The organism is Vibrio nigripulchritudo ATCC 27043 (genome assembly GCF_000222685.1).
Classification (GTDB): Bacteria; Pseudomonadota; Gammaproteobacteria; order Enterobacterales; family Vibrionaceae; genus Vibrio; species Vibrio nigripulchritudo.
This window is the reverse complement of sequence record NZ_AFWJ01000001.1, coordinates 173,014-226,863: the sequence shown is the minus strand read 5'-3', so window position 1 is coordinate 226,863 and position 53,850 is coordinate 173,014. Positions and strand designations below refer to the sequence as shown.

Below are 53,850 nucleotides of genomic sequence, written 5' to 3'. Positions count from 1 at the left end.
TTGGCTTTTCGAGAAGTTTTTCTCTCAAAGCGGACGGACATTTTAGCCAGTTAAGTTGTTGTGTCAAACACTTTTTTCAACTCAGTTAATTTGCCCTGTTATCGCGATTAATCCGTGACAACGAGGCGGCATTATAGGGACTTCGTTTAATGGCGCAACCCCAAATTTGAAAAAAAGTTCATGCCAAGCGTTTGATTGCTCAGAATTACATCAAAGCGCGCTGCAAATAAGCAAAAAGAGGGATAAATCCCTCTTTTATTAATCACACTTTTCGAATCTAAGCTTGGTGAGCAATGATTCTGTCCTTATTCACTAATAGCTGGACTTTCTTATCTGGATTCACCTTTCCAGCAAGAATCGCTTTGGCTAGTGGGTTTTCGACACTCTGCTGAATCGCTCTCTTAAGAGGTCTCGCACCATAAACCGGGTCAAAGCCAACTTCTGAAATAAGATCCAACGCTTTCTCCGACACTTCCAACTCATATCCCTTTTCAGCCATTCGGTTGCCTAAACGAGTGAGCTGTATAGAAGCAATCGACTTGATGTGCTCTTTACCCAGTGGGTGGAATACCACACTTTCGTCGACACGATTTAAGAATTCCGGTCTGAAGTGCTTGCTGACCACTTCCATTACTTCTTCTTTCATTCCGTCGTAATCCAACGTCGCGAAGTTCTCTTGAATACGAGAGGAACCAAGATTCGATGTCATGATGACTACGGTATTGCGGAAATCGACAGTTCTTCCCTGTCCATCCGTTAGTCGACCGTCGTCGAGAACCTGAAGCAGGATATTAAATACATCTGGATGTGCTTTTTCGACTTCGTCCAGAAGAATCACGGAATAAGGCTTACGGCGAACGGCTTCTGTTAAATAGCCACCTTCTTCATAACCGACATAACCAGGAGGCGCGCCCACCAATCTTGCAACCGAGTGTTTTTCCATAAATTCCGACATATCGATACGTACCATCGCATCTTCACTGTCGAACATGAAACTTGCCAAGGTTTTGCAAAGTTCGGTTTTACCCACACCAGTCGGACCTAAGAATAAGAAGGAACCGATCGGCTTATTTGGGTCCGATAAACCTGCACGACTGCGTCGAATGGCATTGGACACCACTTCAACTGCTTCTTGCTGACCAATCACACGTTTATGAAGCACTTCTTCCATTCGAAGTAACTTCTCTTTTTCCGCTTCCAACATTTTGGATACCGGAATCCCTGTTTGCTTGGAGAGCACTTCTGCTATTTCGGCGTCTGACACTTTGTTCTTCAACAGCGTCATTTCTTGCATTTCTGCTTGGGTTGCCAGATCCAGCTGCTTCTCTAGCTCAGGAATACGTCCGTATTGCAACTCGGACATACGGTTCAAGTCGCCAGCTCGGCGAGCAAAGTCCATATCCATGCGCGCTTGTTCTAACTCACTCTTTATATGTTGAGTACCAGAAAGCGCCGCTTTTTCTGCTTTCCAGATTTCTTCTAGCTCTGAGTAATCTCGTTCTTTTTCTTCCAGTTCTGAATTCAGGGCTTTTAAGCGCTTTGAACTTGCATCATCGTGTTCATTGACTAGTGCTTGCTGCTCTATCTTAAGCTGGATGATTTTTCGTTCCAGCTTATCCAATGACTCGGGCTTGGAGTCTATTTGCATTCGAATACTTGAAGCTGCTTCATCAATCAAATCGATCGCTTTGTCAGGCAGCTGTCGGTCCGATACGTAGCGGTGTGACAAACTTGCAGCCGCAACAATAGCCGGATCGGTAATTTCCACGTGGTGGTGCAATTCGTACCTTTCTTTTAACCCACGAAGAATGGCAACGGTGTCTTCCACCGAAGGTTCGTCCACCAGCACTTTTTGGAAACGACGTTCAAGTGCGGGATCTTTTTCGATGTACTGCCGATATTCATCCAGAGTAGTCGCGCCCACGCAATGCAGTTCTCCGCGAGCCAATGCAGGCTTCAACATATTTCCTGCATCCATAGATCCTTCACCTTTTCCTGCCCCTACCATGGTATGCAGTTCATCGATGAAAAGAATGATATTGCCTTCTTCTTTGGAAAGTTCGTTGAGAACCGACTTCAGCCTTTCTTCAAATTCACCACGATATTTGGCACCAGCAACTAGAGAGCCCATGTCCAGAGACAAAACTCTGCGTCCGCGAAGCCCTTCCGGAACTTCATTATTGATGATGCGCTGAGCAAGCCCCTCAACAATAGCCGTTTTACCGACACCAGGTTCACCGATAATTACAGGGTTATTCTTGGTGCGGCGTTGAAGCACCTGAATAGTTCGACGAATCTCATCGTCTCGACCAATTACCGGGTCTAGCTTGCCCTGTTCCGCACGTTCAGTCAGATCAATGGTAAATTTTTCGAGCGCTTGGCGTTTATCTTCGGCGTGAGGATCTTCTACTTTCTGACCTCCACGCACTTTTTCAATTGCCCCCGAGATTTTTTGCTCGGTTAAGCCCAGCTCTTTCAAAAGGATCCCTAAAGGACCTTTGTCTTCGATAGCTGCGAGAAGGAAAATTTCAGAGGAGATATAGGCGTCTTGCCGCTTCTGTGCCACTTTGTCGCACATGTTGAAGAGCGTACCCATTCCCGATGACAGTTGAACGTCACCACCAATTCCACTGACTTTGGGTAGGCGATCCATCATTTCGCTTAACTTTGAGCGAAGCTGAACCACATCCACATTTAGCATTGTTAACAGTGGACGAATGGTACTGCCATCTTGATTAAGCAGCGACACCATAAGATGGACAGGCTCGATGTACTGATGATCGCGCCCGAGTGCTAAGGATTGTGCGTCAGAAATAGCAACCTGGAATTTGCTGGTAAAACGATCGAGACGCATAACAACCTCCAACCTTTTGTTGTTCTTTAACTAGGTTAGGAGATAGGTACGCCATTCGACAATTTCAAGGGGGCAAACTAAGTAAGTGGATGCACTTCCATTCCTTAGCTAAATAAGAGAGGTTTTTTATTCAAGCCAGATAAAACTAGCCATTCGACCAGTAATACCATCGCGACGATAGGAGTAAAAATGTTGAGGGTCGCTGTAAGTACAAAGTTCAGATTTAAAGATTCGTGAAACGCCTTCTTTATTTAACCTTTGTGTTGCCAGTAAGTTCATGTCAGCAAACCACTTACCTTCTAGCTCTCCTGCAGAAAAAGCATCAGCCGCTTGAGGGAGTACATCGCTAAACGCGGTTCGAACATCTTCACCTACTTCAAAGGCACTTTGCCCGATGGCGGGTCCCAGCCACGCCATCACATTGCCAGAGAAATGCGATAACGCTTCTTCTAGAATGCCATCTGCCAATCCACGCCAACCGGCATGAACTGCAGCAACTTGTGTTCCTTGACTGTCTGTTAATAGAACAGGTAAGCAATCGGCCGTCATCGCTGAGCATACGATACCCGATTGATTGGTGACTGCACCGTCGCCATCTAGGATGTTATCGGTAGTTTCCACTAAATTTACGATTCGAGTGGAATGGGTCTGATTCATCCAAACGGGAGACGTCGGCATCGATGCCTTTGATATAAGCCGACTTCGATTTTCTTCGACCAAGCGCTCGTCATCACCCACATGAGTACCCAGGTTAAGCCCTCGGTAGGGTGAAGACGATACACCGCCGATGCGAGTCGAGCTCACGGCTTTGACGTTTGAAGGGGCATTCCAGTTTGGATAAATCAGTTCCATGTTATCAATCTCTTATAACTATCAATTTCTAACTAATAGTCGTCTAGAGGATTCTCTTTAGTATCTATGCGCAGTGCTTCCGCCATTGCAACCATGTCATCAGGAACAGGAGCATGGAATTCCAGCTCTTCACCTGTCACCGGGTGAGCGAATCGAAGCATCACTGCGTGCAGCGCCTGTCTGTCGAAAGCGCGGATCATCTCCGTTAACTCTTCAGATGCACCTTTTGGAATTCGCGCGCGACCACCATATGGTGTATCTCCAAGAAGTGGATGCTGAAGATAAGACATGTGCACACGAATCTGGTGGGTACGACCTGTTTCAAGACGAAGTCGAATACGCGTATGTTCACGGAAATGTTCCGCAACACGATAATGGGTTACCGCAGGTTTACCCAATTCATTCACTGCCATTAAGGTGCGTTTGGTTGAGTGACGACCGATTGGCTTTTCAATCATACCGCCAGCAGTCATACGACCAATGGCAATTGCCTCATACTCACGCGTTATGTTGCGTTTTTGCAGTTCACGAACCAGACGAGTCTGGGCAGGAACCGTTTTCGCAACCACCATCAACCCAGTGGTGTCTTTATCAAGGCGGTGCACAATACCAGCACGAGGCACTTCGGCGATGTCTGGGTAATGGTGCAGTAATGCATTTAAAACCGTGCCATCAGGCGTGCCCGCCCCTGGGTGAACGACAAAGTCTCTCGGTTTGTTGATGACCAGGATGTCGTCATCTTCATAAACGATATTCAGAGGAATGTCTTGCGCTTCCCAGCGCTCTTCATCTTCTAACTCTGCGTGGAGAATGATTTCCTCGCCACCCATCACCTTCAAACGAGGTTTGGTGACAACTTCGCCATCCACTTGAATCTTTCCTTCTTTCAGCCATTCCTTAAGTCGAGAACGAGAAAAATCGGAGAAGAGTTCTGCAACCGCCTGGTCTAAACGCTGGCCTAATTGGTTGTCTTTTACTGTGCTTGTTAATTCAATCTGCTGAGCCATATCGAACTTTTTTAAAAACCGTGAGACTAATACCCACTAGTATGGATAAAATAATAGAATTGCGTCATTGTATCCGTTAACAGAAAAGAAAGTAACGGACACTAAGAAATATTTACTGTAAGGAACGAAGTGCGGACATGAAAAAGCATACATTGTCGGGCTTATTGGCTTTAGGGCTTCTGGTTGGATGCTCTAGCAGCAAAGAGGTTGTGCCTGATGTGCCACCAGCAGAATTGTACTCTGATGCGAAAGTATCGCTTCAAACAGGTAACTGGCGGACCGCAATAGACAAACTGGAAGCACTGGATTCACGCTACCCGTTTGGACCTTACTCAGAGCAAGTACAGCTAGATTTGATCTATGCGTACTATAAAAACAACGATCTGGCTTTAGGGCTGGCGACTATCGCTCGTTTTACCCGTTTAAATCCAACTCATGAAAAATCAGATTGGGTTTTGTACATGCGCGGTTTAACTCACATGGCGCAAGATCGGAACTTCATGCACGATATATTTAACGTAGATCGTTCTGACCGAGATCCTGAACCGGTAAAATCGGCATTCACAGATTTCAAACGTTTATTGCAACGTTATCCGAACAGCCCATACGCAGAAGATGCACAGCAGCGTATGTTTGCGCTTAAAAACCGTTTGGCAGAATACGATTTAGCAACAGCAGACTTTTATCTGCGTCGAGAAGCGTGGATCGCCGCCATCAACCGTTGTCAGGAATTGCAGAAGACCTTCCCTGATACAGAAGCTGCGCGTAAGTCTTTGCTTATTCAGTTAGAGGCTTACAAGATGCTGGGGCTGCAAGATGCGATTGACCGTACACAGCAACTCATCGAATTGAACCCTGTTTAGGGCAGCACAATTTCAGAAAGCAGCTTCGGCTGCTTTTTTTGTATTCACTGGAAATTAAGCACAAGATTATAAAGTGACACACTTCACAAAATAACTTAGAACAAAGATTAATCAGGTAGGTTTTGAGAATCGTACTGAGCCCCTAAAAATAGAGTATTTTTAGCGTGCTGACTCTTACCAATCTACTCACTTTTCTCTGTTCAACAAGCATTTTTTTCAGAATTTAATCAGCCTTTTGCCTGAGATCACATTCGTATTCGAAGTTGAATTTCCTCAAACAGAAATTGATCTTAATCACATTCTTTTCGAGCCCAATAAGTAATCTGGAGTTAACCCATGAGGGACGAAACAGAGGAAAAACAAATATGAAAGTAAACATCACTGGTAAAAACATCGACATCACCTCTGCCATCCGTAATCACATTGAGGGTAAATTTAAAAAACTAGAGAAGTGGCAAGTTGAATTCATTGGTTGCCAGGCAACCATCAGCGAAGAGCCAAATAAGCAGAAGAAGATAGAAGCTGTTATTTCAGTACCAAAAGGTCAGCTTATTGCTTCTGCAACGCACGAAGATCTGTACATCGCAGTCAATGAAGTAGAACAAAAACTAGAGAGACAACTGAATAAACTGCGCCATAAACCAGACGCAAGGCGTGCAAGCCATTCGAATAAGCCTGAATTGGAAGAGGCAGAATAAACCCAACTTAGATTCATGAAGAAGTGGCACCAATAGGTGCCACTTTTTTTACTTGACGATAGATAGCCGCTTTGCTTATTGTGTATAAACACTCACCAATGAAAAGTATTTATGCGTTCAACTAACCTGTTCTTTTTTGACTTCTTTTTTATCTCCTAGCATTGGGGGCAGAAGTCGTTTACTGAAAGAAAAGTCAAAAACGAACAGAAAGCCTCCCAAACGGGAGGCTTTTTTAATAAGGATAATAATCAAATGACAGACAGATTAGACGCTATCAGATTACGTCTTAACCAACTGGATGACCAACTTCTTAAGCTGCTTTCGGAAAGACGTGAACTCAGCATTGAAGTGGCAAAGAGCAAAGTCGAAACTTCAAAGCCCGTGCGAGACGCGAAACGTGAGCAACAACTGCTGGTCAAGCTTATCAATAACGGCAAAGACAAATATCAATTGGATGCACCCTACATCACCAAAATTTTTCACACCATTATTGAAGATTCGGTGCTCCTTCAGCAGGCATACTTACAGAACCTGCTTAACCCAAGTGAAAGCCGTAAACCATTAGCTCGCGTCGCATTCTTGGGAGCAAAAGGTTCATATTCACACCTAGCCAGTCATCAGTATTTCAGCCGTAAGAATACTGAGTTGATTGAGCTTAACTGCGAACACTTCAAAGAAGTGGCTTCGACGGTAGAGTCTGGTCACGCGGACTACGGTGTATTACCAATTGAAAACACCAGTTCGGGTTCCATCAATGAGGTCTATGACTTGCTGCAACACACTACTCTATATATCGTTGGTGAACTTACTCTGCCAATTGAACACTGTCTTGTGGCCACTTCTGATGTTCGACTGGAAGACATAAAGACCCTGTATTCGCACCCGCAACCACATCAGCAATGCAGTGAATTTTTATCCAGAATGAAAGGCGTTGCACTTGAATCTTGTGTCAGTACCGCCGATGCCATGCAGAAAGTAAAAGAATTGGATCGCAAAGACGTCGCCGCAATAGGCAACGCATCGAGTGGCAAGCTATACGGGTTACAGCCAATTCAGGGAAACATTGCAAATCAAACCGAAAACCACACTCGCTTTATTGTTGTTGCCCGCAAGCCAGTGGAAGTTTCGACCCAAATTCCAGCGAAGACGACGTTGATTATGTCTACTTCTCAAAAAGCCGGCTCTCTGGTTGAAAGCTTGTTGGTACTTCAACGCTATGGCATCAACATGACCAAGCTGGAGTCTCGCCCAATCATGGGTAACCCGTGGGAAGAAATGTTTTATGTCGATTTGGAAGCACACCTTGATTCCGATGAAATGGACAGCGCCATCACAGAGTTGATCAAGTTGACCACTCATCTGAAAGTGCTGGGTTGCTACCCAATTGAAAATGTCGAAGCCACTCAGGTTTCTCTGGGTTAATTGTAAAACTGAACCCATTTAACACCCTAAATTCTATGTAATTTCGCTTTCGCTCACTCTTTTCATATAAGAGTGAGCTTACTTCCATTTGCACGCATATTCCACGAATAACGCCCCCAAATTCTTAAAGTTAAGTCATTTCTCACACTACAAAGCCAGTAAATTAAGGTAAGTTGCTCCTAAAATTCAGCGTCCGCATTGCGTGAAAACCCAACCTTATTCAGCGCGCATTACCTCAGTTTGGGTAGGTCGTATTCATTGATGAAACGTAAAAATAAAGAATGAAGTTAAGCAAACGAACCTTACTCTTAATAATTCCCGTCGTTGTACTCAGTGCCGCAATATCAAGTTATATCATTTACCTCGGGCAGCACACGGCATTAATCAAGCTTGAGAAAAGCTCCATCCAGCTCAATATGGAGAAGCTTGCCAGCCATTATTCAAGAGCTGCCAACTTTCTCAATAGTTATACCTACACACTCAGCCACAGTGATGTACTTCGAAGCTTTTTCAACGACACCCACAACCCCTATCGAGAATTCGAACTCAGCCGAAGCCTGCACCAGACCCTTACCGACCTCACTGTACACAATGGGAATTTTGCTGCGTTAGGCATCTTGGATAATCAGTTTCGCACTACCTATTATGTTGAAAATCAGGTCGACCCCTATTCCTGGCTGGATAAAAAGATTGCCTCTTTTGTAAAGCAAGGCGTTCAGAATGGAATATGGTCTCAGACAGAGTACCTATTCAACAAGGAAGCGGGGGGAGTATTAGTAAAGTATGATATATACAACAGGCAGACATTTTCCTCAGCAAAACAAGCCATTATCCCTGAAAACTTCTTTGTCGTTGTTGCCATGATAGAAACCACGGAATACGACAACTTGAGGCACGCACTGGAAAGAGAGCATCTGACCGTACTGACTTACGCACCAGAACCTCCAACACATACTCGAGAGCTCACTCATAGCGTCCAGCTCTCTCCAACCCGATGGGCAACGCTAGACCCTTCCAGCTTCGTCGTAGAAAACAAACTCGGTGAAATCCTCTTCAAACTGCTTATCGCCTTTAGCATGTCCTCTTTCATCACCGTTTCTTTGCTAATCCTGCTTTTCTATCGCTACGTTATTTTCCCTATTACTCGATTAGCCAAGCAGCTCAGGGAAGTTGAGAATCGCCAGCGAGCAAACATTCAACGTCTGGACACTGACGACGAAATTGGTCATCTATCTCATAAGTTTTATGAGATGTATCAGAGCCTGGCAGACAACTATCAGAAGACCAAACAGCTGGCTGAAATGGATCAGCTTACCAAACTCGCTAACCGACGTTATTTCCAATCTCAGGTGGCGAAAGCCTTGGCACTTACGCAGGATACCGATGAAGAAGAGAAGCACTGTATCCTCTATATCGATCTCGATAACTTCAAGTTTGTGAACGACAAATACGGTCATAAGATCGGTGATGCACTGCTGGTGCAGTTTGCTAAGAACTTAAACCAGCTGGAAGAACGAATGGCCACCAAGCATCAGGTCAGAATTCTGTCCTCTCGGCTGTCGGGAGATGAGTTTGCCGTTTATATTTCAGGCTCGGAGCTGGAAACCTCCATCATTCATCAATTCTGCCAGAGCATACTTCAGCCATTGCAATCTGGCTTTATTTCTCCGGTTGGAACATTCCCCATTACTGTGAGTATTGGTGTTGCCACCTACCCTATGGACGGGGACAACATCGAACACCTGCTTTCCAATGCTGATACCGCTATGTACCAGGCTAAGCGAGCAGGTAAGAATCAATACACCTTCTACTCCAAAGCACTTGATAAAGAAGTTCAGCGTATTAGCAGTATTGAGCGCGCATTGCGCCGAGCGGATTATCAAGACGAGTTTTCTTTGGTGTATATGCCGTATATGAATTCTAGTGGCACCAAAGTGGTGGGGGTCGAAGCCTTGTTGAGGTGGAACTCTCAAAAACTAGGAACAGTAGAGCCATCTGAATTCATACCCTTGGCAGAACAGACGGGTCTTTTTGAAACTATAGATCGCTGGGTTATTGAAAAAGCCTTTTCCAACTTCCATCAGATACAAAGCTTGTTTGAACAACCCGTTCAGCTTTCCGTTAACTTGTCTTCTGCCGAGCTGGACTCATGTCAGCTTGCCACGTTCATTGAACAGAAAGCTCAGCAATACCAAATCCCTTATCATCAGGTTGATTTTGAAATCACTGAAACCTTTGCAGCAGAAAGTCAGGGCTACCCACTGCTTCATGAGCTTTCCTCTCAAGGGTTTGAACTGGCAATCGACGACTTTGGTTCAGGCTACACGTCTTTTACCCAGTTAGTTCAGTATCCGGTTCAGAAAATTAAATTCGATCGCGGTTTCCTGCTGGCTATGCTGGAGTCCAATAAGCAGCATATAATCAAGCCTTTGATAGAACTTTGCCACTCGCAAAATATCTCTGTCACTGCGGAAGGTGTTGAAAGCCAGCAAATGCATACCTGGCTTCTTCAAAGCGGATGCGATTATATGCAGGGATACTATTTCGGTCAGCCGATGTCTCTTGAGCAGTTAAAGGGATGGAAAGCAGACCTGTATGCGTCTGGCTAGAAGCATGGAATAACTAAAAATGAAAAAAGTCGTCGTCGCCTCTTTAAACCCAGCAAAAATCAATGCTGTAAAAAGTGCGTTTGCAAAAGCGCTGCCAGAAGAACATTTCGAATTCGAAGGAATCTCTGTTCCCAGCGAAGTTGCCGATCAACCCATGTCGAATCAGGAAACCAAAACAGGCGCGCTGAACCGGGTCAAGAATGCAAGAGATGCTCAGCCTAACGCGCATTTTTACGTAGGGTTAGAAGCGGGTAACGAAGGGAATGACACCTTTGCTTGGATGGTGATTGAATCTGGGAATAAGCGTGGGGAGTCTCGTTCATCTAGCCTTCCGCTTCCCCCAAAAGTTGTGGAACAGGTGCATGCTGGAAAAGAACTTGGGGATGTCATGGATAACACTTTCGGAACGGATAACATCAAACAAAAAGGCGGGGCCATCAGCTTGCTAACTGGTAATGTTCTGACTCGAAGCTCGGTCTATCATCAGGCATTAATTCTGGCGCTGATCCCATTCATCAACCCTGAACTTTTCCCTGACAATATATAGCTTTCTGTATATTGCATCCCTTGAAACACAAAAGGCAGCATCTGCTGCCTGATATACGTAACGTTTAGCTTTTCACTTCTTTCAGTAAGTTTTCTAACGACGCTTTTTCTTTGTCTGATTTGTTTTTCAGTTCGTTAGAACCGCGGGTGATGGTTGCGATACCGACCCCTAACATTTGGCTAATTTGTCGTTGAGACAGTTCACCTTTTAGCAGCTCATTAAAGATATTCACTCGGGCTTGAATGGCTTCTCTTTCATCAGGAGTCATTAACATGGTCAACAACATACCATGTTTGTCTTCTTCCGTTGCTCTCGCAACCAAATCAATAACGTCCTGCCACTCCTGATACTCTGGCTCTGGTGACATAAATTTCTCTCAGTGACTTTTTCCTCACCATTTTATACTCAAGTGGCTAGAAGGTGCAGTAAAGAAGCGCAAATTTTATTGCGCTTCTTTCAGCCCTTAGTATCGCTCTTCCTTTTCATTCTTAGTGAGGAAATCGCCTTTCGTGCCGCTTAAGAAACGGTAATACGATTCAAACATTAAGATATTTTGAACATACCCGCGGGTTTCTTTGAATGGGATTGCTTCAATAAAGGCAAAAACATCCAGTTTCTGTGCGCTGTTTTCTCGCCAGCGTTTTACACGGTGAGGTCCTGCGTTGTATGCCGCAAAGGCGTAGATACGGTTGCCGTCGTATTGGTCGAGCAGGTAGCTCAAATACTGGCTGCCGATTTCGATATTCTTCTTCACATCATTCAGTTCTTTCGGCGTTTTGTAAGGAATACCGAACTTTCTGGCGGTGTACTTTGCTGTGGCAGGCATAATTTGCATGATCCCTCGTGCCCCAACAGGAGAGCGAGCCTGTACATCCAACGCACTTTCCTGGCGTGCCAGAGACATTAGGGTAATGGGCTCTATGTTGTACTTGTCGCCATAAAACTCAAACCACCAGCGGTGAGCTATTGGGAAACGCAGATGAATTTCATCCCATACTTTTGCTGCAATAGACGCTTTTACAGTTAGGTGAGACCACTTCTGGTTGGAAGCGTAATGGGCCAGTGCTTTTTTCTCCTGTGCAGAAGTACGCTGCAACAACCATTGCCACTCACTTTTTGCAGCAGCAATTTTATCTAAAGCGATCAACTCATGTACTCTGTCCAACGTCGCCTGATGTTGGGTTACCAAAGCCGAGTCTGGTTCACTCTTACTAATGTCGTATTTGATTGGCGTTCCCAAGGTTTGAGCAGCCACAACACTGTAGAAATGGCGCTTACCAAGCAAGGATTCTAAACGTTGCTCACCCGAAGCAGTTTCGCCCAACTCAATCTCAGAACGAGCCAACCAATACTGCCAACGTAATCCGGACTTTTTGTCGTCTGGTAACTTAGCTATCCAATTTTTTACACCTTTCCAGTCTGCATGTTGCAACGCTAAGCGCACTCTTCTCTCAATAAGAGCACTATTGCTGGACTTGGCAATAGCCTTATCGCGCCACGCAATGAGTTCTTCGGAATCGGTATTGATTAATCTGAACGCGGTGTAATCCGCGAGTTGTTGTCTCTGCTCAGAAGTCAGTTTCTGTCCAGACACGACCAGATTGAGCTGCTTAACCGCTTCCTCGGCATTGGCTCTCACCAGCTTTCGGTAGCCATGCCAGGCAAGCTTTTGATTTCTTGGAGTAACATACGACTTTTTAGCGAAGCGTCCTATCTCTTGTGGAGCACGGTAAAGCTTGGCAATTTTCTCCGCTTCTGCTTTGGCTTTTTTGCTTTCTGGTAGCTTTTTCAAATAGGTCAGCATGCGCCCTTTTCGCGCTTCGTACGCCAGCACCATTCGATCTAAAACTTTGTCGTCGGTTCTTAGCCCTGCTTTTTGCCAGGCTTCAAACAAATCATCACAAGCTGAAGAAACACTGCTACCGCTCAGCCATAGAGATTCAGCGCCCTTTAAAGCCTGATTCTTATCACCATGAATCAACTGAGAGTAGTAGTAATAACACTGATAGGTTTCACCACGCGGTTTGGTTGTCTGGTAGCGAAAAATGGTTTCCCAGTCTTTTTCTTTTGCCAGACCATCCAGGTAGGAAGCGCGAATGCGCTTTGAAAAAGGTAGAATGTAATGTTGCTTTTGAAAATAACTGACTTCTTCAATGCTTCGTTTGCCAATATCGACTAGAAAAGCCCGATAGTCGGTATAAGGAGTGAGTACATAGTCAGCGATATCTGGTCTTATCGATTGGTATTCTTCCACTTTTCTTGCATCAAGTAACGACTGAGCCTGAGCGTACTTCAGCCGCTTTTGTATCAACGTATCTGAGTTTTCTGCTGCTACAGAAAAGGCAGAGAAAATGCCCAGATACGCTACACATATCCGTTTGGAAATGTTTCGCATGAATACCTGTCCTTTTGAATGCTTTGCCTGGGGATTAGGTTCTGACGACCTAGCTTATCCATGGCAATCTTAATACGACTTTATGAACAAAGTTTTATAGTGATACTTTATATTCAGGTCAGAGACAACCTGACTGTTCAGAATAATTTTAGGTTTGTTTTTCCCTTGTTGAGAACAAATTCGACATATAGTTATGAAAGCACCGAAAAACAAGGGTATACCACTAGACTTCTATCTAAACAGCCAGTTCCGGAAAAGTCCTATCTATTCTGTAAAATTTCTTTTCCCATCCCAAATGCCAGACACGCTTTGCTCCATTAACGCTGGCAAGCGCACAAATTGACAAACAAAGCATCGCTTTCGCAACCTAGCATCTTGAGGTTACTTGGGTATAAAATACAGCCCTAAATTTTTGAACGACAGGAAAGATCGGCAATGGCTGAATACGTATATACCATGTCGCGGGTGAGCAAGATTGTGCCACCTAAGCGTCAAATTCTTAAAGACATCTCTTTAAGCTTCTTCCCAGGAGCAAAAATCGGTGTTTTGGGTCTGAACGGTGCTGGTAAATCTACGCTTCTACGCATCATGGCTGGTATCGATACCGATATTGATGGTGAAGCACGCCCACAACCTGGTCTTAACGTAGGCTATCTTCCACAGGAACCTGTACTGGACGAATCCAAAACAGTACGCGAAGTGGTTGAAGAAGCCGTTGCTGACGTTGCTGACGCGCTAAAACGTCTGGATGCGGTTTACGCGGCATACGCAGAAGAAGGTGCAGACTTTGATGCGCTGGCGAAAGAGCAAGGCGAACTGGAAGCGTTGATTCAGGCGAAAGACGGTCACAACCTTGAAAACTCACTAGAGCGTGCCGCGAACGCACTTCGTCTTCCTGAGTGGGATCAGAAAATCGAACACCTGTCCGGTGGTGAGCGTCGCCGTGTGGCTATCTGTCGTCTGCTTCTTGAGAAGCCAGATATGCTGCTTCTCGACGAACCAACCAACCACCTGGATGCAGAATCTGTAGCTTGGCTGGAACGTTTCCTAGTCGATTACACAGGCACTGTTGTAGCAATTACCCACGACCGTTACTTCCTTGACAACGCAGCAGGCTGGATCTTAGAACTTGACCGAGGTGAAGGTATCCCGTGGGAAGGTAACTACACCTCTTGGCTAGAGCAAAAAGATGCTCGTCTGAAGCAAGAAGCTGCTCAAGAAAAAGCGCGCCAGAAAACCATTGAGAAAGAGCTGGAGTGGGTTCGTCAAAACCCGAAAGGTCGTCAGGCGAAATCCAAAGCACGTATGGCTCGCTTTGAAGAACTGCAAAGCGGCGATCACCAGAAGCGTAACGAAACTAACGAGCTCTTCATTCCGCCAGGTGAGCGTCTGGGTGACAAGGTTATTGAAGTTAACAACCTTACCAAGTCATTCGGCGATCGCGTTCTGATTGATGACCTGTCGTTCAGTGTTCCTAAGGGTGCCATCGTTGGTATCATCGGTGCGAACGGTGCAGGTAAATCTACGCTGTTTAAGATGTTGAGTGGTTCAGAGCAGCCGGATTCTGGTTCTATCGAACTGGGCGATACAGTCAGCCTTTCTTCTGTTGAGCAGTTCCGTGACAGCATGAACGACAGCAAAACCGTATTCCAGGAAATTTCTGAAGGTTCTGACATCATCAAGATCAACAACTTCGAAATTCCTGCGCGTGCTTACTGTTCTCGCTTTAACTTCAAAGGCGTTGACCAACAAAAAATCATTGGCGAGTTGTCCGGTGGTGAGCGCAACCGTGTCCACCTTGCGAAACTGCTTAAAGCAGGCGGTAACGTATTGCTACTCGATGAACCGACCAACGACCTGGACGTAGAAACTCTTCGTGCATTGGAAGAAGCGCTGCTTGAATTCCCAGGCTGTGCCATGGTTATCTCGCACGACCGTTGGTTCCTGGACCGTATCGCTACTCACATTCTTGATTACCGCGACGAAGGTCAGGTGAACTTCTACGAAGGCAACTATACTGAGTATACAGAGTGGTTGAAACAAACGCTTGGTGCTCAGGCTGCAGAGCCTCATCGAATCAAGTACAAACGTATCGCTAAGTAAAAAAACGGCACGTTTTCAAGCATAAGACCGCCCAGGCGGTCTTTTCTTATATGTACGAAATGAATCAAGAAGCAGTGAACTGGATTTCTTAGGCGTCACAAATTTAACCGACTCTTTTCCTATTTGCTCCGTAGAAGGAGTACCATAGGGCAAAATTTAAGCATTTATCCGAAGAGAGCAAACTATGATTGAACGCCGTCGATTTTCTCGTGTTGTCTACCAAGCGCCTGCCAGACTCATACAAGGCGACTTGTCCCTAAACAGCGAAATCCGAGACCTGTCACTGCATGGACTTTTGCTTTCTAGCACGCCAGATACCCACCAGCTCAGTCAGAACACGATGTTAGACGTCGACATCGAGTTACCTGAAAGTGACATTGTGATATCATTAGAGGCTGAAATTGTGGAGCTGAACGACCAGTTCATGCGAGTAAGTATCCACCATATTGATATTGACAGCATCAGTCACCTGAAACGATTGGTTGAACTGAATGTTGGTGATGAAGCCCTTTTGCATAGAGAATTAGAGCAGCTATCTGATTTAGGTGCTTAACAAGCAATAAATGTCTCGAAAAATACAAATATCTATCCCGACTTCGTCTGGGGTACAGCATTTTTTTGTGGGAAGAAAAGCGACAGCCGGTATTCTTCTTTCACTGTTTGCCCTTCCAAGTTTCCTGGGCACATCCATCTACCAGTACCTTTCTGCAAAAGACCATGCAGAGAGTTCACTTGCGCGAGCGGAGCAAAGCTTCGTTCACGCGCAAACTCAGATTGATTACCTTGACCAGAAAAGCGATCAGTTTAAGGCGCTTTACGAAGCGCAGATCAGCGCCAACCACTCTTTGACTCAAGAGCTGGAAGAGAAGAAAGGCGAAATTTTGACATTGGGTAAACGTGTCAACGATGTTGAATCTGTCCTTGGCATTACACAGGAAACGTCTGTGGTTGATTATGCCGAGCTTTCGCTGGAGCAACGGATTGATGCGGCGGCCATTGACTCTGCTGTGCGCGCGACCATGTTCCGACTGCTTCCAAACGACAGCCCAGTGATCTATCAGCGTATTTCTTCAAGCTACGGTTACCGTAAAAACCCGATTACTGGAAAGCGCCATCGTCATTTGGGGATCGATTTAACCTGTCAGCGAGGGGAGCAAGTGCTTGCCCCGGCAGACGGTGTGGTTGAACTGCGCCGACCAAGCAGAGAAGGTTACGGAAACCTGTTGAAACTTCGTCACGCTTTTGGCTTTATGACGTCTTATGCACACTTACAGAGTTTTAAAGTTCGCAGCGGTCAGTTCGTGAAAAAAGGCGATGTGGTTGCAACCTGTGGTAATTCTGGCAATTCGACCGGCCCTCACCTGCATTACGAAGTGCGTTTCTTGGGCAGAACATTAAATCCTAAGCACTTTATGGACTGGACCCCTGACAGCTTTGATACCTTGTTTGAGAAAGAACGAAGCATCAAATGGGCATCACTGGTGGATGTGATGAGTAACGTCGTCAAATTGCAGGTTCTGTTAACGCAGAACCCAAGTAAAGAACCAGACTCCGTGGATACCGTTAAAAACGCAACGGAAACGGAAGTGGTCAATTAAACCCGACTGCATTGAAAAACAAAACGGCTCCAGAAGGAGCCGTTTTTTATTTTGTCTGTTGCTTAACCGCGGTGAATGGCGTCATTAGCTTGCTTAAGCAGCTTCTGACTTTCTTCCATAAATTGCTGGGAGTAATCCCCAAACCAATCACCTACTTTTTCAAAGCTTTCAACAAAGGCTTTTTTATCGGATTTTTCCAACATCTCTAAAGCACTGCCAAAACTTTGATGGAAGCGTTTGATCATCTCAATATTGTCTTCTGAGGACAAAATGATGTCTGCATACAAATTAGGGTCTTGAGCAAACAAACGCCCGACCATCGCCAGCTCCAGCCGATAAATCGGGGAACTGAGTTGAAGCAAATTATCGATATTTGGGTTTTCGCCGCTTAGGTGCAAACCATAAGCAAACGAAGTAAAGTGGCGCAGAGCCTGGATCAGGGTCATACCATGATCGTGTTCTTGGGCTTCACACTTACACAGGCTCGCGCCCCAAATCTCAATTTGTTTCAACAGCCAGTGGTAGGAGTCTTCACCGCGACCATCGCAGAACACCACAACCTGCTTTGCAAGGCTTGGTACATCCGGACCAAACATAGGGTGAAGACCAACTACCGGACCTTGATGTGTTTCCATCATGGCTGCCAGAGGCTTGGCTTTAATCGAGGTCAAATCACAAAGAATGCAGTTTTCAGGAAGATTACCCAGCTTTGCGATGACACTTTCTGTCAGATGAATCGGCACCGTCACAACAACCAGTCCCGCTCCATCCAGTATTTCATCGGCACGCTCCCAGTCCTGACTTCCCAACACTTTTACGTTGTAGCCCGATAATCGGAACATGCGACCAAACAAACCACCAAGCTGACCATGACCGCCGACAATCACTACCGAACCCAGATCTGGGTTAAGGCATTTGAATCCTGAATCTTTTTCGCTGGTATACGATTCGCGCATGGTGCGACGCAAGATGTCCTCGATCAGCTGAGGTGGTACGCCTTGCTTTTCCGCTTCTTCGCGTCTTGAAGCCAGCATTGCGGCTTCGCGTTCGGGGACATAAATGGGTAGCCCGTGCTCACTCTTTACTTCCCCGACTTTTTCTACCAGTGCTAGCCTTTGGGCTAGCAGATCGACCATTTTTTTATCCACCTGGTCGATTTGATCTCTCAATTCATTCAGTTCAACTGCCATTCAGCTTTTACCTTATTGGTCTTTTATTCTGTCTTCTAAAAATGGCACCAGCTCTTGGTGTGCATGTGTTAATAGTGCCTCAGTTGTGTCCCAATTGATACACGCATCGGTGATAGAAACCCCGTACGCCATCTGATCTACCGGAATATCTGACGCTTGATTACCTTCATTAATATGGCTCTCAATCATCAGACCGATGATCGACTTGTTTCCTTCACGAATTTGATGAATTACATCCTCTGCAACCAAAGGCTGACGGCTGAAGTCCTTACGGGAATTAGCGTGGCTGCAATCAACCATCAGCGCGGCATCCAGCCCTGACTTCGCCATTTCTTCTTCGCATTCAGCAACAGAGACCGAGTCATAGTTAGTCTGCTTACCACCACGCAAAATGACATGACCATGAGGGTTACCTTGCGTAGTCAGTAGCGCAACCTGACCTTCGCGGTTGATCCCCATAAAGCGGTGACCTGAGGAAGCCGCCTGCATCGCATTAATGGCGGTTGCCAGGCTGCCATCCGTACCGTTTTTAAAGCCAACTGGCATAGACAGTCCACTCGCCATTTCACGGTGTGTCTGAGATTCAGTGGTACGGGCACCAATCGCAGCCCAACTGAACGTATCCGCTAAGTATTGCGGGCTGATAGGGTCCAGTGCTTCGGTTGCTAGTGGGATTTCCATTTCAGCCAAATCGACCAGAAGCTGACGAGCTACGTGCAGACCGTGCTCGATATCAAACGTCCCATTCAAATGCGGGTCGTTGATCAAACCTTTCCAGCCAACCGTCGTTCTTGGCTTTTCAAAGTAAACTCTCATCACGATGTATAGCTGATCATTCAATTTCTCAGACAGGGCTTTCAGGCGTTTGGCGTATTCTTTGGCTGCATCAATGTCGTGAATGGAACATGGTCCACATACCACTAACAAGCGATGATCTTTTTTATCCAGAATGTTCGCAATTTCCTGACGAGACTGTTGAATGAATCGTCGTGCATTTTCGCTGAGTGGGATTTTCTCTTTCAGTGCGTTTGGTGTGATAAGAACCTGTTCGTCGCTGATGTGTATATTACTTAATTCGCTTTTTTGCATTTCCATTACCTGTAAACTTAAAATTACACCCACTTCAATCAGCGAGCTATACATCCAATAACGAACAAAATAACAGCTAAAAAAAGTATTTCAAGCGTAAACTTAAAAAAACATTTACTGTAAACATAAATTTACACGACATGTAAACACGGTTCTTTTCCTACTTTAGAAGAATATCGATTAAAATAGCGGAAAACCCTCCTTCAGGAATGGCTATGGATTTAATTTTGTCTTTGCTTCAGCAAATGTGCGTGTACCTTGTCTTAGCCTATATGCTGAGCAAAACACCCATCTTTTTGCCTTTGCTTAATATTTCTTCCAGCTTAAGCCACAAACTCAGCTGTTACGTCCTTTTTTCGTTGTTCTGCATTATGGGCACTTATTTCGGTCTTCAGATCAACGATGCCATCGCCAACACCCGTGCCATTGGAGCCGTTATGGGCGGGCTGTTTGGCGGACCTGTTGTCGGGTTTGCGGTAGGGTTAACAGGAGGTCTGCACCGGTATTCGCTCGGTGGATTCACCGATCTTGCCTGCGCTATTTCGACCACTGCCGAAGGGCTTATTGGCGGATTGCTCCACAGCTACTATGTTCGACGGGGCAAAACCAGCCAGCTGTTTAATCCTATCGTCGTGTTCTCTGTGACCTTATTTGCAGAAATCGTTCAGATGGCAATCATTCTGGCAGTCGCGAAACCTTTCGATCAGGCTTACCAGTTAGTGAGCGCCATTGCAGCACCAATGATCATCGCGAACTCTGTGGGTGCCATGCTGTTCATGAGCATTCTTCAAGACAGAAAAACCATCTTTGAGAAGTACTCAGCCGCCTTTTCCCGAAGGGCTCTGACAATAGCAGAACGGTCGGTGGGTATTCTTAGTTCAGGGTTCAATGCAGACAACGCGAACAAAATTGCCCGCATTGTGTATGAAGAGACGAATGTGGGCGCAGTTTCAATAACCGATAAAGATAAAATTCTGGCTTTTGTCGGGATCGGAGACGACCACCATAAACCGAACACCCCGATTTCATCCAAAAGCACCATTGATGCGATTCAAAACAATAAAATCATTTACTTAGATGGCACCACTCGCCCCTATCAATGCTCAATTTCCAACGACTGCAAATTGGGTTCAGCATTGATCATTCCGCTAAAGGCGGGAGAAGATGTGATAGGTACCATCAAGCTCTATGAACCAAAGAGAAAGCTGTTTTCAACCATAAACATGTCGATGGCAGAAGGCATAGCTCAGCTACTTTCCAGCCAGGTTTTGTATGGGGATTACCAAGAACAACAGACTCTGCTGACACAAGCTGAAATCAAGTTATTGCATGCTCAGGTAAACCCTCACTTTCTGTTCAATGCGCTGAATACCATCAGTGCTATCACTCGAAGAGACCCAGACAAAGCAAGAGAGCTCATCCAGCATCTTTCTCGCTTTTTCCGTAGCAACTTAAAACAGAACATTGAGACCGTCAGGCTAAAAGAAGAACTCGATCATGTGAATGCCTACCTGACGATCGAAAAAGCACGGTTCAGCGACCGGCTTGAAGTCGAATGGGCAATAGACGATGCCTTACTCGAAAAAATCATTCCAAGTTTTACCCTACAGCCTCTTGTCGAAAATGCTATCAAGCATGGTATTTCTCAGCTGTTAGAAAATGGTAAAGTCCGGATATACAGCCAGTTTGCAGACAACCACTACTCCATCGTAGTGGAGGATAATGCGGGGTTGTATACCACTCCAGAGCATGGACACTCTGGTCTGGGGCTAGACATCGTCAACAAAAGACTGACCAATCAGTTGGGTAAGTCATCCGCATTGAAGATTGACTGTCTGCCACACGAATACACCCGAATGAGTTTTACACTACCGAATACAGAGACACACGAATGCTGACCGCGATTGTCATAGATGACGAATTATTCGCCAGAGAAGAGCTAACGGAACTGCTCCTGGAAACACAAAAAATCGAAATTATCGATCAGGCGTCCAATGCGATTGAAGGATTGAAAAAGATCCACAGCCTGAAACCCGATGTGGTCTTCCTTGATATTCATATGCCGCAGGTCAGCGGCATTGAGCTGCTCTCTATGCTCGACCCGGACAACATGCCTAACGTCGTATTTGTCACTGCTTACGATCAATATGCGATTCAGGCGTTTGAAGAGAATGCTTTTGATTATTTGCTTAAGCCCGTCGAACAAAAAAGGCTTGAGAAGTGTGTTGCCAGACTGGTGAAAACGGCTGAACTCAAACAGTCCGTAGATTACTCCCCAATGATCAAAGATAAGCTGGAGCAGGTGCCTTGTGTTGGGCACAATCGGATTGTCATTTTTCCTATCGCAGAGGTGGAATTTGCTTTCACCGACATATCGGGAGTTCAGGTAAAAACCGCCGAACAGACCGCCACCAGCCAGTTAACCTTGAAAGTTTTGGAGCAGAAAACACCGCTGCTTCGCTGCCACCGTCAGTATTTGGTCAACACCCAGGCGATTCGAGAAATTAAACTGTTAGAACACGGGCTTGCTGAAATAATCACTCACAGCGGGAAACCCGTCCCGGTGAGCAGACGATACCTAAAGAGCCTAAAAGAAACTTTAGGAATCCAATAGAAAACTGCCGTGGATTCGGGATGCACGGCAGTAGTATATGGGGAGTTGTTAGCTTTCTAACATCCGTTTCATGGCTTCAGATGCTTGCTTCCACTCGTGACTTAATCGCAAATCTGCTAACGAAAAACTCTGCTTTTTCAGCAAATGGAAAGCATTAGGGACTTCTGAAATCGGCAGATTATCCAACGCGCTCACGGTGTAGTCCCGGTTATTGCACATCAGCAGCATGTCGCATCCTGCATCAAGCGACTGCTTTGCACGTTCAGCAGGCGTTCCCATTACGCCTGCACCTTCCATACTTAAATCATCAGAAAAGACGATTCCCTGAAAACCAAGCTGCTCCCTTAACACCTTTTTAAGCCAGTAAGCACTTCCGCTGGCTGGCGCAGGATCGTATTCAGGGAAAATAACATGGGCAGGCATCATGGCATCAAGCACACCTGCATCGATGTGCGCTTTGAATATCGCCATATCCTGTTCAAAAATGGAGTCGCGCTCATCAATCGCCGTCTCATGATGCGTATCAGTAATAACGCCGCCATGCCCCGGGAAATGTTTGCCTGTGGTCGCCATTCCTACCGCTTTCATACCTTTCATGTAAGCCTGGCTGTGACTCAGTATGGTTTCTTTATCTTCACCAAACGCTCGGTTACCAATGGCTTTGCAATCGTGCCCTTTGTCTAGGACAGGAGCGAAGCTCAAATCGACATCATGAGCAATCAGCTCGGCTGCCATGAGCCAGCCAGCCTGCTCCGCCAGTTCAAGACCTTGGTTATGTTTAGCAAAATCCTGCGCGGGAGGAATAAGGTTAAAGCCTTCTTTGAACCTCTGGACTCGCCCCCCTTCCTGATCAACACCAATCAGTATGGGGCGCTTGGCAGCTTTGCGGATACTGGCATTCAACGCGAGAAGCTGTTCATTGTCGTGATAGTTTCGCGCAAATAAGATGACTCCACCCACCGTCGGATGCTGCAAAATCTCTTTGTCTTCTGCATCTAACTCATAGCCTGCAACATCTATCCAGAGTGGTCCCATAAGTATGCCTCTTGTTATCCCGAGTTAAGGTTAATATATTGATATTCAAACGATCGCTTTATTATTACAGATATTGAATCGTGGAGTCAGTCAATTTCACGTTAGGGAGAGCTACGTGGCAAATCAAAACGAATACTACATTGGTGTCATGTCGGGGACGAGTCTGGATGGCGTTGACGTTGCGCTGGTAGAAATCTCAGATAGTGATATCACGCTCATTGATAGCTACGTACATCCAATGCCACCAGAGGTAAAACAGCGAGTCCTCTCGGTATGCGAAGGGCAAACCACCAGCGTGAGATCGATTGGGGAGCTCGACCACGATTTGGGTAAGCTGTTTGCTGAAAGTGTGAATACGTTTATCGAGGCTAAAGAACTTTCCCCAGAAAGCATCCGAGCGATTGGTTGCCACGGTCAAACCTTGTTTCATCAGCCAGATACTACTCCCCGATTCACCATGCAGCTTGGTGACGCAAACCTCATCGCAGTAGAGACCGGGATTGATATCGTGGCTGATTTTCGTCGAAAAGACATGGCATTAGGTGGTCAAGGTGCACCGCTGGTTCCTGCTTTTCATCGCTGGCTGTTTGGCAGTGGCGACTCTACAACGGTTATCCTCAATATTGGCGGCATTGCAAATATCTCTGTATTGCACCCAACTCACCCCACAGTTGGCTACGACACAGGTCCCGGGAATATGTTGATGGACGCCTGGTGCTTCAAACATACGCATTCGCCATTCGACAAAGACGGTCAACTTGCCCGTTCCGGAAAGGTGGTGGCAGCACTTCTCAACCAACTTTTAAGTGAAGCCTATTTTGAACTACCTGCCCCCAAAAGCACGGGACGCGAGCTATTCAATGTAAACTGGTTGGCACAGTTTGAGTCCGTAAATAACCACACCATTGAAGACATTCAGGCAACGTTACTTGAGCTAACCGCAGTCAGTATCGCCCAGGAGGTAGAAAAACACGCCTCAGGCATCTCACCAACTTTGCTGGTGTGCGGTGGTGGTGCAATGAACCCCGTCTTGATGAAGCGATTGGTCACATTACTTCCTGATTGGACAGTAGCAGATACCAAAGATCGCGGTATCGACAGTGAGTTCATGGAAGCCATGGCTTTTGCTTGGCTGGCTCATAGACGCATTCATGGATTGCCTAGTAACCTTCCTGAAGTCACAGGAGCAAGCAAGCCCGCTTCTTTGGGTGTAATATATCCTTCAAAATAAAGCTCATAAGGCAACATCATGGCTAACGACGCATTACTTTCTGCTTTGGCACATTTGGTCTCTGAAGGTCGAAACCCAGAAACCATGGACATTGACTTACTCTCCTCTCTGGATATCGTCAAAAAGCTTAATCATCAGGATAAACAGGTCCCTGCTGCGATTGAAAAGGAACTGCCTCAGATTGCTACAGCAGTAGACCGAATTGCTGAAGCTTTTCAGAAGGGTGGAAGGCTGATTTACATTGGTGCGGGGACCAGTGGTCGGTTAGGTGTTCTGGATGCGTCTGAATGCCCGCCTACCTTTGGGGTTTCTGATCAGATGGTGATTGGTTTGATAGCTGGCGGAAAAGACGCGATGTTCAAAGCCAAAGAAGGAGCAGAAGACAGCCAAGCTTTTGGTCAGCAAGACCTGGAAAAAATCTCGCTCAGTTCAAATGATGTGGTTGTCGGAATCGCTGCAAGCGGAAGAACGCCTTATGTGATTGGTGGACTGGAATACGCCAATCACATTGGTGCTTACAGCATTGCGCTATCCTGTAACCCAGAATCCCCGATCGCACAATGTGCCAAACTGGCAATCAGCCCTGTTGTGGGTCCCGAAGCACTGACAGGTTCTACACGCCTGAAGTCTGGCACCGCTCAAAAGCTAGTACTCAATATGCTGACGACTGCCAGTATGATCCGAATTGGTAAGAGCTATCAAAACCTGATGGTGGATGTGAAAGCCAGTAATGAAAAGTTGATTGCAAGAGCCGCGCGTATTGTTGTTCAGGCGACAGAATGCAGTAAAGAAGACGCGAAAACCATGTTAATTGAGACTCAGTATGATGTGAAACTGGCTATTCTGATGATATTAACGGGAATGGATTTAAGCAGCGCAAAAGCGCAGCTATCAAAACAGCAGGGATTCTTGAGAAAAGCCGTTCAGGATCTGGTTTAGGTTTTATTTGGGGAAGGCTATTCGCCATTCCCCGATCTTTGATTCCAGCCTCTTTGCCACTCCATTCGGAATTTCTGCGCATCTGGCATTCCTTCACACACACCTTCGTAAAAGCTGCCAGATAAGCCAATTTGATACGCAAATGCCGGGTTACAATACTCCTGAACACCAACCAGGTAACCCTGATCGTAGTCGGCGTGATTAACCTGCCCATATTCCGCTAAATCCTGAAAAGAACGTTGAGTCTGCCCTTTCACACCATCTCGGTAACCGATCGAATACCAATCACTGTCACCCGATAAGAATTCGCTGCCGGAACAGCCGACCAGCAAAAGTCCCATCACTAAAGCCACTAATCGTTGTTTCATCGCCATACCTGATCGTTATATTGAATTATCAGTGTACGATGAAACGCCTGATTTTGCCTGATTTATTCCAGTACGAGTCGATTGGATTTTGCAGTATGAGCCGGACGCATTGAGATATCGGAAGAAGCTTGAATTAAAGTCACATGGTCGCCACTCAATTCCGCCAGATACGTGGGTAACTCAATGCGTTGTTCGATTACCGAAACGGAGTCGCCAAAAGGCGTCGGTAGATGAACTTCACCTAGAGCCCGACGAACAGCTCCTGGCTCTGTCGATTTAGCAAGGTTGACCGCATACCCAAAGGCCAGAACAGACAGGTAGGCTGAAACAAAGCCGCCTGAGACGTAAACTTTAGACAGATCGCGATATACCCGTTGAGTAAATAACGGGTTAACAGGCTCGAAGAAGCAACTAGCATTGAGTATGCGAATCTTGTCCAGTTTGCCCAGTGCCACGGATTCGCTGCGGCTCATGTGTGAACAGAGTACTGTGAGTGGGCGTCCATCCCAGTCTCTGTTCAGCTCAGTCAAAAAGGCGTAACTCGCCTCCCCCATCAAGTGATTCACAACGAAGTCGGGTCGGTGAGTCAACAATGAACGAATGGTGTAGTGGAAAGTACGGCAACCTTCACGGTAGTAGTTGTCAAAGGTAAGAGCCCCACCGCCAGTTTTGACATACGAGGTCGTCATCTCACTGAGTTCCCACCCAAGCTGGTCATTCGGGCTTACGATGGCACACTTTGTCCCTTCTTCCTGAAAGGCGTATTCGAGAAGTGGCAACAAGTAACTGTCTGGGGATGCGCCAAATTCAACCAGTGAATCGATGTGCTGTTGTTTGCCAGATAAAGCGGAAGACCAGAGCAGAGCTGAATCGCCTTCCATCGATTCCAACACACGTAATCGGGAATCGATAGTCGTGGTTCCGAAAAGGTGTTCAATGCCCTGCTTTTGTAGCTGACGAGCATGATTAATGTAGGTATTTTTCTGGCCAAACGGATCTTTGTGTACGGCTCCGAGCTTGAAGTCGAAATGTGGATTTGCATTAACCTGAGCAATGCCGAACTGAGTGCCGATTAATGTCTGGTAACTGACTTTTCTATACTGGCTTTGGCTGGAATAAAGCACGCCTACGGGAATGGTATTCATCATTCTCCCCCTACACAAATATCCATACTCATCAAGCCATGACGTTTTTGTAGTTGGGCTAAATCTCATGCTTTCGCATTCAATTTATTAATTAGCTCATTTTCTTTTTATTTATGCTCATATCTAGCCGAGCCGTAGAGAAAACTCAAGGCTGGTTACAATTGCTTTACCTCATAAATTCTCAATATAGAGACAGATTTTATAGCAACATATTTCTTATTTTCATGAGGTTATGACAAAGCTACTTTCTCTTCACAAGCCATATTCTCAGCTCTGCGACTTATCTGTTTTTGTATTTTTGTTCAAACCACTTATTTCTGATAACTGCCACTTAACTTGCTATTCCACCACTCACGACCAAGCAGAATGAAGTGGACATGAGGGAAGCGTACTATCCAGTCTGAAAGGTTAAAACAAGACACGGGGCGTGAAATATGTTGTGGTTTCTCATGTGTGTCGCTGCACTGATTGGCGGCTACTTTATTTATGGGACGTTTGTAGAGAAGGTATTCGGAATTAAAGAAAACCGACAGACACCCGCTTACTCAAAACAAGACGGCGTGGACTATGTTCCCATGTCGAACAAAAAAGTGTACCTGGTTCAGCTACTGAACATTGCAGGTGTGGGACCTATTTTTGGTCCAATCATGGGGGCATTGTATGGTCCTGCGGCAATGTTGTGGATCGTGCTGGGTTGTATTTTCGCAGGTGCGGTGCACGACTACTTCTCTGGCATGCTTTCTGTGCGCAACGGCGGAGCATCAGTACCAAGCATCACAGGTCGCTACCTGGGTAATGGCGCAAAACACTTTATGAATATATTTGCCATCATTCTTCTGCTGCTTGTTGGTGTGGTGTTTGTTTCCGCTCCCGCTGGCATGATTACAAACCTCATCAATGACCAGACGGACTTCTCCGTTACTATGACTAGCATGGTAGTGATCATTTTTGCTTACTACATCATCGCGACCGTTGTTCCTGTCGACAAAATCATTGGTCGCTTCTACCCAGTATTTGGGGCACTACTTATATTTATGTCGGTTGGTCTGATTTCTGCCATTGCTCTGTCTGATGAGCATACGGTTATGGGTGGTTTTGAAGTAACGGACATGTTCACTAACATGAATCCTAATGACCTGCCTCTTTGGCCAGCACTGTTTATCACCATCGCATGTGGTGCTATCTCTGGCTTCCACGCTACGCAGTCTCCTCTGATGGCCCGCTGCATGCAAAACGAAAAGAATGGTCGCTTCATCTTCTTCGGTGCGATGATCGGTGAAGGTGTCATTGCACTTATCTGGTGTGCACTGGCTCTGTCTTTCTTCGGCTCAGTGGATTCCTTATCTGAAGCCATTGCGAATGGTGGTCCGGGTAACGTTGTGTACAGCGCCTCGTTTGGTCTGCTTGGTGTATTTGGTGGCGTTCTGGCATTCCTGGGTGTGGTGATTCTTCCAATCACTTCTGGAGATACTGCGTTCCGCTCTAGCCGCCTGATTCTGGCTGAATACTTCAACATGGAGCAGAAGACACTGCGCAACCGCTTATTGATGGCTGTTCCACTGTTTGTTCTTGGCGGTATTCTGACTCAGGTTGATTTCGGTGTTATCTGGCGCTACTTCGGATTTGCAAACCAGTCGACAGCAACCATGATGCTATGGACAGCTTCTGCATACCTGCTACGTCACAACAAACTGCATTGGATTACCACTGTCCCTGCTATCTTTATGACAACGGTATGTGTGAGCTTTATCATGAGTAATAGCCAGCTTGGTTTTGGTTTGCCGATGAACGTCTCTACGGTGGGTGGCATTGTGACAGCACTGCTGATTACCGCATACGTTATTAAGACATCAAAAGGGAAAGGAGAAACGGAACTGGCAGACGAAGAAACACCTTCTTCAACAGCCAAGACCGCTTAACAAACTTATCCTAACATGAATTTTAAAAGGGCTCTCAGAGCCCTTTTTTCATCCACATTCTTCCGCAATAAGACATAACTCATCAAGCCACTGATGGGTAAGCTCGAACAGTTGATTAATCTGTTGGTCATCCATTTTTTTCTGCTTAGCCACCAGATCCGCCAGCACTACCATGCCAGACAAGGCAACTTTCTCGAACAGACTACTGAGTACCTTCGCACTTGCTGTTATGTTTTCCAAATCCTGATTTTGTTGCGCTGTATTCAGATCCGTCACCGCTGATAACGCCTCTTCAATCACATTGTTAATAAACACTGGCATCACGTCGTAAGCGACAGCGTTTTTGCGCATAATGAGATTGATGTCTACGGTATCGGTGTCTGCGTGTGTGTTAGCGCTTTCAGTTTGCTTGTAGATAATCCCATTCGGGAACAGCTTTTCCGCGTAACTGCTTAACGTCTCGTGCAACTCCCGCTCCACCACAGGTTTGGCAATCAGATTATCGACCCCTGCCTGTTTCATCTTGTCTCGAGTCTCTTTAAACAAATCAGCGGTGCAGCCAAGAATCAACGTGTTCTTATTGAGTGAGTCCTGACGAATCAGGTACGTTGCCTCAATGCCATCTTTCACTGGCATGTGGTTGTCCATCAGTATCAGATTGAAGGTCTTGGTTTTTGTCAGCTCATAAGCCAGTTCGCCATTCTCAATGCACTCGGTTACAAACCCGCATTGCTTGAGCATAGACTGGAGCACCATGGCATTAAGTCGATTATCTTCAACAATCAGCGCTGTAAGTCCGTTGTAATTGAGTGGTCGGGTGTCTTGCACAACCGCTAGTTGAGGCTCTGCAAGTGCCAGTGGCATGGTAACGGTAAAACAGCTCCCCATTTCGAGCTCGCTGGCTACTTTGATGTCTCCACCCATTTGCTTCACAAGACGAAAAACAATAGACAACCCAAGCCCTGTGCCGCCGTATTTTCGCGTGGTAGAACTGTCAGCCTGTTCAAACGGATTGAATAAGCGTTTGAGTGTCTCTTCGCTCATACCGATTCCGGTATCTTTGATAGAGACCGTCAGAACCGTTTTTTCACCTTCAATTTGCTCCTCAACGTTCAGTTCTATAAAGCCTTTTTCGGTAAACTTGATGGCATTGTTCAACAAGTTAAACATCACCTGACGAACACGCGCTTTGTCGGAGTTCACCCAGCGGTCTGGAGCAACTTTGTTATCAATGTAGAGATCGACACCTTTTTCTTCCGCTAACGACTGGTAGATACTACTGACCGAACCCATGAGATGAGTAAAGGCAAAAGGATGATTATCGAGTTCGAATTTCCCCTGCTCTATCTTGGAAAAATCCAGGATCTCGTTAAGCAGCGTCATCATGTGCTCACCCGATTCATGGAGGTTTTGCAGATGACTTCGCTGACTGTCACTCAAGTCCGTTTTTTGCAGTAACTGCGCAATTCCCAATACACCGTTCATGGGTGTTCGGATTTCATGGGACACCACCGCAAGAAATTCTGTTTTTGATCTGCTCGACTGTTCAGCCCGATCTTTTTCGCACCTTAAAAGCTCAATGATTTTTTCAAGGTTACCTGCGATCTCATTCAGTTCATCTCCTTCCCAGGAAAGCGTTTCGTTTTGAGCGGGCTCATGGTGGTAGACACTCTTTTGTAGCTTTTCACTGTATTGAGCAAACTGTTTTAATCGGCGGGTCAGGGTTCGGTAGAGCCAGGTCATACATACAATGGAAACCAAAAAAATCACGATAGTCGCTATCACAACTTTCCATCGCATTTCAGAAAACAGCGCATTTACCTTAGTCAGTTGTTCCGCTTCGCGATCCTTAGCGGTATGTTCCAGATTATTGAGCGCATGAATCGCGGGTTCATCATCGACTCTAGCCTGATCATCGATTTGATCTATGGTCAGACTTTGATGATATTCCACGGGTAATTGGAAGAGTTTACTTTGGTATTCAGTGATGACGCGATTGACTGCTTCAAGAGCGTGCTTTTCAGAAATAGTTAGGTTCAGTGTTTTGTATTCAGCAATGACCAATTTTGCTTGTTTAAAGCGTTCTAAAGAGGCATCGCGATCTTTGTTTTTTCCACGAAGTACGTAGTTTTTGAATTGATGAATCGCCCCGTCATATCCTAACTGATACCGAAGCTGCTGAAGCAAGTTGATGCGCGAAGAGACTTCTTCACGATATTCCGTATTTGCCTGTTGATAGGCACTGAGTGAGGAAATGGATATCCATGTAAAAACTGACACCACCGCCAGTATAAAAACAGTGATTAGCCAGAGCTTTCTTTTGATCGAGCTGTTAGCGGAAAACCACGAATTGAACTGCATTCCGTTTCCAACCTCCCTGTTTTATTAGTTTGATGATCGGTGCAACATGCTTGTTATCAAGATCATTCCTATTACTCTACTTTAAAAATAGTAAAGCCCCGAAGGTTTCGGGGCTTTATTTGTTGATTTAGTCGTGATTTTTCAGACTTCTCGTACCTGTAACTCGCGCGGCACTTCGAAAAACATGTTCTCTTCGCGTCCAAGAACTTCTTCCACATCGTTCGCACCAAGTTCTTTAATGCGATCAAGAATTTGGTTTACCAACTCTTCTGGCGCGGATGCTCCTGCGGTTACCCCAACGAGTGAAGCATTATCAAACCAATGTTCTTCAATTGCCTCTGGGCAGTCAATCAGGTGACCCGGCGTGCCCAGCTTTTCAGCCAGCTCTTTCAGGCGAGTAGAGTTCGAGGAATTTTTTGAACCGACGACCACTAGCACATCAACCTGAGTAGCCAGAATGCGCACTGCATCCTGACGGTTTTGCGTGGCATAGCAAATGTCGTCTTTACGAGGTCCCTGGATTTCTGGGAAAACACGACGCAGTTCTTCAATAACGTCTGCCGTTTCATCTACAGACAGCGTCGTCTGGCTTACATAGTGGAAGTTGGTTGGGTCTTTCACTACCAGCTTTTCAACATCCTCTGGGGTTTCCACCAGATACATGCCACCAGTGTCACTGTCATACTGCCCCATGGTGCCTTCAACTTCAGGGTGACCTGCATGACCAATCAGCACCACTTCCATATTGCGTCGGCTGGCACGTGCCACTTCCATATGCACTTTTGTTACCAATGGGCAAGTCGCATCAAACACCGTTAACTTGCGGCGTTTGGCTTCTTTTCTTACTGCTTGCGATACGCCATGAGCAGAGAAAATCACAATGTTATCGTCTGGCACTTCATGCAGCTCTTCAACAAAGATAGCACCACGTTGCTTCAAACCCTCAACCACAAAGCGGTTGTGCACAACTTCATGGCGCACATAGATTGGTGGTTGATACATTTCCAGCGCCCTTTCAACGATGCTGATGGCGCGGTCAACCCCGGCACAAAAGCCGCGAGGGTTTGCTAACAGTATTTTCATTTCATTGCTCATAGTACTATCGTTTTTATGGCGCGTAGTTTACCGTCATCCCTATTGCTGCTCAAGCAAACAGCAGTCGAGGGATAGAGGGATTTGTTACCGCTTATTCCACACCTAAGATTTCGACTTCGAAAATCACATCTTGCCCTGCAAGAGGATGGTTAAAATCGACGGTTACCGAATCCCCTGAAATATCAGTGATAATACCTGGGATTTCCATGCCATCTTTTCCGGAAAACGCCATGATGGTGCCCACTTCGACTTTCTCTTCGCCGATAAATCGGGCTCTGTCCATATGGTGAATATTATCTGGATTTGGCTGACCAAACGCATCGTCTGCCGCCAGCTCAATGCTTTTGTTTTCGCCCTCTACCAAGCCCAGTAGTGCTTTCTCAAAATTTTCACTCAGGCTTCCATCACCCATGGCAAACTTAGCTGGCTTGCCCATGCTGTGGGTGCTGTCGGCCACAGAGCCGTCGTTCAACTTAATGGTAAAATGGAGCGTTACAGCCGAATCATTAGTAATTGTTGTCACAGAGGGTTGTCCTTAATTGTGTTATTGGGCTTTGGCTTTAATACGGACTGCAATGGTGCTGGGTGCATTACTTAAAAAAATAGCGCACGGTCCAATTTTTTAGCCTTTATATTAAAAAGCGCCGTCCGAATCAACGGACAGCGCTTAGGGTTATTCGATTTAAGCCATCATGACTGAGCAGGTTCTTCTGGCTTTTTACGGAATCCATCAAGGATTATCATTGCTGCACCAAGTACTATTCCAGAGTCAGCAAGATTGAATGCTGGCCAGTGGTAGTCACCCCAGAAAAAGTCTAGATAATCGACCACATAGCCATGTACAAGGCGATCAAAAACATTCCCTAATGCTCCACCAATGATCATGGCATAAGCGATGTTATTCCACTTTTCTGAACTTGGCAGTTTGCTCATCCAGTGTATTAACACACCTGAAACAACAAACGCAATTGCGGTGAAAAACCAGCGTTGCCAGCCAGCTTGATCACTTAGAAAACTAAATGCCGCTCCGTAGTTGTGAACATACAGCAGGTTAAAGAATGGCAATATCTCAATGCGATTTGCCCAACCGTACCCCATGTTTTCCATCACCACGAACTTGATGCCGATGTCCGCAATAAAGACGAGCACCGCCAGCCAAAGCCAGCGGACTCCTGATTGTTTTAGCGATACCGCTTGTTCACTCATATTAAATCCAATTATTAAGCGAACTTACGAACTTCACCGTCACCATCAACGTTTGACACACAGCGACCGCAAATCTTCTCGTGACCTTTAATTGTGCCTACGTCAGGGGAATGGTGCCAGCAACGATCACATTTCGGGTCTTCAGAAGCTTTCACTTCCACAAACAACCCTTCAACGTCGGTTGCCTGAGCAGATTCAGGTTTGTCTGCCAGCGCTCGAACCGTTGCCTTAGAGATCAGAAGTACGAAACGCAGTTCATCTTCCAATTTGTTCATTTTGGCAGCCAATGCATCTTCGGCGTAAAGTGTTACCTCTGCCTGAAGCGCACCACCAATCACTTTCTCATTACGAGCAGATTCCAGTTGCTTGTTCACAGCATCACGAATTTGTTGGATTTCAGTCCAGAATTCGTTGCTTAGCTCTTCACCTTCAGCCAGACCAAACAGACCATCGAACCACTCGTCAGCAAATACAAACTTACCACGTTCGCCTGGCATCTGGTTCCAGATTTCATCCGCTGTGAACGACATAATAGGTGCCATCCAGCGAACCAGAGCTTCTACGATGTAGTACAACGCCGTTTGACAGCTGCGTTGTGCGTGTCCGCCACGTTTCGCGGTGTACTGACGATCTTTGATGATGTCCAGGTAGAAAGAACCCATCTCGATGGAGCAAAACTGCATCAGACGCTGCATAACCGCATGCGTGTTGTACTCGTCGTACGCTTTAATGATTTCTTCCTGTGCAGCAAGTGCGCGACCTACAGCCCAGCGATCCAATGCCACCATTTCATCTGCCGGCACAATATCTGTTTCTGGATTGAAACCGCTCAGGTTTGCCAGGAAGAAGCGAGAGGTATTACGAATACGGCGGTATGCGTCTGCACTTCGCTTAAGGATTTCATCAGATACCGCAACTTCGCCAGTGTAATCCGTAGAAGCCACCCATAGACGCAGGATATCTGCACCAAGTTTGTTGGTCACGTCTTTCGGCGCGACAACGTTACCGATGGACTTAGACATCTTGCGACCGTGACCGTCTACTACAAAGCCATGCGTCAGAACTTGTTTGTATGGCGCTTCACCTTTCATCGCAATGGATGAAATTAGCGATGACTGGAACCAACCACGGTGTTGGTCAGAACCTTCCAGATACAAGTCAGCGCTGTTGCCGTTGTATTCTTCACGAGAATCAACCACAGAGAAGTGAGTAACACCAGAATCGAACCAAACGTCTAGGGTATCCAGTACTTTCTCGTATTTGTCTGCTTCTTCACCCAGAAGCTCAGCAGAATCTACGTCCCACCATGCCTGAATGCCTTTCTGCTCAACAAGCTGAGCAACCTTTTCGATCAACTCTAGAGAATTAGGGTGCAATTCAGCGGTTTCTTTATGAACGAACAGAGCAATTGGCACGCCCCAAGTACGCTGACGTGAGATACACCACTCAGGACGACCTTCAATCATCCCTTCAATACGGCTTTGACCCCACTCTGGCATCCACTGAACGCCTTTGATGGCTTCCAGTGCTTTGGCACGCAGGCCCGCCTGATCCATCGACACAAACCACTGTGGTGTCGCACGGAAGATGATTGGGGTCTTGTGACGCCAGCAATGCGGATAGCTGTGTTCGTAAGCGTGGTGATGCAGCAATGCGCCTCTTTCTCTCAGCACTTCAACCACAGCATCGTTAGCTTTAAATACATGTTGACCAGCGAACAGTTCCGTATCTGGCAAATACACACCGTTAGAACCTACTGGGTTCGCAACTTCCAAGCCGTATTTCTGACCAACTGCAAAGTCTTCCTGACCGTGACCTGGCGCTGTGTGAACCACACCAGTACCGGATTCTGTTGTGACGTGATCACCAAGGATAGCTGGAACAGAGAAATCGTAGAACGGGTGGTTGAACTGAGTCAGCTCCAGATCCGCACCTTTCGCGAAACCAAGGTTGTGGAAGTTTTCAATGCCAGCACGATCCATGACGTCTTTCGCCAGCTCAGAAGCCACGATGATACGCTCAGCCTTGTTTTCAGATGAGTCATCGCCTTCTGTTTGGATTAGCACATACTCAAGATCGTCACGCAAACATACAGCACGGTTCGCAGGCAGCGTCCACGGTGTAGTTGTCCAGATAACGATGGAGATATCGCCCTGCCCTTCATGACCTTCGGTCAGGTTGAACTTAGACAGTAGCGCGGCTTCGTCAGCAGCTTTGAATCGTACATCGATTGAAGGAGATACTTTATCTTTGTATTCCACTTCAGCTTCAGCCAATGCGCTTCCACAATCTGTACACCAGTGAACTGGCTTGAAGCCTTTCAGCAGGTGACCCTGATCAGCAATCTTACCTAGCGCACGGATGATGTTGGCTTCAGTTGCGAAGTCCATTGTGCGGTAAGGTTTGTCCCACTCACCAAGAATACCAAGGCGTTTGAAGCTCTCTTTCTGACCTTCAACCTGGCCTTGTGCGTATTGGCGACATTTATCACGGAACTCAGCCGCTGTAACTTTTTGACCTGGCTTACCAACCTTTTTCTCTACCATCAATTCAATAGGTAGACCGTGGCAGTCCCAGCCAGGAATGTAAGGTGCGTCAAAACCTGAAAGTGTTTTGGATTTAATAATAATGTCTTTAAGAATCTTGTTCAGTGCGTGACCAATATGAATATCACCATTCGCATATGGAGGACCATCGTGCAAAACAAATGACTTCTTGCCTTTTTTGGCTTTACGGATTTCTCCGTATAGATCTTCTTTGTACCAACGCTTAAGCATTTCTGGCTCGCGATTAGCCAGATTGCCGCGCATCGGAAACCCTGTTTCAGGTAAGTTCAGGGTATCTTTATACTCACTCATCGATTCTTAATTCCGTTATGTTGGGCGAAAGTTAGACATTATGCTAAGTGGTGGACTAAACCACTTAACCATTAAGCTGACGCAGCCACACCCTTGCTGCCTCAGCATCCAATTCAATTTGCGCTGTTAGCGCATCAAGAGAGTCGAACTTTTTCTCGTCTCTCAGTTTATGAAGCAATGATACTTCCAGTTGTTTACCGTACAAGTTTGAGTTGAAATCAAACAAATGCACTTCCAGTTGTTGTCTCACACCATTGACCGTAGGGCGCTGACCGATATTTGCCACGCCTCCATATGCTTTGCCGTCAATGCCATGGACTTCAACAACGTACACACCAGATACAGGTGATACACAACGTTTTAGCGGGATATTCGCCGTTGGGAACCCAATGGTTCGACCAAGTTTTCTCCCGTGTGATACCCGACCATTAATGCTATATGGTCGACCGAGCATCTCTTCTGCACTGGAAAAATCATCGTTCGCCAGAGCTTCGCGAATTGCGGTGCTGCTGACACGAAGTTTGTTCATTTTGAAGCTTTGAGTGCTAACAACATCAAAACCGAACTCTTTTCCTGCTTTTTCCAGCATCTCAAAATTGCCAGTACGATTTTTTCCAAAGCTAAAATCGTCGCCTACAACAAGGAACTTTACGTTCAGTTTTTCAACCAGAAGATCTTTAACAAAGCTTTCAGCGGTCAGGCTTGAAAAGCCAGCATTAAAATTCACACAGATTAGTCGTTCGATGTTTAATTTTTTTAGCTGAACGACTTTATCACGCAAGCGAGTCAGCCTTGCCGGCGCTTTATGCCTGGCAAAGAATTCCATAGGTTGAGGTTCAAATGTCATGACCATGGTAGGCAATCCCATCTTACGAGCTTGCTCAGATACCTGCTTCAGCACTTGCTGATGCCCCAAATGGACACCATCAAAATTACCAATGGTCAAAACGCACCCTTTATGTCGGGGCTGAATATTGTGTATACCTCGGATTAACTCCATGAAATCTCTAGCTTAGGCTCACTGCCGTTGTTCTTTTAATTTATTGTGCACGAAACCGACGGATTATATACCCAAATAGCAATAAGATGCGAGTTTCGCTCCTAAAATAATCTACTCATTAAGATAAGGCTTTTAAGTGGCGAATTCTTACACCTAACACCACGACCGAAATCAGATAAACCAACGCTCCGGCACCTATCATCATAGCGAGCTGCAGACAACGGTAACCAAAGCTCCAGGTCAACCACGTGTCCATTGATGGATTTAACCACAGCACCGCCGCGACCATAGCACCACCAGCAAGGATAAGTTTCAAAGAGAACAGAATGGTTTCTTTAGTGATACGGTATACCTTTTGACGGTGCAACCCACGATACAAAAGCCCCATATTAACTAGAGCGGAAAGCGCTGTGGCGATAGCCAAGCCGACATAGCCGTAAAACCACGCGAAAATCGCGTTAAATACCATGTTCGATACCATGGCTATGATGCCGTATTTGACGGGTGTTTTGGTGTCCTGACGGGAGTAATATCCGGGAGCCAATACCTTAATCAACATAAAATTCAATAAGCCTGAGGCGTAGGCAATCAACGACATTGACGCAAACTCTACATCTTGAGGGGTGAACTCACCTCGCATGAAAAGTACCATCAACATCGGCTTCGATAATACGATCAACCCCAACATAGCGGGCACACCAAGCAAGAGCACCATTCGAACGCCCCAGTCCATGGTATGAGCAAACCCATCACTCTGCGCATCCACATGCTTTCGGGAAAGAGCGGGCAATATCACTGTTGCAATAGCAATCCCAAACAAACCCAGTGGGAACTCGAGCAACCGGTCAGAATAGTAGAGCCAACTGATGGAGCCTGTGGCAAGAAAACTGGCAATGAAAGTATCAAACAGTAAGTTTATCTGGCTGACAGACACTCCAAAAAGTGCGGGAATCATCAGAGTGCGGATTTTCACGACCCCAGGATCGCGCCATCCCCATTTCGGCTTAACTAACATTCCCTCTTTTATTAGGAATGGGATTTGAAAGAGAAACTGCACCAAACCGCCTAGGAATACGCCTATGGCTAAACCCACTTCAGGTTGCTCCAGCCTCGGAGAGATAAACACAGCGGAGCCAATGATCATGATGTTAAGGAAAACAGGCGTAAAAGAAGACACCGCAAACTTTCCGATGGTGTTCAGTATTGCACCCGAAAGAGCCACAAAAGTGATGAACCACAAATAGGGGAAAGTGATTTTTAGTAGGAAGCTGGCAAGTTCGAATTTATCGGAAGAAGGTCCTCCGTTCAGCCAGTCCAGAAACCAGCCGAATCCGAACAGAGCAGTAATCACACCAGAACCCAATACTCCAATAAATGTCACCAGAGTAACGATTACCCCGAGAGTACCGGACGCTCTGGCGATCAGTTCTCGGGTTTTGTCTTTATCGCCGCTGGCATGATATTCCGTCAAAACAGGCACAAACGCCTGAGAAAAAGCACCTTCTGCAAAAAGTCGACGTAAAAAATTGGGGATCTTATTTGCAAAGAAGAAGACATCTGCGCTGGCTCCTGCTCCCATCAAATTGGCTACGACCACATCCCTTACCAATCCCAGTATTCTGGAAATAAAAGTCATCATACTGACGATCAAGCCAGACTTGAGCAGCTTTTTACTCACAAATGTCCCCTAAGAAATACAATAGAATATCCACCGCCTCCGATTAGTTTGGCTGGCAGACATATTTATTAGCAATGGTATAAAAATGCTGTTAGAATCCACGCCATCTTAACCGCGATGACCTTCTATTCCAAAGATTGTTTGGATGAGGCGGGTTTTTGCACAAATCATTTGACATTTAGGCGCAAATAGGGGATATTCCTCGCCCTTAAATTGTCACCGAACTAAAGTTTTTGGGAGTTAGACCCTTGGCAAACAGTAAATCTGCTAAGAAGCGCGCTATCCAAGCTGAAAAACGTCGTCAGCACAATGCTAGCCGTCGTTCTATGATGCGCACTTACATGAAGAAAACTATCGCAGCTATCGAAGCTGGCGATAAAGAAGCTGCAACTGCTGCATTCACTGCAGTTACACCGATCCTAGACCGCATGGCGACTAAAGGTCTTATTCATAAGAATAAAGCTGCTCGTCATAAGTCTCGCTTCGCAGCAGCAATCAAAGCTCTTTAATTCGAGTTTAGAATTGCGAAAAAAACCGGCTTCTGCCGGTTTTTTTATATCTTAAATTTGCCTGATGCGTTAACAACGCTCTCTCACAACCAAGTTGCTATACAACCAAAGCCTCAGCACAACATAGTTGCTTAACAAGATTTAAGTTAGGTTTTTAATCTTCACAGTACAAAGAGTGAAGCAGCTTGATCATTTGCTGCACCTCAGAACTGCTTAAAGAGTAGTAAACCGTCTGGGCTTCCTTTCTTGTTTGCACCAGACCATCTCTTCTAAGCCAGGCTAAGTGTTGAGACAGCGCCGATTGGCTCAATTCTAAGTGAGAACAAAGTTCTCCGACGGAAAGTTCGTTGTTGTGTAACATACACAAAATTTGCAAGCGTCTTTCATTCGCCATCGCTTTCAAGAGGACGACAGCTTGAGCAGATTTCTGCTCCATTTCCTGTAAGTTCATTCAGCAGCCTCCATGGGCTATAAACGTAAGTTACTGCATCTTCAACTTGTTATTTGTGTTATGTCAGTTGAAGTCCTTATTCAAATAAATGTTATTACAACAATGTGAAGTAATACAATGAAATCTGTTAATAGAAGAGCTGAATGAAATCAGCATCACAAAGATTTTTCACTGTAGGGTGTTGAATCATCCTCTCAGCGAATATAACAAAGTATTCTTCCTTCAGCTCATTAATCTCTCCAACCAGATGCAATGAAACGTCATCCCCCACTTCAGATTTGTACAAACTAGGAGCCAGAAAGAGTGCGTCTTTATGATCTTGAGCGAATGCTTTCATTAAAGCCACGTCATCAAACTCTCCGAGAACATTTGGTTGAATACCTTGTCTGTCAAACCATTGCATGACTTTTCGCCCCATGGATGTACGGCTTCCGGGAAGCAACAGCTTTCGGTTTTCGAATACTGATGGGAAGGTTTCATTCTCTAACGGTTTGGAACTGAAAAAGCTCATTCGGCATTCTCCCAGTTTTTTACTGTAGAGTCCGGGGCTCTGGCTTGAATCTACAGGGCAGTCAGACAAAATCATATCCAGCTTGTGTTGGGAGAGCTGTTCAAGAAGCAATTCATGTGTCGATTCAAAGCAACGTAAATGGATACTGTTATCGGCGGGCACGGTTGTCATCAATATTCGGCTAACCAGCCGCTTAGACAAAGCATCCGCCACACCGACATCAAACAGAATATTAGAACGCTGACTGTAATTTACGATATCTAACATTTCGTAGCTGAGTCCAAACATCCGGTCAGCGTATTTGAAAACCAGCTGTCCCAATTCGGTTGGCTCTACACTGCGTCCATTTCGCTTAGTGAGCTTACCATCCATTCTTTCTTCTAGAGCTTTTATTTGCCCTGTGACAGTCTGCGGCGTAAGAAAAAGTGCATCTGCAGCCTTTGTTACTGATCCTTGTTTGCATACCATCCAAAAATAGTAGAGATGGTTGTAATTTAAGTGAGACATGCTTTGTTATCCGTCAAATCCTTAGGCATATGATACAACGCATCACAATAAGACACTATGTTTTCGGTATTTCCGATAAATAAAATTAAAAATATCGAATAAAACCGAACACAGTCATGACTTTTATGACACTGTCATAAAGAGAAAATGTGACAAATTGCAAATATCCACAAATTTTCGCAATAGAACCCTATTATTAACCCTATCAAATAAAGTTTTTAATTTATTGAAATCAATATCTTACACGAATCATAATTCCACTTTATCGGTTGCGTAGAAAAAATAGCAAAAAATGCATTCTTAAACCTAAATGTCATATAACTGCAATATTTCATCTCTAGTATCGCCCTCAGATTCACTAACCGACCAAATGAGAACGGTCAACGGAGAAAAATATGATAAACCAAGCTACTTCAACAGCAGCGCCACAATCGGGTTCCGCTCGCTGGCTACGCTGGGCTAACTTGGCTTTCATGCTTTACCTACTATTACTTGCAGTATCTATGGTAGGAAGTGGTTTTAAGTGGGCTACTGGAGAACACGCTAAAACTCTTTTCGAATTTGCTTCTCACCCGGTTGCAGGCTTAATGATTGGTCTTGTCGCAACTGCCTTGATTCAGTCATCGAGTACTGTTACGTCTATTATTGTCGGTCTTGTTGCTGGCGGTCTTCCTGTCGCAACAGCGATCCCTATGATCATGGGTGCCAACATTGGTACTACCGTGACTAATACCCTAGTAAGCTTGGGTCACGTTCGTTGCAAAGACGAATTCAAACGCGCTTTCGCTAGTGCAACTATTCACGATTTCTTCAACCTGCTCGCAGTCATTATCTTCCTACCACTGGAAATGATGTTCGGCATTCTGGAAAAAGTCTCTCACTGGCTGATTTCTCCAATGCTGGCGACTGGTGACATGAGTATCAAAGGGTTTAACTTCATCAAACCAATTACCAAACCTGTTGTAAGCGCAATTAAAGAGCCGCTAGCAACCTTTGGTGATGTCGCTGGTGGTGTTACTCTGATCCTGCTTGGTATCGCAACCATCTTTGTTGCTATCACAGTGATGGGTAAACTCATGAAGAGCCTGATGGTTGGTCGTGCACGTGAAATCCTGAAAAACGCTATTGGTCGTGGTCCTCTTCACGGTATCGCTTCTGGTTCTGTTGTGACTGTTTTGGTTCAGTCTTCTTCAACAACAACCAGCCTGATGGTTCCACTAGTAGGTTCTGGTGTACTGAAAGTTCGCGATGTTTACCCATTCACTCTGGGCGCTAACATCGGTACATGTATCACGGCTCTGCTGGCTGCTACAGCTGTATCTGGTGAGTTCGCGGTCTTCGCATTGCAAATTGCTTTGGTACACCTGGTGTTTAACCTGATGGCGACCATTTTCATCTATGGCATTCCATTCCTGAGAGAGTTACCAATAAAAGGTGCAGACCTAATCTCGGACATGGCGATGAAAAACAAAGCGGTTGTTGTGGGTTACTTGCTGGCGGTGTTCATCATCATGCCAGGCACGATTCTGGCACTGACTGCCTAAGCTTGAGATTTAAAAATTCAATCCCCAGCATTCTCTGAATGCTGGGGATTTTTATTTGTATCTAATATAAATTCCAGCAAGTGATTGGTATACCCTGAGCTCAGGTTTATCGAGACTATCGGTTTGCTACGTTGCTTCTTTCGCGTGAAATTGGCTTTCGATCAGGACATAGATTTAAAGAGTGAGTGGTATTGAGTCGAAAAGTGGGGCTATACCAACGTGTAATGCGTCGAACGCACTGATAGTTAATCCATACACACTTTGCATACAAAAACGCCACTCTGTGCTTTAGAGTGGCGTTTTAGCGTATTCAACTACTAATCTGAGAACGAATATTAAACCGAGAACGGATACTTAATTGCGTCGTGGCACTGGTAACCAACCACTTCAAAATCGTCCATGGTTACCCAAGTTTCCAAATCTTCCAGAGATTTGATGTCTGGATTGATTCTAAACTCTGGAGCAGGGAAAGGTTCGCGCTTAAGCTGAACGTCGCGCATCAGTTCTAACTGATCTTCATAGATATGAGCGTTAACAATCTTGTGGTACGCTTGACCCGGTTTCTTGCCCGTGATCTGCGCCATTAGCGCTAAGAAAACGTAAACCTGAACCATGTTGAAGTTCAACCCTAATGGTACGTCACAAGAACGCTGGGTGCTGTTCAGGTATAGGGTGTCACCCAGCAAAGAGAAATGATGGCTATACATACAAGGGCGTAAACACCCCATATGGAATTCGCCCGGATTGTAGAAGTTGAGTATCTCACCGCGGTCATCAACACCTTTAGAGAGATCATCGACAATTTTTCTGAGCTGGTCGATGTGCCCGCCATCCGGCTTAGCCCAGGCACGCCCCTGAACACCATAAACACGACCCATGTCGTCTTCACCCTTTCGATACGGGTTGTTCAGCCACACTTCGTTCAGGTTGGCGTTTGCATCCCAGGTTTTGGTGCCAAGTTTTCGAAAGTCTTCTGCGTTGTCATATCCACGAATGTAACCCAGTAGCTCTGCTACTGCGGCTTTCCAGAAGCTTTTACGCGTAGTCACTAATGGAAATTCATTCGCGGCAACGTCATAAGTAAGATCGGCGTTAATTACCGTAAGGCAACGTTTACCTGTACGTTCATTTTCAATCCACACACCGTCATCGACGATGTGCTGACACAAGTCTAAATACTGTTTCACTGTCGACCTTAAATTTTTGATTTAACAGGTTGTTTGTTTGCGCTGTAAGCCCAGCCTATCAGCACTGCTCCACCAATCACCATTGGAAGTGACAAAATTTGTCCCATTGAGATCCAATCGCCATAGAGCCCTAAGTGCGCATCCGGCTCGCGGAAATACTCCACTATGAAGCGGAACGAGCCATAGCCTAGCAGAAACAGCCCAGCGACGCTGCCCGCCGGACGTGGCTTCTTAATAAACCAATTGAGAATAAAGAACAAGACCACACCTTCAAGCACAAACTCATAAAGCTGAGAAGGGTGACGAGGCAGGTATCCACCGCTTGGGAACAATACGGCCCAAGGTACATCAGTGACGCGTCCCCAAAGCTCATCATTCATGAAGTTACCCAAACGCCCCATTCCCAGCCCAAACGGCACTAACGGGGCAATAAAATCCGCAACACTGAAGAACGTGCGTCCATTTCGACGAGCATACCAAGCCATCGCTGCAATAACGCCCAGAAGACCACCGTGGAAAGACATTCCTCCGGTCCAGATTTTAAAGAGGTAAAGTGGGTCGCTTAAGAGAACATCGAAATTGTAGAAGAAAACATAACCAATACGCCCACCAAGCACGACACCTAAAAAGCCAGCGAATAACAAATCCGAGACATTGTCACGCGTCCAACCACTGTTTGGCATATCAGCACGGCGGTTAGCGAGCCATAGCGCGAACACAAAGCCGACAAGATACATCAAGCCATACCAGCGCAGGGCAAGAGGTCCTATAGAAAAGATAACAGGATCAATTTGAGGAAAGGTTATAAACCCTTGGTTCATGTTTAAATCTCTTTAAATGTGATGAATCTGATGCCGCATTTGAGTCGAATTAAAACGGCAACAGCATTTTTCCAGCGACGAACAGTAAGAATACCGCAAAGATTTTCTTCAATACTGCGGTAGGAAGTCGGGTTGCCAGTTTGGCTCCCACGCGAGTCGTTAACACGGATGTCGCAGCAATACCAAATAGTGCAGGCAAGTATACATAACCAATACTGTACTCTGGAAGCCCGCTGGCATCCAAACCATGTACAACAAACCCTGTCATACCAGCAATGGCAATAAATGAGCCGCATACCGAAGACGAACCAATCGCTTTACGCATTTCCACGCCATGACGGCTAAGAAACGGAACCGTTAACGAACCACCACCGATACCCGCAAGACTGGAAGTGATCCCAATAAGACCACCGTAACCCAAAGTGGTTCCGGCAGCAGGCATAGGGCGACTGTTTGAAGATTTTAGAGACATCAGCATTTGAATGGCGAGCCCCAAGACGATGATACCAAACACTTTAATCAGGTACTGAGTTGGGATCGCTTCAGCGATGAAAGAACCAGCTAACCCACCAACGACGACACCAGGCATCAGCCATTTAACAACGAACATATCGACGTTGCCTAGCCTAAGATGATTAAAAGCAGAAGAACCGGAAGTCAGAATGATGGTGGCCAGAGACGTAGCCAGTGCGATGTGCATAACGAGATTGGCAGAAATTCCTGCAGCCGGGAGCAGCCAAAGCAACGCGGGGACAACCACTAAGCCTCCACCAATTCCCAATAAGCCTGCCAAGACCCCAACCACACTTCCCAGTATCAGGAATTGAATTATCAGCTCTATGTTCAAGTTTACCTCTATTTATTACCCGCCCGGACAAATCCTGCGAGATTTCGTTGTTCTAAGTAATCAAATACCTGATCGTAAATCGCCTGCCCGTACGGCTGAGCAAGTGCACTCAGAGCTAATTGCTCTAGGTCCTTCACTGAGGACTGGCGAAGCAAATATTTCACTCTGGCTACGTTGGCGGTATTCATGCTCAGAGAACGATACCCTAATCCAACCAATAGTAAAGCCCCAATAGGGTCGCCCGCCAACTCGCCGCAAATGCTCACCGGGAGTTTATGAGCCCGACACGTTTTTTCGATTTGTGCCAGAGCTTGTATCACGGCTGGATGCACCGATTCATATACGCCAGACACACGTGCGTTGTTACGGTCTACAGCAAGAAGATATTGGGTTAAGTCATTGGTTCCAACCGAAACGAAGTCTATTTTATCTGCCATAAATGACAGTAAATAGAGCATGGAAGGGACTTCTAACATAACGCCTACACGAGGTTTGCACACATTTTTGTGACTTTGCGACACCTCGTCATAGGCTTGTTGGATCAGAGCAAGTGCGTCATCCAGCTCTTGGTTGCCAGATAACATGGGTAATAAAATGTTGAGATTGTTCAGGCCATCACTCGCTTTGAGCATGGCACGAAGCTGGATAAGGAAAATATCAGGATGGTCCAGAGTAAAGCGTATTCCACGCCAACCCAGAAAAGGGTTGTCTTCCTCAATAGGAAGGTAAGGTAAAGGTTTGTCGCCACCGACATCCAACGTCCGCATGACTACGGGTTTGTTCGGATACGTTTCGAGCACTCGACGATATTGCTGGTGTTGTTCTTCTTCAGAAGGAAAACGATGTTGAAGTAAAAAAGAGATTTCCGTTCGATAAAGCCCGACACCATTAACTCCCTGATTGACAGAAATGTTGGTATCAGCACTCAAACCCGCATTAAGAAGCACGTCAACTTTACAGTCATCCTGAGTTTTCGCTTCTTGATGAAGTTCTTTCTCCACCATTTTTGAGAGTTCGAATTCTTCATCTCTCAGCGAGCGATACTCTTTCAATAACTGCGCTGGTGGCTCAACGAAAATTTCACCGCTGTAACCATCTACAATCCCCTCTTTACCATTGAGGTTTTGCGGAGTGACGTTGGCCCCCATTATGGCAGGGATACCCAGTGCACGAGACAAAATCGCTGCGTGCGAGTTTGCCGCTCCCTCAATAGATATCACAGCAAGTAACTTGTCTTTGGGTAGGCTAGCGAGCGTAGATGCCGTAAGTTCATTGACAACCAAAATGACGGGTTGGTTGAGCTCAAGCTCCCCCACTTCACTGGTATGCAAAAAATAAAGCAGTCGCTGCCCCAATTCACGAATGTCTTGAGCTCGCTCTCGCAAGTACACGTCCGACATCTGAGCAAACCGGTTTGAATAGGTTTCTACGACCTGACGCAAAGCCCAGTCGGCACGATCCCCCTTCTGGATCTGCTCTTTCAGATCGTTTCGCAGCATGGGGTCGTTCAATAAATGGGTGAAGAGATCGAATATTGCCAACGTATCTTTGTTGATATCGTTGTCCAGTTTCTTCCTTAAACGGCGAAAGTCTGCTTTTGCGCTTTCCATCGCCAGTGCGAGCCATTCTTGCTCCTGCTCAACATCAAGAGTACTGGCCGGGTAAACGTCTGAAAGTTTGGGTTGCGTGTCGTCCCACCAGAATTCGCCGACTGCAACACCGGGTGACGCCGCAATTCCACTTAATTTCTGGCTGTTGGCATCATTCAGAAGCCAGTGACCTTGCGCTTGAGCATGGGCAATGATCACCGCAAGCTGAGCGGACAAAGTGACGAGAAATGATTCTTCCATTTCCGAAAACAGCCGAGGCGATTTTTGCTGAATAACCAATACGCCGAGCACTTGTTTTCGATGAATAATAGGGGCACCTAAGAAGGAGTGATAAATGCCCTCACCCAATTGAGGAAAGAACTTAAAGCTAGGATGAGTAGATACTTCTGCAAGGTTAAGGGGCTCAGCAGTTCTTCGAACTAAGCCCACGAGCCCTTCATGATAACCAATGTGGATTTCGTCCCCTTCAAATTTCAGACCTTTGGTCGCCATCAATTCAAGGCGGGATAATTCATCGTTTGCAAAATAGACGGTACAACACTCAGTTTGCATGGCATGACAAGTTTCGTTGACCAAGACATCTAATGCCTCATGAATGTGTTCAACTCTGGAAACCTGTTCAACTATATCCCGCAGCTGAGTGAGCATTTAATCTATCCTCTTCGATTCTTTCGCTTACCTTTTACTTTCCGCTCTCTAAACGGCATCGCCAACGTGGCAAACTCTTTCATCGCTCGTCGATAAACGTCACGTTTAAACGAAACAACCTGTCTTACGGGGTACCAATAACTTACCCATCTCCAACCATCAAATTCAGGGGTATTGCCACGTTGCATATTGATTTTAGACTCATCGCAGTCTAAACGCAGCAGGAACCATTTCTGTTTTTGTCCGATACAAACTGGTTTTGAATCCCATCGTACCAGCCGTTTGGGTAGCTTATAGCGTAACCAATGACGACTGGTCGCGACGACTTTTACGTCTTTTTGAGTCAAACCTACTTCTTCATACAGCTCACGAAACATTGCCTCTTCGGGTGTTTCGCCATCATCGATTCCCCCTTGAGGAAATTGCCATGAATGCTGCCCGTATCGTTTTGCCCAGAATACCTGACCATGGTTGTTACAAATTACAATTCCCACATTTAAGCGGTAACCATCGCCATCGATCACTGGCTAACCTCTAATATAAATCTCTGTTAAGTGTGATTTTTCCACATATCCCCAACTTGGGCAAACTTACATGTCGCATAATGCGTTTTTTTCTGTGCGACAACGCCAGCACTGGATAACTTTTCATCAAAACCTAAGTTATCAACACAATAATGAGACCAGCGCCACATTTATTCACCTTTTCTGTGAATAAGTGTGTGAAGAAACCGAACACAATGGGAAAAACCTGATCTACTTACTGCGTACCACTACAAGAATCGAGTATTCAGATCAAAATAAAATAAAATAAAAACAAAAAGTTAAATAAAATACACACCTAATATTATCTTTAATGATTAACGAAAATGTTATTCAAATACAGATCGGTTAAAGATCAACCATACAAGCCTTTATCCACATCAAGCGGTCAAAAACTGACTAAATGTAGCCAGAACGTAACAAATACGTTCTACAAAACCCCTGAATATAGATCCAGTTGTTTTAGCTTTGGCGAGTTTTCTATTTTTTCTGTGGATAAGTTATTAAAAGATCCTTGGAATCCGAAGTGCTTTTTAAATGATCAACCCATTCACTCAGGATTATCTTCTGACAGATGTGATAACATGCGTTTTTTAACTGAATAACCCCTCCATGAAACCGACTCCAACATCAGAACAAGAGCTCTATGAAAGAGCGTTATCCATAGCCGGCTATACACTTTCTGAGCTAGCGGAAGAAGCCAATATGGATGTTCCTGAAAACTTAAGGCGCGACAAAGGTTGGGTTGGTCAGTTACTGGAATGGCATTTAGGCGCAAGTGCCGGTAGCAAGCCACAACAGGATTTTGTTGATCTTGGTATTGAGCTCAAAAGTATCCCAATTAGCCATAAAGGTACTCCTCTTGAAACCACTTTTGTTTCTGTCGCTCCACTTATCGGTGTGCAGGGGCTAACATGGGAACATAGCCATATCAGACAAAAGCTTTCTCGTGTTCTCTGGATCCCTGTCGAAGGAGAGAGAGAATTGCCAGTCGGCGACAGACATGTCGGTTGCCCGGTTTTGTGGTCACCCACTGAAGAAGAAGAGAAGATCTTAAGGCACGACTGGGAAGAACTCATGGAGTTTATTGTGCTTGGAAAAGTTGAACAAATCACCGCCCGCCACGGTCAGGCGTTGCAACTTCGCCCCAAAGCAGCCAATAGCCGTGCTTTAACTGAAGCCTACGGCAGCGATGGCACGCCTATCATGACGCTCCCTCGAGGTTTTTATCTCAAGAAAAATTTCACCCAAAAGATCCTCGAACAATTTTTTGATCAATAACATCCGTCGCCATTGTCTCGCCGACATCTTCAGAAACACCTAATGGATAGACAGCTCGATATCATGATATGGAGCAGCACCAGTCTCACCACATTCATCGTAAACGTTGTGTAATCTTAGATAGGCAGTATGAACACCCATTTTATGTAATGCAGCTTTCACCAGCTCCAGTGAATCAAAGTGCAAGGGTTCATTTTTACCTTTAATGGGTTCAAGCTTGTGTTTGTATTCCACAGCAAGCAAATAACTGGATAGGTTTGCACAACTGATGACGAATATTTTGGGCTCTTTACCTTGTTCAATATGCTTTGCGTGCACCCAGTGATTCAGTTGTTCTCTTTGCATTTTCCCTTCCTTGGCTGGCATTCGAGCCATGCATTTTTGTTATGGGGTTTGTAAAGCATAGTCAACAACTGAGTTATTGTTAAATAAGTCATTATTAGTTTTTACTTGACCGCTGCCATAACAATCAGTTTATAGTGGAAGAAAAACGAGGAATGTTTATGCAATTAAGGAAGTTACCGCATTCAACTCTTGAAATCAGTCCGTTGTGTTTAGGAACCATGACCTTTGGTGAACAGAACACCGAGGCTGAAGCTTTCTCTCAACTTGATTACGCCTTGGAAAGAGGCATCAACTTTATTGATACCGCAGAAATGTACCCAGTTCCTCCCAAAGAAGAGACGCAAGGAAGAACAGAAGAATACATTGGGAACTGGCTTGAAAAATCCGGTAAACGCGAAAAAATAGTGCTCGCGACAAAGGTAGCAGGACCGCGCGGCATTCCTTACATCAGGGACAATATGGCGTTAGACTGGCGTAACATTCACCAAGCCGTCGATGACAGTTTGCGCCGACTAAAAACAGACTACATCGATCTCTATCAAATCCACTGGCCAGAGCGCCAGACCAACTGCTTCGGTCAACTCAATTACCCTTATCCGGAAGAGCAACACGATACACCGATACTGGAAACTCTCGAAGCGCTTGCAGACATTGTTAAGCAAGGGAAAGTTCGCTATATCGGGCTTTCGAATGAGACGCCCTGGGGAGTCATGAGTTATCTAAGGCTAGCCGAAAAGCATGGATTACCAAGAGCGGTTTCTATACAGAATCCTTACAACCTGTTGAATCGAACTTTCGAAGTTGGGCTGTCTGAAATTGCTCACCACGAAGGCGTCGAGTTACTGGCGTATTCACCTCTTGCATTCGGTGTGTTAAGTGGAAAGTACCTAAATGATGCCCGTCCAGATGGAGCACGTTGTACTCTGTTTGAACGCTTCGTTCGATACTTTACCCCCAATGGCATCAAAGCAACGGAAGCTTATGTCAATCTTGCCCGAGAACATGGGCTAGATCCGGCTCAGATGGCATTAGCGTTTGTAAATCAGCGTCCATTTGTTGCTTCCAACATCATTGGAGCAACGACTATGGATCAGTTGAAGAGTAACATTGACAGCTTGGACGTGAATTTGTCAGAAGAGTTGCTGAACTCTCTACAAGAGATTGGAGTGCAATACTCCAACCCTTGTCCCTGATTGACAGGAAATTTTTTGATTGGAGGGGCTAAGCAGACTACCTGCTTAGCCCCTTTTACTACGTTGGAATTCGCGTTCGTATTAGTCGGCGAAGATGACGAACACGACGTTCTGCTGTAGCTGAAGGTTGCTCATTCGCACCCACTAGACGACCGTCTGGGTCAAGACCAATATCTTGCAACAGGTGGGCGTTGTGCCATGGAATGTTTTGCTGTGCTCTCGCAACACGACGTTTCCAGGCTCGCTCTTCGCGTTTGATATCGGCTTTAACTAATAAAGTGGCTAGTTGAATGTAAATTGAGTGACGCATAACTTTTCTCCAGATTGTAAAACAGGCTGGATAAAGCGATCGGAAGAACAGGATTCAATAAAAGAGACTTTCCCAGTCAGACCGCTTACCCGCAGCCTGAAAGGTTACGGATTAATTAACTATCAGATGTAGGCAGTTCACTACCACGAACGTTGGTGGTATTGCCCATATCGGTGGCGACACAAATTTGCTGTGCTTTGAAAATGATTAGCATTTTGTGCCTCCCTGAGTTACTTAATCCAAAATAGAAGTGATTTGGTGTGACTTGCTGTCACGGTTAAATTCTAACCCCGAAAGGATATTATTCAAGCAGTTATTTGCTTTATTTATAAATAAAGCAAATACATCTGTATGCAACTGGATCGAAGCTTATTCGCTGGAATAATATTTAAAGTTTCAGTTATAAAATAGAATATATGTTCATAAGAAAACGCAAATACGATAAAAAAACGCTCGCAGTTTATGCGAGCGTTTGCTTTTTGTTTTGTATCTGAATCAGGATTTATGCTCTGGTTTCAGAAATCAGATTGTGCTTGTTCAGCAAGCGATACATTGTCGCTCGTGATACACCCAATTCTTTTGCGGCTGGCGTCACCTGACCATCATGTGATTCCAGTACCAATACTAAAGCATCCCTCTCCGATCGCTCTCGTATGCTACGCAAACTTCTTTGGTTGTCAGCACGTTTTGGTAAATCGAGTTGTGACTCTTCAATAACCACTGAATCTGACATCAGTACAACGCGCTTAATCTGATTCATTAACTCACGAACATTTCCTGGCCAATGGTGCTGAGTTAATGCTCTCAGAGCCTGATCAGAGAAGCTACGCGCCTGAGCGTTGTATTCACGGGAATACACGTTCAGGTAGTGATTCGCCAGTACAGCGATATCACCAGAGCGCTCTTTCAGACTAGGAACGTTAATTCTCAGTACATTGAGTCGGTGGTAAAGTTCTTCGTTAAAGTCATCATCGAGAAGGGCTTTTTCCATGTCGGAATGGTTTGCAACCAGAATCCTGACATCAACCTCTTTCGCCCCTTCTTTTGTTTCGACTTTTCCTTCCTGTAAGTAGAATAACAAATGCTGTTGTTGAGATAGCGGCATGTTCAAAATATCGTTGAACAGAATTGTGCCTCCATCAGCTTGCTCTAGCAGTGAGGACTCTCCCCAGTCGTCGCCTCTGCCAATGCCGAAAATATCCATTTCCATTCGCTGCTCAGATATCGCACCGCAATTCACACTGAAAAACGGACCTTTTGAGCGGGCCGATGTCGTGTGGATTGCCTGAGCAACTTTTTCTTTCCCTGATCCTGATTCCCCAAATATCAAAATACTGACATCGGTAGGTCCAATTCTTCTTACCTGATCTCGCAGACGCTTTATAGGCATTGACTCCCCAATCATGCCCATATCACTAGTCTGACCATAACTCGGCCAAACTTTTTTCTCCAGTTTCAGCATTCCAAGTTGGTGGCCAATTGTATTGAGTAATTGTGCGTCTGGTATGGGCGCAGTAAAAAAATCAATACAAAAGTTTACTATGAACTGACATATGGTATCGGAACTCAGTTGAGACTCCCGAATAAATGCCAGCCAACGAACCTGCTTGTGGCTGCTGACCAAATTAGCCAATCCATTGAGACTGAACTCATCTTGGCTTAAATCAACAATCCCAATGCAAGGACCAATCTCTGAGAACAATGTTTGTGCTTCACGAAGGTCATCACATCGCTGGCAACGCCAACCTACCTGCTCTAACACTGCAAGCCAAGGTTCGTATGTGCCTCCAACAACAACAAGTGAACCCGGTACAGAATCCATTCGGAATTGAGTACCCATTAATACTTCCTTAATCAATCTATATTGTTGTTACGATCTTCATCGTGGTTTTAAGGTGCTTGACGATTTAAATATGAATTAATCTTGCGACAATAAAACGTCTCATAGTTAAGACATAGTATAGATTGTTAAACAGTCAAGCATGAACAGACTAACCAATAACTGTTGTCAATAGTGAGACACATAAAGATAAAGTGAAAAGATCGCTCGTTTTGCAGAGCAAAATCACATATTTATAAAATTTCAGCACTCAAATTAAGATCAAAAAAAGCCACCCGAAGGTGGCTTTAATTTTGAGACACAAAATTTTTACTGCTGTGGTCGCATTGCTGGGAATAGAATTACATCACGAATGGTATGCGTGTTTGTGAATAACATTGCCAATCGGTCTATACCAATTCCCTGTCCTGCTGTTGGTGGCAGACCATGCTCAAGTGCTGTGATGTAGTCTTCGTCGTAGTACATCGCTTCATCATCACCCGCATCTTTTGCTTCAACCTGAGCTTTAAAACGAGCGTCCTGATCTTCAGCATCGTTAAGCTCAGAGAAACCATTTGCGACTTCACGACCACCGATAAAGAACTCAAAACGGTCAGTGAAGAACGGGTTGCCGTCGCTACGGCGAGCCAATGGAGAAATGTCTGCTGGGTAGCCAGTGATGAAGGTTGGCTGAATCAGCTTAGGCTCGGCTGTCTCACCGAAAATCTCTTCAAGCAGTTGACCACACGTCCAGAACTCTTCCACTTCTACGTGAACAGATTTCGCAATTGACACCATTAAGTCACGGTCTTGCAGATCCGCTTCTGTCAGTTTCTGAATAGCGTCGTGCTCTGGGTTGTAGTGTTTGATGGCTTCAAACATGCTCATGCGAGCGTATTTACCACCGAATTCAACCGTTTCATCACCGTAAGGCATAGACGTTGAACCAAGAACATCCAGCGCTACCGTACTTAGCATCTCTTCAGTCAGGTCCATTAGGTCCTTGTAGTCTGAGTACGCTTGGTAGAATTCCATCATAGTGAATTCTG

The 53,850-nt window shown here is 45.6% G+C and carries 45 protein-coding genes and 1 other annotated feature (1 of these 46 only partly in view); of the genes, 17 read left to right on the top strand and 28 right to left on the bottom strand.

Features of this window, described 5'->3' with window-relative positions:
• Window positions 1-277: 277 nt before the first annotated feature.
• The 3 genes from clpB to rluD form a co-directional block, all read right to left on the bottom strand.
• Entirely contained in the window at window positions 278-2,854 is a 2,577-nt protein-coding gene (gene clpB / locus RH89_RS00930) for an ATP-dependent chaperone ClpB (protein WP_004397959.1), read from the bottom strand.
• Between the two features lie 126 nt (window positions 2,855-2,980).
• Window positions 2,981-3,706: a peptidoglycan editing factor PgeF gene (gene pgeF, locus RH89_RS00925; RefSeq protein WP_004397957.1), complete on the bottom strand. Its 726-nt coding sequence runs from the start codon at window positions 3,704-3,706 to the stop codon at window positions 2,981-2,983.
• Between the two features lie 32 nt (window positions 3,707-3,738).
• Window positions 3,739-4,713 carry a 23S rRNA pseudouridine(1911/1915/1917) synthase RluD gene (gene rluD, locus RH89_RS00920; protein WP_004397956.1) on the bottom strand — a complete coding sequence of 325 codons (975 nt, stop codon included), beginning with the start codon at window positions 4,711-4,713 and terminating at the stop codon, window positions 3,739-3,741.
• Window positions 4,714-4,850: 137 nt separating this feature from the next.
• Here rluD and RH89_RS00915 point away from each other — a divergent pair, with 137 nt between their 5' ends.
• The 5 genes from RH89_RS00915 to yjjX all read left to right on the top strand — a co-directional run bounded on the left by RH89_RS00915 (window position 4,851) and on the right by yjjX (window position 10,852).
• Window positions 4,851-5,576, top strand: coding sequence for an outer membrane protein assembly factor BamD (locus RH89_RS00915; protein WP_004397955.1), 726 nt, complete (start codon window positions 4,851-4,853; stop codon window positions 5,574-5,576).
• A gap of 365 nt (window positions 5,577-5,941) precedes the next feature.
• Window positions 5,942-6,274, top strand: coding sequence for a ribosome hibernation-promoting factor, HPF/YfiA family (hpf, locus tag RH89_RS00910; protein ID WP_004397954.1), 333 nt, complete (start codon window positions 5,942-5,944; stop codon window positions 6,272-6,274).
• A 113-nt stretch (window positions 6,275-6,387) separates the two neighbouring features.
• Window positions 6,388-6,511: a sequence feature (Phe leader region), on the top strand.
• Window positions 6,512-6,526: 15 nt separating this feature from the next.
• Window positions 6,527-7,696 (top strand): prephenate dehydratase, encoded by a 1,170-nt coding sequence (pheA, locus tag RH89_RS00905; protein WP_004397953.1) that lies wholly within the window; start codon window positions 6,527-6,529, stop codon window positions 7,694-7,696.
• Window positions 7,697-7,977: 281 nt separating this feature from the next.
• Window positions 7,978-10,305: a putative bifunctional diguanylate cyclase/phosphodiesterase gene (locus RH89_RS00900; RefSeq protein WP_004397952.1), complete on the top strand. Its 2,328-nt coding sequence runs from the start codon at window positions 7,978-7,980 to the stop codon at window positions 10,303-10,305.
• A 19-nt stretch (window positions 10,306-10,324) separates the two neighbouring features.
• Window positions 10,325-10,852, top strand: coding sequence for an inosine/xanthosine triphosphatase (gene yjjX, locus RH89_RS00895; protein ID WP_004397951.1), 528 nt, complete (start codon window positions 10,325-10,327; stop codon window positions 10,850-10,852).
• A gap of 64 nt (window positions 10,853-10,916) precedes the next feature.
• Here yjjX and trpR read toward each other — a convergent pair whose 3' ends face one another.
• Together trpR and sltY are read right to left on the bottom strand one after the other, a co-directional pair.
• Window positions 10,917-11,219: a trp operon repressor gene (gene trpR, locus RH89_RS00890; protein WP_004397943.1), complete on the bottom strand. Its 303-nt coding sequence runs from the start codon at window positions 11,217-11,219 to the stop codon at window positions 10,917-10,919.
• Window positions 11,220-11,315: 96 nt separating this feature from the next.
• Window positions 11,316-13,247, bottom strand: a complete 1,932-nt coding sequence (gene sltY / locus RH89_RS00885; protein ID WP_004397941.1) for a murein transglycosylase — start codon at window positions 13,245-13,247, stop codon at window positions 11,316-11,318.
• A 435-nt stretch (window positions 13,248-13,682) separates the two neighbouring features.
• Between sltY and ettA the strand changes: the two genes are divergently transcribed.
• The 3 genes from ettA to RH89_RS00870 all read left to right on the top strand — a co-directional run bounded on the left by ettA (window position 13,683) and on the right by RH89_RS00870 (window position 16,948).
• Window positions 13,683-15,350 carry an energy-dependent translational throttle protein EttA gene (gene ettA, locus RH89_RS00880; protein ID WP_004397940.1) on the top strand — a complete coding sequence of 556 codons (1,668 nt, stop codon included), beginning with the start codon at window positions 13,683-13,685 and terminating at the stop codon, window positions 15,348-15,350.
• A 184-nt stretch (window positions 15,351-15,534) separates the two neighbouring features.
• Complete coding sequence (locus RH89_RS00875) at window positions 15,535-15,903, top strand: PilZ domain-containing protein (RefSeq protein ID WP_004397938.1); 369 nt, start codon at window positions 15,535-15,537, stop codon at window positions 15,901-15,903.
• Window positions 15,904-15,913: 10 nt separating this feature from the next.
• A complete protein-coding gene (locus RH89_RS00870; RefSeq protein WP_004397937.1) occupies window positions 15,914-16,948 on the top strand; it encodes a M23 family metallopeptidase in 1,035 nt (344 codons plus the stop codon).
• A 62-nt stretch (window positions 16,949-17,010) separates the two neighbouring features.
• On the opposite strand, the gene tyrA is transcribed toward RH89_RS00870, so the two are convergent.
• Window positions 17,011-18,138, bottom strand: a complete 1,128-nt coding sequence (gene tyrA / locus RH89_RS00865) for a bifunctional chorismate mutase/prephenate dehydrogenase (RefSeq protein ID WP_004397936.1) — start codon at window positions 18,136-18,138, stop codon at window positions 17,011-17,013.
• Window positions 18,139-18,150: 12 nt separating this feature from the next.
• Window positions 18,151-19,227, bottom strand: a complete 1,077-nt coding sequence (locus RH89_RS00860) for a 3-deoxy-7-phosphoheptulonate synthase (RefSeq protein ID WP_004397935.1) — start codon at window positions 19,225-19,227, stop codon at window positions 18,151-18,153.
• Window positions 19,228-19,442: 215 nt separating this feature from the next.
• On the opposite strand from RH89_RS00860, the gene RH89_RS00855 reads away from it, so the two are divergent.
• A complete protein-coding gene (locus RH89_RS00855) occupies window positions 19,443-21,125 on the top strand; it encodes a sensor histidine kinase (RefSeq protein ID WP_004397934.1) in 1,683 nt (560 codons plus the stop codon).
• On the top strand, window positions 21,119-21,841 hold the full coding sequence (gene btsR / locus RH89_RS00850; RefSeq protein ID WP_004397933.1) for a two-component system response regulator BtsR: 723 nt from the start codon (window positions 21,119-21,121) through the stop codon (window positions 21,839-21,841). The genes RH89_RS00855 and btsR overlap by 7 nt, the downstream gene beginning before the upstream one ends.
• A gap of 48 nt (window positions 21,842-21,889) precedes the next feature.
• Here btsR and nagZ read toward each other — a convergent pair whose 3' ends face one another.
• Window positions 21,890-22,876 (bottom strand): beta-N-acetylhexosaminidase, encoded by a 987-nt coding sequence (nagZ, locus tag RH89_RS00845; protein WP_004397932.1) that lies wholly within the window; start codon window positions 22,874-22,876, stop codon window positions 21,890-21,892.
• Between the two features lie 115 nt (window positions 22,877-22,991).
• Here nagZ and RH89_RS00840 point away from each other — a divergent pair, with 115 nt between their 5' ends.
• Together RH89_RS00840 and murQ are read left to right on the top strand one after the other, a co-directional pair.
• Entirely contained in the window at window positions 22,992-24,107 is a 1,116-nt protein-coding gene (locus RH89_RS00840; protein ID WP_004397931.1) for an anhydro-N-acetylmuramic acid kinase, read from the top strand.
• Between the two features lie 18 nt (window positions 24,108-24,125).
• Window positions 24,126-25,046 carry an N-acetylmuramic acid 6-phosphate etherase gene (gene murQ, locus RH89_RS00835; RefSeq protein ID WP_004397929.1) on the top strand — a complete coding sequence of 307 codons (921 nt, stop codon included), beginning with the start codon at window positions 24,126-24,128 and terminating at the stop codon, window positions 25,044-25,046.
• 17 nt (window positions 25,047-25,063) lie between these two features.
• Here the strand turns inward: murQ and RH89_RS00830 are convergent, their stop codons facing one another.
• The gene (locus tag RH89_RS00830) at window positions 25,064-25,414 is read right to left on the bottom strand and encodes a DUF2799 domain-containing protein (RefSeq protein ID WP_004397928.1); all 351 of its coding nucleotides are present in this window, start codon (window positions 25,412-25,414) and stop codon (window positions 25,064-25,066) included.
• 62 nt (window positions 25,415-25,476) lie between these two features.
• Window positions 25,477-26,562 (bottom strand): transporter substrate-binding protein, encoded by a 1,086-nt coding sequence (locus RH89_RS00825; RefSeq protein WP_038144521.1) that lies wholly within the window; start codon window positions 26,560-26,562, stop codon window positions 25,477-25,479.
• A gap of 431 nt (window positions 26,563-26,993) precedes the next feature.
• Between RH89_RS00825 and RH89_RS00820 the strand changes: the two genes are divergently transcribed.
• Window positions 26,994-28,478 carry a carbon starvation CstA family protein gene (locus RH89_RS00820; protein ID WP_004397926.1) on the top strand — a complete coding sequence of 495 codons (1,485 nt, stop codon included), beginning with the start codon at window positions 26,994-26,996 and terminating at the stop codon, window positions 28,476-28,478.
• A 48-nt stretch (window positions 28,479-28,526) separates the two neighbouring features.
• Here the strand turns inward: RH89_RS00820 and RH89_RS28540 are convergent, their stop codons facing one another.
• The 7 genes from RH89_RS28540 to murJ all read right to left on the bottom strand — a co-directional run bounded on the left by RH89_RS28540 (window position 28,527) and on the right by murJ (window position 38,676).
• Window positions 28,527-30,839 carry an ATP-binding protein gene (locus RH89_RS28540; RefSeq protein WP_004397925.1) on the bottom strand — a complete coding sequence of 771 codons (2,313 nt, stop codon included), beginning with the start codon at window positions 30,837-30,839 and terminating at the stop codon, window positions 28,527-28,529.
• A gap of 141 nt (window positions 30,840-30,980) precedes the next feature.
• A complete protein-coding gene (ispH, locus tag RH89_RS00810; RefSeq protein WP_022589846.1) occupies window positions 30,981-31,934 on the bottom strand; it encodes a 4-hydroxy-3-methylbut-2-enyl diphosphate reductase in 954 nt (317 codons plus the stop codon).
• 91 nt (window positions 31,935-32,025) lie between these two features.
• Window positions 32,026-32,457 carry an FKBP-type peptidyl-prolyl cis-trans isomerase gene (fkpB, locus tag RH89_RS00805; RefSeq protein ID WP_004397923.1) on the bottom strand — a complete coding sequence of 144 codons (432 nt, stop codon included), beginning with the start codon at window positions 32,455-32,457 and terminating at the stop codon, window positions 32,026-32,028.
• Between the two features lie 167 nt (window positions 32,458-32,624).
• Window positions 32,625-33,140: a signal peptidase II gene (gene lspA, locus RH89_RS00800; protein WP_004397922.1), complete on the bottom strand. Its 516-nt coding sequence runs from the start codon at window positions 33,138-33,140 to the stop codon at window positions 32,625-32,627.
• A gap of 14 nt (window positions 33,141-33,154) precedes the next feature.
• Complete coding sequence (ileS, locus tag RH89_RS00795; protein ID WP_004397921.1) at window positions 33,155-35,998, bottom strand: isoleucine--tRNA ligase; 2,844 nt, start codon at window positions 35,996-35,998, stop codon at window positions 33,155-33,157.
• Window positions 35,999-36,062: 64 nt separating this feature from the next.
• Window positions 36,063-36,998, bottom strand: a complete 936-nt coding sequence (ribF, locus tag RH89_RS00790) for a bifunctional riboflavin kinase/FAD synthetase (protein WP_004397920.1) — start codon at window positions 36,996-36,998, stop codon at window positions 36,063-36,065.
• Between the two features lie 118 nt (window positions 36,999-37,116).
• Entirely contained in the window at window positions 37,117-38,676 is a 1,560-nt protein-coding gene (gene murJ / locus RH89_RS00785; protein WP_004397919.1) for a murein biosynthesis integral membrane protein MurJ, read from the bottom strand.
• A 248-nt stretch (window positions 38,677-38,924) separates the two neighbouring features.
• Between murJ and rpsT the strand changes: the two genes are divergently transcribed.
• The gene (gene rpsT, locus RH89_RS00780; RefSeq protein ID WP_004397918.1) at window positions 38,925-39,185 is read left to right on the top strand and encodes a 30S ribosomal protein S20; all 261 of its coding nucleotides are present in this window, start codon (window positions 38,925-38,927) and stop codon (window positions 39,183-39,185) included.
• A gap of 154 nt (window positions 39,186-39,339) precedes the next feature.
• Here the strand turns inward: rpsT and RH89_RS00775 are convergent, their stop codons facing one another.
• Both RH89_RS00775 and nhaR read right to left on the bottom strand, forming a co-directional pair.
• Window positions 39,340-39,636 carry an ArsR/SmtB family transcription factor gene (locus tag RH89_RS00775; RefSeq protein ID WP_004397917.1) on the bottom strand — a complete coding sequence of 99 codons (297 nt, stop codon included), beginning with the start codon at window positions 39,634-39,636 and terminating at the stop codon, window positions 39,340-39,342.
• Between the two features lie 127 nt (window positions 39,637-39,763).
• Window positions 39,764-40,654: a transcriptional activator NhaR gene (gene nhaR / locus RH89_RS00770; protein WP_004397914.1), complete on the bottom strand. Its 891-nt coding sequence runs from the start codon at window positions 40,652-40,654 to the stop codon at window positions 39,764-39,766.
• Window positions 40,655-41,052: 398 nt separating this feature from the next.
• Between nhaR and RH89_RS00765 the strand changes: the two genes are divergently transcribed.
• Entirely contained in the window at window positions 41,053-42,198 is a 1,146-nt protein-coding gene (locus RH89_RS00765; protein ID WP_038124790.1) for a Na/Pi symporter, read from the top strand.
• A gap of 335 nt (window positions 42,199-42,533) precedes the next feature.
• On the opposite strand, the gene RH89_RS00760 is transcribed toward RH89_RS00765, so the two are convergent.
• Genes RH89_RS00760 through rppH form a run of 5 tightly spaced genes read right to left on the bottom strand, consistent with a single transcriptional unit; the run spans window position 42,534 to window position 47,835 of the window.
• Window positions 42,534-43,385 carry a thymidylate synthase gene (locus RH89_RS00760; protein ID WP_004397912.1) on the bottom strand — a complete coding sequence of 284 codons (852 nt, stop codon included), beginning with the start codon at window positions 43,383-43,385 and terminating at the stop codon, window positions 42,534-42,536.
• An 8-nt stretch (window positions 43,386-43,393) separates the two neighbouring features.
• The gene (gene lgt / locus RH89_RS00755) at window positions 43,394-44,206 is read right to left on the bottom strand and encodes a prolipoprotein diacylglyceryl transferase (RefSeq protein ID WP_004397911.1); all 813 of its coding nucleotides are present in this window, start codon (window positions 44,204-44,206) and stop codon (window positions 43,394-43,396) included.
• 49 nt (window positions 44,207-44,255) lie between these two features.
• A complete protein-coding gene (locus RH89_RS00750) occupies window positions 44,256-45,053 on the bottom strand; it encodes a sulfite exporter TauE/SafE family protein (RefSeq protein WP_004397910.1) in 798 nt (265 codons plus the stop codon).
• An 8-nt stretch (window positions 45,054-45,061) separates the two neighbouring features.
• Window positions 45,062-47,311, bottom strand: a complete 2,250-nt coding sequence (gene ptsP / locus RH89_RS00745) for a phosphoenolpyruvate--protein phosphotransferase (protein ID WP_004397909.1) — start codon at window positions 47,309-47,311, stop codon at window positions 45,062-45,064.
• A 5-nt stretch (window positions 47,312-47,316) separates the two neighbouring features.
• Window positions 47,317-47,835 carry an RNA pyrophosphohydrolase gene (gene rppH, locus RH89_RS00740; protein ID WP_004397908.1) on the bottom strand — a complete coding sequence of 173 codons (519 nt, stop codon included), beginning with the start codon at window positions 47,833-47,835 and terminating at the stop codon, window positions 47,317-47,319.
• A 630-nt stretch (window positions 47,836-48,465) separates the two neighbouring features.
• On the opposite strand from rppH, the gene mutH reads away from it, so the two are divergent.
• Window positions 48,466-49,134, top strand: coding sequence for a DNA mismatch repair endonuclease MutH (mutH, locus tag RH89_RS00735; RefSeq protein ID WP_004397904.1), 669 nt, complete (start codon window positions 48,466-48,468; stop codon window positions 49,132-49,134).
• A 39-nt stretch (window positions 49,135-49,173) separates the two neighbouring features.
• On the opposite strand, the gene RH89_RS00730 is transcribed toward mutH, so the two are convergent.
• Window positions 49,174-49,479, bottom strand: a complete 306-nt coding sequence (locus tag RH89_RS00730; RefSeq protein WP_004397903.1) for a DUF6482 family protein — start codon at window positions 49,477-49,479, stop codon at window positions 49,174-49,176.
• A gap of 158 nt (window positions 49,480-49,637) precedes the next feature.
• On the opposite strand from RH89_RS00730, the gene RH89_RS00725 reads away from it, so the two are divergent.
• Window positions 49,638-50,672, top strand: a complete 1,035-nt coding sequence (locus tag RH89_RS00725) for an NADP(H)-dependent aldo-keto reductase (RefSeq protein WP_004397901.1) — start codon at window positions 49,638-49,640, stop codon at window positions 50,670-50,672.
• Between the two features lie 58 nt (window positions 50,673-50,730).
• On the opposite strand, the gene RH89_RS00720 is transcribed toward RH89_RS00725, so the two are convergent.
• The 3 genes from RH89_RS00720 to lysS form a co-directional block, all read right to left on the bottom strand.
• The gene (locus RH89_RS00720; RefSeq protein WP_004397899.1) at window positions 50,731-50,982 is read right to left on the bottom strand and encodes a hypothetical protein; all 252 of its coding nucleotides are present in this window, start codon (window positions 50,980-50,982) and stop codon (window positions 50,731-50,733) included.
• 502 nt (window positions 50,983-51,484) lie between these two features.
• Complete coding sequence (gene vpsR / locus RH89_RS00715) at window positions 51,485-52,822, bottom strand: cyclic-di-GMP-binding transcriptional regulator VpsR (protein WP_004397895.1); 1,338 nt, start codon at window positions 52,820-52,822, stop codon at window positions 51,485-51,487.
• Between the two features lie 309 nt (window positions 52,823-53,131).
• A protein-coding gene (gene lysS / locus RH89_RS00710) for a lysine--tRNA ligase (protein ID WP_004397888.1) crosses the window boundary here: on the bottom strand, window positions 53,132-53,850 show its 3' portion. 814 nt of this gene lie beyond the right edge of the window; 719 of the gene's 1,533 nt are visible here — the last part of the coding sequence; the start codon falls outside the window, past its right edge — the gene reads right to left on this strand; it ends in the stop codon at window positions 53,132-53,134.

Bases quoted from the DNA above. Each gene is read 5' to 3' on its own strand.
- rluD (WP_004397956.1), bottom strand. From the start codon at position 4,713: ATGGCTCAGCAGATTGAATTAACAAGCACAGTAAAAGACAACCAATTA.
- tyrA (WP_004397936.1), bottom strand. From the start codon at position 18,138: ATGGCAGTTGAACTGAATGAATTGAGAGATCAAATCGACCAGGTGGAT.
- mutH (WP_004397904.1), top strand. From the start codon at position 48,466: ATGAAACCGACTCCAACATCAGAACAAGAGCTCTATGAAAGAGCGTTA.
- ispH (WP_022589846.1), bottom strand. From the start codon at position 31,934: ATGAGCAATGAAATGAAAATACTGTTAGCAAACCCTCGCGGCTTTTGT.
- nhaR (WP_004397914.1), bottom strand. From the start codon at position 40,654: ATGTCTCACTTAAATTACAACCATCTCTACTATTTTTGGATGGTATGC.
- clpB (WP_004397959.1), bottom strand. From the start codon at position 2,854: ATGCGTCTCGATCGTTTTACCAGCAAATTCCAGGTTGCTATTTCTGAC.
- ileS (WP_004397921.1), bottom strand. From the start codon at position 35,998: ATGAGTGAGTATAAAGATACCCTGAACTTACCTGAAACAGGGTTTCCG.
- lgt (WP_004397911.1), bottom strand. From the start codon at position 44,206: ATGAACCAAGGGTTTATAACCTTTCCTCAAATTGATCCTGTTATCTTT.
- hpf (WP_004397954.1), top strand. From the start codon at position 5,942: ATGAAAGTAAACATCACTGGTAAAAACATCGACATCACCTCTGCCATC.
- RH89_RS00725 (WP_004397901.1), top strand. From the start codon at position 49,638: ATGCAATTAAGGAAGTTACCGCATTCAACTCTTGAAATCAGTCCGTTG.
- RH89_RS28540 (WP_004397925.1), bottom strand. From the start codon at position 30,839: ATGCAGTTCAATTCGTGGTTTTCCGCTAACAGCTCGATCAAAAGAAAG.
- ribF (WP_004397920.1), bottom strand. From the start codon at position 36,998: ATGGAGTTAATCCGAGGTATACACAATATTCAGCCCCGACATAAAGGG.
- ptsP (WP_004397909.1), bottom strand. From the start codon at position 47,311: ATGCTCACTCAGCTGCGGGATATAGTTGAACAGGTTTCCAGAGTTGAA.
- RH89_RS00825 (WP_038144521.1), bottom strand. From the start codon at position 26,562: ATGATGAATACCATTCCCGTAGGCGTGCTTTATTCCAGCCAAAGCCAG.
- RH89_RS00870 (WP_004397937.1), top strand. From the start codon at position 15,914: ATGTCTCGAAAAATACAAATATCTATCCCGACTTCGTCTGGGGTACAG.
- nagZ (WP_004397932.1), bottom strand. From the start codon at position 22,876: ATGGGACCACTCTGGATAGATGTTGCAGGCTATGAGTTAGATGCAGAA.
- RH89_RS00820 (WP_004397926.1), top strand. From the start codon at position 26,994: ATGTTGTGGTTTCTCATGTGTGTCGCTGCACTGATTGGCGGCTACTTT.
- RH89_RS00720 (WP_004397899.1), bottom strand. From the start codon at position 50,982: ATGCGTCACTCAATTTACATTCAACTAGCCACTTTATTAGTTAAAGCC.
- btsR (WP_004397933.1), top strand. From the start codon at position 21,119: ATGCTGACCGCGATTGTCATAGATGACGAATTATTCGCCAGAGAAGAG.
- RH89_RS00830 (WP_004397928.1), bottom strand. From the start codon at position 25,414: ATGAAACAACGATTAGTGGCTTTAGTGATGGGACTTTTGCTGGTCGGC.
- RH89_RS00855 (WP_004397934.1), top strand. From the start codon at position 19,443: ATGGATTTAATTTTGTCTTTGCTTCAGCAAATGTGCGTGTACCTTGTC.
- murQ (WP_004397929.1), top strand. From the start codon at position 24,126: ATGGCTAACGACGCATTACTTTCTGCTTTGGCACATTTGGTCTCTGAA.
- ettA (WP_004397940.1), top strand. From the start codon at position 13,683: ATGGCTGAATACGTATATACCATGTCGCGGGTGAGCAAGATTGTGCCA.
- RH89_RS00900 (WP_004397952.1), top strand. From the start codon at position 7,978: ATGAAGTTAAGCAAACGAACCTTACTCTTAATAATTCCCGTCGTTGTA.
- trpR (WP_004397943.1), bottom strand. From the start codon at position 11,219: ATGTCACCAGAGCCAGAGTATCAGGAGTGGCAGGACGTTATTGATTTG.
- pgeF (WP_004397957.1), bottom strand. From the start codon at position 3,706: ATGGAACTGATTTATCCAAACTGGAATGCCCCTTCAAACGTCAAAGCC.
- RH89_RS00860 (WP_004397935.1), bottom strand. From the start codon at position 19,227: ATGCAAAAAAGCGAATTAAGTAATATACACATCAGCGACGAACAGGTT.
- pheA (WP_004397953.1), top strand. From the start codon at position 6,527: ATGACAGACAGATTAGACGCTATCAGATTACGTCTTAACCAACTGGAT.
- RH89_RS00775 (WP_004397917.1), bottom strand. From the start codon at position 39,636: ATGAACTTACAGGAAATGGAGCAGAAATCTGCTCAAGCTGTCGTCCTC.
- RH89_RS00915 (WP_004397955.1), top strand. From the start codon at position 4,851: ATGAAAAAGCATACATTGTCGGGCTTATTGGCTTTAGGGCTTCTGGTT.
- sltY (WP_004397941.1), bottom strand. From the start codon at position 13,247: ATGCGAAACATTTCCAAACGGATATGTGTAGCGTATCTGGGCATTTTC.
- RH89_RS00730 (WP_004397903.1), bottom strand. From the start codon at position 49,479: ATGCAAAGAGAACAACTGAATCACTGGGTGCACGCAAAGCATATTGAA.
- lspA (WP_004397922.1), bottom strand. From the start codon at position 33,140: ATGAGTGAACAAGCGGTATCGCTAAAACAATCAGGAGTCCGCTGGCTT.
- vpsR (WP_004397895.1), bottom strand. From the start codon at position 52,822: ATGGGTACTCAATTCCGAATGGATTCTGTACCGGGTTCACTTGTTGTT.
- RH89_RS00875 (WP_004397938.1), top strand. From the start codon at position 15,535: ATGATTGAACGCCGTCGATTTTCTCGTGTTGTCTACCAAGCGCCTGCC.
- yjjX (WP_004397951.1), top strand. From the start codon at position 10,325: ATGAAAAAAGTCGTCGTCGCCTCTTTAAACCCAGCAAAAATCAATGCT.